Source organism: Streptomyces sp. NPDC093586, from assembly GCF_044764905.1.
Classification (GTDB): domain Bacteria; phylum Actinomycetota; class Actinomycetes; order Streptomycetales; family Streptomycetaceae; genus Streptomyces.
Window position 1 is genome coordinate 1 of the sequence record NZ_JBIWJA010000042.1, and the last position, 54,340, is coordinate 54,340.

Below are 54,340 nucleotides of genomic sequence, written 5' to 3' on the forward strand. Positions count from 1 at the left end.
CTCGCCTCGCTTCAGGCATGTCTGTCCCAAAGGCCCCGTACTGGATCGACCCGCGAATCAACACCAAACAACCCTGCCGGGACAAAACGCTCTTTAACTGATCGTTTCAGAATGACGAGGCTGCTGAGCGGAGCCAAGTCCAGCTCTGTGTATCGGTTACGGGAGGCTGAGTGCTTCGGCCCAGACATCGCCGCCATCGGCCCAGGTCCACAACCATTGCCGCAGTGATCCGGTCGCGTGGCGCAGGCCGTCATGGGGGTCCTCGCCCCAGCTTGGCACCCAGCCGTCTGCGTCGTAGAGCAGCACGGGGTTTCTGACTGCGAGCAATGACAGATGCCACTGCATCGTGCAGCCGCCCGACGCCAGGTACAGCCATGATCCGGGCAGTCCTGCCGCACAGTCGCGTTCGTGCCGGGTAACCGAACAGGGCCAGTCGATCAGGTCCCCCGGAGCACGCCGACCGTCGGTGAGAGAGGCCAGACCGCCGTCAGGCCCGAAGCCGCCGTCGCTGACCTCGGTGTAAATCCTCCGAAGGAGGGTCGGCAGCGGACGCCCGATAATATCCTCGGCGGCTTCGACTTCAGGTGGTGTGACCGGCGGAAACAACGGTCCGCGCGGAACGTCAGCGAAGTAGGCCGCCACCTCCTCGGTTTGCGACTTGAGCACGACCATGCCGTTGCTGCTGGAGCCGACCGTCTGGCTCCGAATGTGCTCGAGATGCTCCGGGCCGAAGTGTTCCTCGATCCACGAGCGTGGCACCGGTGCCGTGTCGAACCGTCGGCCCGGGTCCCACGCGCGAGTACACAGCATGTCGATCAGCGTGTCGTCGCCCTCGGCAGCACCGGGTTCGCCAGGAAGTTCTTGACGGGACGACTCGGAGTCGCCGTGCACAGGGGACGTCATGCGTTGGGATCCTACTGCTGGGGGCGGAGAGCTTTTCGAAGGCGTCGCAAACAGATGATTGTGCAGGCCAGTTCGAGCAGTCCCTGGTGGAGGTCGGCGCGTCGTTCGTAGCGGGTGCGGAGTCGTTTGAACTGGTGCAGCCAGGCGAAGATGCGCTCGACCACCCACCGCACTTTGCCCAGTCCGGAACCGTGGGCGACGCCGCGTCGGGCGATCACGGGTTTGATGCCCCGTCTCCACAGCAGGCGGCGGTACTTGTCGAAGTCGTAGCCCCGGTCGGCGTACAGCCGCCGAGGCTTGCGGCGGGGGCGTCCGCGAAAGCCCCGGATCGGCGGGACAGCGTCCAGCAGCGGCAGGAGCTGGGTGACGTCGTGCCGGTTGCCGCCGGTGAGTGTTACCGCAAGCGGGGTTCCGTGGCGGTCGACGATCAGGTGGTGCTTGGAGCCGGGGCGAGCGCGGTCGACGGGCGAGGGGCCGACGTGATCCCCCCTAATCCCAGGACTCGTCGGTCCGCCATCTCAGTAGCCGTTCGCGACACCAGCGCACTTCAGGGGCCTCGATCTGTCTACAGAACTCTGGGACTCGCGATGAACAAGAGATCGACCCTGGAGTGGGCTCGCGCCGTGACGTCAACGTCTGGCCGACCGCCGTGAGTTTCGTGGTGGTCACGCAGGCACCGGGCCGTGCCGCTTTTGACAGAGGCCTGGAACGGCCGGGAGAAACGGAGGCATCAGCCCGGCACCCGCGTCACCCCACGAAATTCACGATCACGCGCATGTTCGTGGTGGTGCGCAGGCTCCGGGCTGTCGCTCTATCGGGAGGCCTCACAGGCCATGGTCGGATCAGACCTTGCCCGGCACCCACGCACCACCGGTCAATCGGTGGGCAGCGGCGCCGGTCTCAGAGCGAGCCTCGGGGACTGGAGAGGGCCAAGGCGTCCGCCGCCCGTACAAGCGTCTCTTCGCATCCTTGCGGGATCCGCGACAAGCTGCTTACACCCTGGATTAGAAACGCACCGGGTGGATGCGCGGCCCCGCTCCCGTCGATGGCGTTCACTTCCACCCGGTGGGCTCCACTCGGTGGAGTGGATGACGAGCACGGTGGCGTCCACTCCCGGACGGTGGACTCCACTCGGTGGAGTGGAGCCGGGCGTCGTCGGTGCGCACCACCGCACCGGGTGCGCACCATGGGGTCCACTCAGTGGTCGGCCTCCCGGCCGCGGTGCGGTCCGGGCTGCTGTGGGCGGTGCGCCTGCTGGTCGTCTGGGCGCACCGGGCGCACCGCGCCGACATCGTCCTGGCCCGCGTTGGCCGCGTCCGCGCGGACGCGGTCCGCGCGAAGACGGGAGTCGTCGCCCACCTTGGCGAACGTGTCCTGGAGACGGCGCAGCCGGTCGGCGGTGAGATCGAGGGCTTCCACGTCCGTACGGGACCTCCGCAACGCCCGCAGCGCCGTCATGTCGATCGCCTCCCCGCTACCAGCCTTCGGCTCCTGGTCGTCGTGCTCGGGGTCGGCCGGCTCGGGCAGGAGCAGCTGCTCGGGCATCGCTGCCTGCTGGTGGGTGACGACGTCGTACGCCCGGCCCCGCACCGCGGGGGCGGTGGTGGTGCGCAGCTGTTCGCGTACCACCGCGCCAGCGAGGACGGCGCGCTCGTACTGGAGCGGGAGGCGGGGGATCTCCCACTCCCCCGCATCCTGGCCCGGGGGCCGGGGCGCGGCCGGCTCGCCGGGATCGGCCGGGGGTTGCCAGTCCGGGTCGGAGGCGGGGGCCGGAGGTCGGCGGCGGGCGGGAAGGTCGGACAGCGCCCACCGAGCGGTGTAGAGGCGGTAGCCGGCCTCCCGGCCGCGTACGGTCTTCGGCTCGGTGATGTCCAGGCAGTGGGTGGAGATGGCGGCAGTCACGATCTGGTCGTCCAGGCCGGGGTCCCGGCGGCGGCCGCGCAGGACGAGGGCGAGATGGCGGCGGGCTTCGGCAAGCAGGTGCCGACGGTGGAAGCGGCCGCCGTCGTTCATCACGAACACCGTCGCGGTGACGTCGACAGCCGCCAGGGCGACATCGACCACGGCCACGACGCGGGCCCGGATCGCGGCGGCTGCGGCGCGAGCGTGCTCGAGGAGGGAAGTGATGACGTCGGCGGCGACCTTGGAGGTGAGGATCGCGCTCACCTTCCACCAGACGCGCAGCTGCGCGAGCGGCTGGGCCGTCTGCTTCGGCGGGCGGGTCTTGCGGGCAGCGATCCGGTTCAGCTTGGCGCGGGCCCGCTCGGAGACCACGGGCAGGAACAGCGGCTCGCCGTCGTCGTCGACGGCGGTGACGTACTCGTGCTCCAGCTCTGCCAGGCAGGCGGCGATCTGGTCGCTGCGCCGGGCAGTCCAGCGGATCAGCCCGTGCGACACCCCGGCAACCTCCATCACGGGCCGGCGCCCCGGGGTGACGATGCGCGGCTCGGTCGCCAGCCCCAGCGCCGCGCAGACCTCAGCGGCCACCAGCTCGTTGTAGAGCGCGGAAGCCGCCACGGTGCTTCAGTTCTAGCGGTCGTTGCAACACGGCCTCTGACAGCTCCGACCCGCAGGCGGAGCTGGGAATGTCATCTCCGAAACCGGCCGAACCTGCGCTTCTGGGCATCTGTCTCCTTGTCTACGGTGGGCGCCTCAGGCTCGCGCACCTCCACGAGTTCTGCCACCGAGACTCGAAGGTCGCGGCCGACCCATCCGCGATGGTCTCTGAAGATGACGCGGAGAGCTCCGTCTGGCGCACGGTAGATCTCCCGTGTGTGGTCACGCTCGTATCCGAAGTGGCCGTGCGTCCGGGCCGTTTCCAGAGCCAGGGCCCACGCCTCGCTCTCCTCATCACCCGCGGGGATCGTCTTGGCAACACCGTAGTTGTAGGAGCCCCCGACCAACTCCGACCGCTCAACGAGCACAAACCATCCTGTGGCCGTCATCGATACCCCTCCCGCATCCCCACCGTAGGCAACCGGAGCCTACTGCCTCGGTCGGCGAGCGTGCTCTTGCGGGCGGCGACGGGGCGGCGACGCGAACGGCCACCGCTGATCATCGGTGGGTGAAGACAGACGATCAAGCAGTGGCCGCGGGCTACAGCGTAGTGCCCGCCCGTTGGCGTGCGATGTTCGATCAGCTGATGGGCCGTGTCGCGGGCCGGTTCGCGCGGGACGAACCTCGTCGCCGCACGACGGCGTTGGTGCTGGGCCTGCTCGCGGACTTGCCGAGGAAGAACTGCTGGGACCCTGGCCGAGCACGCGGGCGACGCCACCCCGGATGGCATGCAGCACCTGCTGCACCGCGCGAAGTGGGACGCCGACGCGGTCCGCGACAACGTACGCGCCTACGTGGTCGAGCACCTGTATGACGAGCAGGCTGTGCTTGTGGTCGATGAGACCGGCGACCTGAAGAAGGGCACCGCGACGGTCGGCGTACAGCGCCAGTACACCGGCACGGCCGGGCGGATCGAGAACTCCCAGGTCGCCGTCTACCTCGTCCACTCCGCCATGCGCGGGCATGCCGCGATCGACCGGGCCCCTGTACGTGCCGCGCTCGTGGACCGACGATCCCGACCGGTGCCGAGCCGCCGGCATCCCCGACGACCTGGCATTCGCGGCCAAGCCCCAACTGGCCGCTCGGATGGTCACGACGGCGCTGGACACGGGCACGCCCGCCCGGTGGGTGGCCGGAGACGAGGTCTACGGCGACAGCCCGCACCTGCGCGCCGCGCTGGAAACCCGCCCTTTCGGCTACGTCCTGGCCGTCTCAAGCACCCACCAAGTTCCCACGCACGCAGGCAAGGTCCAGGCGAAGGCGCTCGTGACGCGGATACCCCGGCGGGCCTGGCAGCGGCTGTCAGCCGGGGCGGGAGCGAAGGGCGAGCGTTACTACGACTGGGTCCAGGTCGACATCCATGGCCCGGCCGGGCGGCCCGGATACGGCCTTGGTACTGGTGGGCTCGCGTATTCAACTGTCGCGGGTTCCCTTGGGAGCCCAGCCCGCCGGTGACCGGCTGTGGTCGCCAGCGGCGTATCGGCTCCAGGTCCCGCCGCTTTCTCTGAGGAGGCGGCTGGTGGTCTTGTCGTGGTAGCCGAGGGCGTCCGCGATGACGGGGGCGGGCAGTTCAGCGTTGGAGCATACAGGCTCCATCGGCGTCATCGCAGCCGACGCCGAAGCCCAAAGCTCCACCGTGCTCTCATCGCGGCCGGCATCCCGGCATCCGGACCGGACACTCTCGGAGCCCGCCTCACCGTCGTGCCGGCCTCCACTGCCAAGGGACTGGAGTACGACCACGTCGTGGTGGTCGAGCCCTCAGCCATCGTCCAAGCCGAGCCCCGCAGCATGAACCGACTGTACGTGGCCCTCACCCGAGCGGTCTCCCGCCTCCACATCGTGCACTCCGCACCACTGCCGCTCGCGATCCGGCCCTACTGCCGAATGCGGTGGCGTGCACTCTGATCAGCTGACCGCCGCGGGTGAGGCCGCAGACGGCATAGAGGCCGTCGAACTCGCCCGCCGCGAACGACCAGACGTCGTGCTGATGGACGTACGCCAGCACGAGGACTGCCCGAGCACAGGATGCTGCCGCACACTGACCGCGGCCGCCGCCGTCTTCCTCAGCGGAGGCGTCCCCCTGGGGACAGTTACCGAGCCTCCGCGACCGGTCCGCAGGACTTCTCCAGGAGGGTGAAGGACTTGGGTGCACTACCCGGCTGCGGCTTGCCTGCCTTGTGACCGACGACCCGGTAGCCGGCGTCCAGGTAGTAGGCGTTCAGGCGCGCGTTACCAGCCAGGCAGTCGAGACGCACGAACGCCCGCCCCGCCTGGGCGACCCGTCGCTCCGCAGCACGCAGCAGAAACCGCCCCGTCCCTGGCTGGGCACGGTTGCGGTCCACCATCAGGCGGTGCACATAGCCAGCCACCGGCGGCTGCGGTTCCCAGGCGTCCTCGTCTTCCCACCACAGCTCCCAGACCCCGGCCACGCGGCCATCAACCTCGGCGAGCCAGACCTCACCACTGTCCATGGCCTTGCGGAAGTGGTCCTTGCCCAACTGGCCGGGTTGCCACTGCCCGGTAACGCCCTGGGCGAGCATCCAGCGGGCAGCGTCGTCACGCAGACGAACGAGAGTGTTGAGATCGGTGTCCTCAGCGAGGCGAAACTGCAGATCGTTCACATCGCGATCCTCGCACGAGTGCTCGAGATGTCCTCCAGCCACGGTCGAGCGCCAGGGTTGTCAGTTCTCATCGACATTTTCGAGCTGCCTGATCGCTACTGAGCTTGTCGGCGTGATGTCGTCAGGGTGAGTCCGGTTGCGGCGAGGCATCCGTCGATGGTTTCGCTGCGGTACTGGAGTTCGCGGAGGGTGCGGCGCAGGATGTGCATCAGGTGGTCGGGGTCGGTGAAGGCGGTGTTGTTCTGGCCCGCGCGTCGGACCAGTGCCCAGATGCCTTCGACCGGGTTCAGGTCGGGTGCGTAAGGCGGTAACTGGTAGGCGGTGATCCAGTCGCGGGCGTGGATGAAGGCCCGCAGCCGGGCGTCCAGGTGCACGTTGAGGCTGTCCCAGACGAGCACGAAGGGGGCGCCGAGTTGCTGGTGGGCGGCGGTCAGCAGGTCGCGGTAGTCGGTCCAGGTGAAGCTGCGCCGGCCGCCGCGCTTGTGGTCGACGTGCCGCTTGGGCCGGAAGACCAGACGTGAGCGTTCGCCCTGCTTGTAACAGGCCAGGGCGGCGATCGAGAACCGGCGCTGGGAACGTCCCCGTACCCGGATCACGGGCGTGTGCCCGCGCCTTGCCCAGGTGCGGGAGGTGGGCGGCGTCATCGAGAAGCCGGCTTCGTCCTCGAAGACGATCCAGCCGCCGAGCGCCGCCGCGGTCCTTTTACCTGAGTCCAGGTCTCCTTCACCCAGCCGGCGACCGCGTCCTCGTCACGCTCGGTCGCCCGTCGGGCCGGAACCTGGTGGCTCCATCCGTGACGCCGGAGCATCTTCGCGATGGCCGAGAGCGTGAGGGTCCGGTGGAACCGGCGTCCGATCAGCGTCTTGATCCTGGCCAGGGTCCAGGTCTGGTCCGGCCAGCCGTGGGCGGCCGGTCCCTTGGCCAGCTCCTGCTCCAGAACCGCGAACAGGGCCTCGTTCAGCTTGGGCCGGGCGGCCGATCCCTTGGAGTGCAGCGTCTGTCGGCCGCCTTCCTGCCAGGAACGGCGCCAGCGCTGCACCGAGCGCACACTGACCCGCAGTTCCTTCGCCACCGCCGCGTTGTCCTGTCCTTCAGCGAACATCTCGGCCGCCTCCATACGGATGCGTTCGCGAAACGCCCGCCGCTCGGCGGTCAGGCCGCCGCCTTGCGGATACCTCATACTTCCGGCATACCGCGACAACCATCACTTGTCACCCTCGCGACATCACGCCGACAAGCTCAGTAGAGCCAGTTAGGCAACTTGGCCGCCCGGAGCCCCGCGACGACTCGACCACCAATTGGGAATCGCGACTCGATCGCTCCGTAAGACAACGTCAGCGAGGTCGTCTGCGGGAGACGGTGTGACGACGAGCTGGCGGAGGGAAGCGTGCCCGAGATCTGGGCCGGACTGGACATCGGCAAGAAGCACCACCACGCGGTGGTCATCGATGCCGACGGCAAGCGGCTGCTGTCCCGCCGCGTCCTGAACGACGAGACCGAGCTGCTCCAGCTCATCGGAGACGTCCTGGAGATATCCCGCGACGTGCTGTGGGCCGTGGACATCAACACCGGCATCGCCGCCCTGGCCACCGGCCTCCTCCTCAACCACGGCCAGCCCGTCGCCTACCTCACCGGCCGGACCGTCCACCAGGCGTCCACGACCTACCGGGGCGAAGGCAAGACCGACGCCCGTGACGCCTTCATCATCGCCGACCAGGCCCGCCTCCGCCGCGACGTCAGCATGCTCCGCCCCGGCGACGACATCGCCCTCGACCTGCGGCTCCTCACTGCCCGGCGCCTGGACGTCGTCCACGACCGCACCCGCCAGATCAACCGCCTGCGGGCCCAGCTCCTGGAGTACTTCCCCGCCCTCGAACGAGCCCTGGACCTGACGAAGAAAGGCTCGGTCCTCCTGCTGACCGCCTATCAGACCCCGGCCGCGATCCGCCGCATGGGCGTCCGACGCCTGGAGACCTGGCTGCGCAACCGCAAGGTCCAGAAGGCCGGTGCGCTCGCGGCCGCAGCCGTGGAAGCCGCCCAGTCCCAGATGACCGCCCTGCGCGGTGAGGAGTTGGGCGCCGAGCTCGTCGGTCGCCTCGCCCGCTCGGTGGTCGCTCACAACGACGAGGTGGCCGAGTTCGACGCCCGGATCGAGGCGCGCTTCCGCCAGCACCGGGACGCCGAGATCATCCTCACCCTGCCCGGCATGGGCCCCATCACCGGTGCCGAGTTCATTGCCGCGACCGGCGGTGACCTCACCGCCTTCGCCAGTCCCGACCGCCTGGCCGGCTTCGCCGGCCTGGCCCCGGTCCCTTGGGACTCCGGGAAAGTCAGCGGGAACCTGCGTCGGCCCCGCCGCTATCACCGCGGTCTCCAACGGGCTTTCTACCTGTCCGCTCAGGTCAGCGTGTTCTGGTGTCCTGTCTCGAAGGCGTACTACGACCGGAAGAGGAAGGAGGGCAAGGGGCACAAGCAGGCCGTCCTTGCCCTCGCGCGGCGCCGCGTGAACGTCCTCTGGGCCATGATCCGAGACGAGACACCCTTTTCTCCTCCTGCCCGTTCGGCGGAGGCTTGAATGTCCCGGCCATCCGCTGACGTCCAGGCTTGTGTGTAATCCAACCTGCTCATCGAAGAGGCTGCGCTTCTCGTCCGGTAGTCACTGGTTACCCAACAGATGACGACGTCGGAGGCGAGTGAAGGCGGTAGGGCTGGAGTGATGCGGTAGGAATTCCTTGATGCGCTGTGCGCATTCGCGCGGGCTCGCTGTGCTGGTGTCGCACTCCACGTCGTAGTCGCCGTGGGCATGTACCAGGTCATATTGGTGTGCCGCGAGGCCCGAAGGGCGGTCCCCCCGAGCCAGCTCGCGGCGAGTGAGCTCGTCCAGCGGGCAGTGGACACCGACAAACAGGACGTCCTCGGGCGGTAGAACCGCTAGGCAGTCGAGTAGTCGCCACGGCTCGCTCAGCACGTGATCGACCACAATGTCGTTGCCCACTTCGGCCATGGCCGCAATCGACCGGTGGAAGCCCATCCTGGTCCGCCGCAGTGCGTTGTCCAGTTCCTCCGCCCCGAGCTCCCGCTTGCTGCGCATTGCGTTGAAGCTGTCGACCGCCAAGTGGAAGAAAACGCCATCTTCCAGGATGTCCAGGAGCTCTCGGGCAATGCTCGACTTTCCTGAACTAGAGGTGCCATTGAGGAAGATGATCCGTCCAGATGTCATATCGGCATGGTCACATGGTGCCGCTTCGGCGGGACACTCGGCTGCGCTTGTTCGTCCGTAGCCACGTGGTCACTCCAAACAGCGGATTGGCGAATGCCAGGTCCTTGACATCGAGATTGGGAAGTTGTCACTCGCCCGCACGCTCCGTTGACCGGCGGGTTCGCCGCAGATCCGGCGTATGTCATCACGCCTATCAGGTCGCGATCGACTTCGGTTCGTTGCCGTCGGCAAGAGGCAGAGCCCGGCGGATTCTCGCCGGTCCCTGCCTCCCATGTCTCTCAGTCGTTCACGTGTGCGGGTTGGTGTGGGTGGCCGAACTCTGCGTCGGTGAGCCACCCGAGCCGGGGAGCCGGGAGCTGCAGCGCAGAGGTGGGGGCCTCGCACAGCGGTCCGTTGTCGTTGCTGGGCGAGACCCACACACCGCTCCATCGCGGGTGCTGGTCGGTGAGGGGATCGCCGCAGTCGGCGCAGAGGATGACCGGGACCCCGTGCTTGCGCAGCAGCCGGGCCAGTTGGAGAGGTTGGAGCTCGGGCACGTCGTCTGCGTCTCCGATCAACCCGGACATCATGGTTGAGCTGTTCCAGGTGGCTGTGTCGATCGTGTCGTCCCAGGTGGTGTCCGGGCCAACGCTGTGGAAGGTACGCCATCCGAAGACCGGTGTGCCCGGACCGTTGGGTTCGGGCGCCTCGTGGAAGGACTCAAGTACGGCAGCGGTGTAGTCAGGGCGGACCTTACGGACGCCGACTTCCACGATCGGCCGGATCACTGCGTGCAAGGCGTCGAGAGCGGCGAGCACGCCCGTGTGCAGTTGGTCGCGGCCGTGTTCGCCGGCCTGGTACGCGGCGCACAGCACCATCTGCTCCAGGGCACCGTCGAGAAAGACGGCCTGCTCGATTACGGCTTCACCGTTATCGGCGAGGATGACGCGATGGCGCATTTTGGCGCCCTCGATGTCGCCGATCCACTCCACCGTCTCACCGGCCTGGACAGCCTTCACCGCGTCAGCAGGAGCGGGAAACCGTTCGGCGAGATCCCCGAGCAGGTCGATGTCCTCCTGCGGGGCGTCATCCCAGTCCGCGAGTTCCAGACCTGGGCGCTGGGCTGGAGCGGTCCGAACTGTGGCGCGCTTCCGGGGCACCTTGCGGTCCTTCTTGCGCTTCTTCGGCATCCTCGTCAGTCTCCTTCACCTTCTCGTGGCCATTGATCCTTGCAGTCGACGGCGGCTCTTGTGCCTCGATCAGCCGACAGGGCGAACGCAGTCCGTTCTGTTCACGCCGTGCGTTCCAGCTCCACCACGACCGCTGCGGCCTTGAGTTGTCCCACCGTCGTCCCGGCCTTCCTCGCCGCGCGCTCCGCACGGGCCCGGCGCAGGCCGCAGCGCGGGAGACATCGGCCTGGCGCTGGCGCTCGGTGTGGGCCTGTTCGATCGGGGCCGGCTGGTCATCGGCCATCGCCTCTGGCTCCGGGAAGGCCCGGAGGCTGAGAGCCCGCATCGCTGCGGTCTGCCACTCCACCACCTCCGCGATCGAGGGGTCGATGCGGCTCGGAGGCGCGACGGCCTGGTGCGCGGCGAGGGCTCGGCGGTAGCCGTCGGAGGCGGTCTCTCGGGTGCGCACCGGCCCAGCGGGGGCGGCGGGCTGCCGGTCCAGGTCGGCTGCCGCCGTAACGGGGCCAGCCTTCCCGGCGGCGGGCGCCAGGACGTGCAGGGTGCGGACGTGCGAGCCCTGCACCTTCTCGTTGGCCGCCGCGATCAGCTTCGGTGCGCTCCAGCGCAGCTGCGTGCCGTACGCGGGCGCGTCGGGGGTGACGTCCAGGCGGCCGGTGTCCGCGTCGAAGCCCACGGCCTGGACGTGCCCGGCGAGCTCGGGCGCGGCCGCGGCGAGGATGTCGTCGAACTGGGCGAGGACGCCGCCGCCGGCGGCCGGGGCGACCATGCCGCGCTCGGTCATCATCATGCCGATCACCGCACCGAGCCCGAGCGGCTCACACCCGTCACGCCGTACGACGGTGCCGGTGCGCCGCTTCGGCTTCTTCGTCTGGGCGCCGCCGTTCTTCTTCGCCGCTTCCCGGGCCGCGACCAGGGCCTGGCGCGCGAGGTCGACGCCGCTCGGCTCGGTGCTCACGCGATCACCGCCCCGGCGTGGTCGCCGTCCAGCGGGCGCGCGGCGAGTTCCGGCAGCCGGTCCGTCCATGGCGCGGCCGCGGCCGGCTCGGTGCGGGCGGCGGTGTGCTCGCGCAGCTGCTCCAGCCGCGTTGCCAGCAGGTACCCGGCCACGCGTTCCCGGGCCGCGTCGGCGGCCTTCGTCGCGGCGGCGACGGCGTCCGCGCCGGTCGGGTTGTGCTGGAACCAGGGACGGCCCTGCTCCGCCTTGAACGCCCGCCGGGCCTCGGCTTCTGCCTCCTCGGTCCGGCCCAGCATCGCCAGCGCGGTGGTCTGGAACTCCTGGACGGCCTGCCGTGCGGTCTCGAACGCGGTGAACGCGTACGCGTCCCTCGCGGCCTCCGGATCAGCCTCCAGCATGGCGACGTCGGTGATCTGCAGGAACTCCTGCCATGCGGCGGCGACGCTGCTGCCGATGGCCGTCCGGGCCTTGGAGGTAAGGGCCGTGACGCTGCCCGGGTCGGTCAGGTCGGCGGACCCGGCCGCCGCGAGGAGAGCGGCCTCGCCGATCAGGGTCTTGGTCTGACGGCGGTGGTCGCACGCCTCGCACAGCCCGGCCGCCTGGTCGCGCCCGCAGTCCTCGCACGGCTGGGCCTGGTGCACCGCTTCGGCGGCTGCCGCCTCCTGGCGCTCGCGCTCCGCCCGCTCCCGGGCAGCCGCACGGGCGGCATCGCGGCGGGCCTGTTCCACGCGGGCCTGCTCGCGGCGCCAGGCGAGGTCTTCCGCCTCGATGGCGACCCGCTCGCGCAGCCGCTCCTCGAGGAGCCGGCGGCGCTCGCCGGCATTCAGGCCGGGCAGCTCCCGGTCGATCTGCGCCGCGACCTTCGCCCGCCGGGCGCGGCGGACGTGCAGCACGTTGCCGCACATCTCACACTCGGCCCCGGTGTCCAGCCGGATCCCGTCGTCGCAGCGCCGGTCCGTGCACGCCTGCCGCTGGGGCAGGCCCCGCCGGATCAGCCACCCGTACGGCTTGTCGACCCGGGCCTCGCCGCCGGTCTCCTTCAGCCGGTCGGTGAGCCGGTCGGCCAGCAGCCGCGGCCCGCTGCCCTGGTGCTCCAGCAGGCCCTCCAGCCGCTTGATCTCCGCTTCCGCGGCCGCCTGGACCTGGTCCTGCTGCCAGCCGGAAAGCTGCGCCCACAGCCCCGCGACCGGCCCCAGCGCCACCTGCAGAGCAGGACGAGCCGGAAGGCCCACCCTCCGCTGCTGCTGCGCCTTGTCCCAGCCCACGGCCTTCGGCCGGCCACCGGCACCAGCCCCGGCAGCACGCTGCCCACCCCGCTCAGCGACCGGGGCCTTCTTCGGCTGTTCCCCGCGAAGCGGGCCGCCCTCAGCCACCGGCGACACCGAGGCGGCAGCGGCGTCCTCGCTGTCGACGGCCTGGTCCTCGCCCGCGCACGCGCGCTCCGGCCGACGGCCTTCGCCCCCACGGCCTTCGCCGGAAAAGCCACCAGAGAGCTGCGGGGGAACGACGGGAGTAACCAGGTGAGGGTGGTCAGTGTGAAGGGCTGCCGCAACGTCGGGCTCTGCAACATCCGCCACATCCGTCACCGGCACGCCGCTGACCTGTGGTTCCGTCTCCAGCTCCGGCACCTGAACAGGCCCTGCCGCATCGTCGGGGTCTGAAAACTCGGGCTCCAGGGCTTCCGCACGGTCCTCCTGGACGTCGTCGCCGACCGTACGGCCGTGCGCGGCAGCGACCGCCGGCACCATCAGCCGCGACCGGTTCGCCAGGCCCGAGGCCGTCTTCAGCCGCACCCGCAGCACCAGCTCCCGGTCCTCCAGACGCTCCAGCACCCGCTCCCCCGCCGCCGCCGTGCAGCCCAGCAGCCGGGCCACCGTCGCCGCGGCCCGGCCGCGCTTGGTGTCCACCGTCCCGCCGCACTGCCGCACCCGACCGGTCTCCCGCGCCTCCAGCACCAGCAGCAGCAGCGCCAGACGGTCCGTTGCCGCCCCCCGACCGGTACGCGTACCAATCAGCCCGGCCGGAGTGACCCGGCCGTCCCGGTGCTTCCAGCCCGGCGCCATCACGGCCTCCAGCAGTCGCTGGAGCGTCGCGTACTCCTTCTTCGACAGGTTCAGCGGGTGTCCCACCACCCCCTGCGCCGCCCACAGCGGCAGTACCCGGCACTCCAGGCCGTCGTCCTGCCCGTAGTCGCCCTCCGCCGTCTCCACCGAGACCACGCCCGAGCGGCGCAGCCCCGGCACCACCTTGGAGGCCGTGTACGACGCGGACAGCCCGAGCCACCGGCCCAGCTCGGAGGTGCGGATCTCCACCACACCGGTCTCCGAGGGCGTCCGCGACGCCAGCACCAGCACCGCCAGGCGCACCGCGTCCGGCGCACCGTCCAGGCCGGCCAGGTCCAGCAGCATGCGCACCGCACCGCCCAGACGGGCGCGAGCGTCCCGCCCGAGCGACAACGGATGACCCGCCACCCGCTCCGGGACCGGCCCGGCAGGGACAGACCCCAGCCGACGCCGCCTCCCGCCCGGCGCCTGGCCGACGGAGCTCTCGATGACCCCTTCTCGGGGGTGGCTCAACGCGGCGACCGCCGCCCGCGCCATCACAGGAACACTCCTGACCTGGAACGGCACACCGTGGACGCGGGGAACCTGCCACCACGCCGCTCGTTGTGAGGCATATGGCAGCCAAGAAGGACCCCGCCGCGCGCCGCGTCCGCGAGGCTGCGCGCCGTGCCGCCGCAGCCGAGCGAATCGGCCCCCGCCCTGTCAGGACCCCCCGCCCGCGAACCCTCTACAGTCTCAGGCCGCCGGGCCGCTACTACCAGGAATGGGACAGCCCGACCGGCACAGACGAGGAGGTGATGGGCAAGGTGATCGACGCCTTCGGAACCGACTCCGGCGAGGCAGCCACCATGCGCCTGCTGCTGGAGTACCGCAGTATCTACGGCCCGTACATCCCGCTCGCAGCCGCCGGCCATCTCGATGCGATCCTGCAGGACACCGACCTCGTGGCCGACCTCACCGAATCGATCGGTGACACGGAGGGGGACGTTCGAGAATCCCTTCACTCCCTGCACGCACAGGGCATGTTCCTCGTCGCGGACGACGGCACGCTGTGGATGACAGTCCCACCCGGCACCCCGTACTCGGCAGCGGGAGGTCAATGGGCGTTCGTGGAACAGAAGGCGGCGGCCCCGGCCGGCTGACCGTCCTGCGTCCGCAGAACCACGCCACCGGCAGCTCCGGCTGCCGGTGAGCATCACCGACAGCCGCACCGGCCTGGTACTCTCCCGCCCGGCCAGAGGAACGTTGATAGAGATCATTGCGGCAGCCTTACGCGGGCTGCCTGTGGACAGGGCCTGCTGAGCCCCGATACCTCCCGGCGCTCCCGCACGGCGGGCAACAATCTTGGAAACCATCCCGCCCCACGGGACGCAGCCCCGGAGTACCGCGGCGGCCGGCGCCGCCAGGAGGACAGGGGTCCCCCTCTCGGTATAGGTGCGCCGGACCGGGGTCGGTGTGACACTCCACCCCGAAGAATCTTCGTGACTAACGCCGTGAACAGGGCAAACAGGATGTGCGAATCCCGTCACGCGGGAAGCGCGGAAGGCTTGAACCGGTGTAAATCGGGCACGGTCGAGCTGACAAGAGGGCGCCAGGTCGTGCACTATGGCGGGGACACCAACTCTCATAAGCGAGCCGGACCACCCCGCGCGAAACGGGAAGGGCCGACGAGTGGATGGGGGTGGCAGCCCCCTCCGTGAGGAGCGGGCGCCGGACGATGAGGGCCTCCTTGGTCCCCTGTCGGACGGGTGATGCGGACAGCCCTCGGGCTGGTCGTGTGCGGTGATCTCCCTTCGGGGCGGTTGCTGTGTGGCTCCGACGGCCTGCGAAAGCCGCCGGAGCCGGGTGCAGAAGTCCCTTTGCGAGAGGGGCGACTGCGGTAGTGCTGGTCCTTACGGACCGGTTGTGTGAGATGAGCCAGCTCGATGAGCTGGAGCCCAGAGCCGGGTGCGAACCGGAGACTGGGCGACCGACACGGGTTGCGAATCCGTTCGGTGAGACGGGCCGCGTGGCCACGGTGGATTGCGAGTCCACTCCTGGCGCGCGGCCGGTGGCGGCTACGTCACCCCGACCCCCTTGATTCCGAGGCTGGCGTCGGCATGCCCTCATCCGGCTTCGCGGCTTCGGGATACCGCTCCGCGAGCCGGTTGAGTAGATGCATGTAGACGGCGCGGTGCGGCCGTCGGGGGTGGGTCTGCCCCAGCTCCCAACGAGCCACGGCAAGACGCTTCACGCCCACGGCCTCCGCGACCTCCTGCTGCGTGAGGCCGGCCGCGAGGCGCAGCTTTGCGCGCACGGCTGGTGGCGGCAGGACGTTGTCCACGAGGGCGTCGACCCGCTTCAAGCGGTCCGGGTCGGTCATGGCGCAGCCTTTCAAGATCGATGGCTCCCTGAAAGATACACGATGCGATCTCCGTCGGGGAGGGATCGTCACTGTGAGCTGCGTGCTGCCGGGGGCCCGGTAGGGTCCGTTCCCGTGGCCCGCCTCGTGTTCTTCGATCTGGATGGCACGCTGGCCGACCGGCAGTCGGCGCTCAGCGACGCGTTGACGTGCCTGTGCCGCTCCCGCGCGCTCTCCCCAGACGCCGAACAGTGGCTGCGCGCCGCGCTGGCCGACCGCGCGACCGCCGGCGATTTCGCCCGACTGCGGGAAGTCTTCGGCCTGGAAGTGTCGGCCGTGGACCTGTGGCAGGAGTACGTCCACCTCATGGCGGCCGCCGTCACCTGTCGCCCCGAGGTCCTCGAGGGCCTGGCTCGTCTGCGCGCGGCCGCGTGGACGATTGGCGTCGTCACCAACGGGGCTGGCGACATCCAGCGCGCCAAGCTCGCTGGGACTGGCCTCGCCGACCTGGTCGATGGCGTCGCCGCCTCGGGCGACCTGGAGATCCGCAAGCCGGACCGGCGCCTCTTCGAGCTCGGGGCCGCGCGGTGCGGCGTCAACCTCGCGGGCGGCGGCTGGATGGTCGGCGACAACCCGGCCGGAGACATTGGCGGTGGCCACCAGGCCGGTCTGCGCACCATCTGGCTGCGCGGCCGCCCCTGGCCCGAGGGGCTCCCCGCCGCGCACCGCGTCGTCGACGATGTCACCGACGCCATCACCATCCTGCTCAACGAGACGGAGTAGCACCGTGGACCAGCCGACCGTCGGCATCCTCCACCCCGGCAGCATGGGCGCCGCCGTCGCTGCCTGCGCCGCGACCAACGCGGTGGAGGTCTTGTGGTGCGAGACCGGGCGCAGCACCGAATCCGTGGAGCGAGCCGCCCGGTTCGGGCTGACACCCGTGGCCGCACTGTCCGAGCTGCTGGACCGCAGCGACATCGTCATCAGTCTCTGTCCGCCGGCCGCTGCCGAGGACCTGGCCCGCGACGTCGCCGGGCACCGTTTCGCCGGGGTGTACGTGGAGGCGAACGCCATCAACCCCGAGCGAATGAAGCGGATCGCCGCGCTGCTCGGATACGGCGCGACCGTCGTGGACGGCGGCGTCGTCGGCTCCCCGCCGGTCGGCGGCAAGACGCCGACTTTGTACCTGTCCGGCCCGACCGCCGCGACCGTGCGCCTCGAGGCGCTGTTCGCAGGCACCGCCGTTCGGACTGCGGTGCTGGGTACGGAGATTGGGAAGGCGTCTGCGCTGAAGCTGTCGTACGCCAGCTTCCAGAAGACCAGCCGGGTGCTGGTGGCGCTCGCGGTCGGGATGGCGCGCGAGCACGACATCGACCAGGAGCTCATCGAGGTCGCCTCCCGGCGCACCGACTCGTATCTCTCCGAGCCGCAGTACGTCGCCAAGACCGCCGCGCGCGCCTGGCGCTGGGGCCCGGAACTGGAGGAAGCTGCCGACGCGCTCGAGGCAGCCGGCCTTCCGCCGGAGATGCTACGCGCGGCCGCGTCCACGCTGGCACGGTGGAACGACGCCAAGGACGACGGCTCGCTTACGCTCACCGACGCCTTGGACCGACTCGCCCAGCCGTAGCCCGCGCTCATGCCGTCGTCGCTCCCGCCCGCTGCGCCAGCAGCTGGTCGATGAGCCGCGCCGCGTCCTGCGGAGCCGCCTTCGTGGTGTCGACGGTCAGGTCCCAGGTCGTACCCGGGTGCGCATCCAGGTCTTCGCGGGTCGCGTCCCACGCCGCCAGGCGCGCCGTAGTGTCGCTGTCGCCGCGCCCCGCCGACCGCTGCTCGGTCACCTCGCGCGGGCACCACAGCAGTACGACCGACCAGTCGGCCGGGTAGCCGTCGACCAGTGCCCGGATGCCGTCGACCTGCCCGAGATGCACCACGGGCACCCCGGCCGCGAACGCCGCGTCGACGCCGGGCCGGTCGATCGCGTACGTGTTGCCGTACCGGGAGTTCGCGTAGACGACGTCGCCCGCGGCCTCCAACTCGTGCAGCTGCTGCGCTGTGCCCATCCGGTAGCCGGCCGACTTGCCCGCCCCGACCTTGAGTCGTGCGAACTGCGCGTACCGCGAGTTCAGCTCGGTGAGCGCGGCGGTGATGGTGTCTTTGCCCGAGGCTGGCGGGCCGTAGAGGATCACGCCTTGCTTCTCCGTCACGCGTACATCGCTCCCATCGCCTGCCGGGCCTGGTCCGCGAGCGTCACCGCGGTCCCCAACCTGTTGTCGACGACCAGGTGCGGCACGGCCGGGCGCAGCTCCAGGTCGATCGTGGCCATGTACTCATCCCACCGCTGGAGCTTCCATGCATCGCGGGCAGCGGATCGGAAGGTGATGTACTCGCGCATCGACTCCTCATCGCACCGCACCCACACGGGAAAGACGTCAACGCCCATGGATGCGGCCCGATTCGACAGACGCTGCATCCAGTCCGGGTCGGTCATCTCCGCGATGAAAGGCGCGGTGAGCACGGTGGAGATGCCGCACTTGATGTTGGCCATGGCCGACTGCATCAGGCAGTCGTACTCCACCGGCCGGACCTGTGACCGGTAGAGATCGGTGTGCCTGTCGTTCGCGTCGCCACCCAGCGCGACCAGGAGCCGCTCCACGAGCGGGCGGGTGAGCGGATCCTTGTCGAGCAACGGCCAGCCGGTCAGCTGAACGAAGAAGCGGGCGAGCTCGGTCTTCCCGCTGCCGGCGAAACCGCCGACCAGGATGAGCACGGGACGATGAGGGTCGCCGCCCGTGTGCCGACGCTTCCACGCGTCGATGATCCGTTGCTGCAAGTCGAAGTGGTCGGCTTCGTCCGAACCCGGCGCGATGCGATGAATGGCTCGCTCAACCGCCAAGACGTGCGAGCCGTTGAGGCGATCGTCCATCGGAGTGAGCTTGAAAGACGTCTCCTCCCCCGGCAGCGCGGCACGGAAGCCGAGGTCCGGCTCGGTCGCGCGGTACAGCAGGCAGTAGGCGCGCCGGTAGTGCGGGCCGGGGTAGACCTCCCCCTGCTCGTGCTGCCACAAGGTCTGGGGATTTGCGGCGGGAATGCCCTTGAGCTTGGCGCGCTCAGCGACTTCTCGGAGCCGCTCGCCAGCCTTCTCCAGGGTCAGACCGTGGGCCTCGCGCTGCTCCCGTAGCCGGTCCGGCCTCCACCCAGCTCGCTGCTTCCCCACCCTCTGCCCCTCCGTCATCGTCATGGCCGCGAGCCTAGGGCTCGGGCTGCAAATCGCATGTATACGCGGATGTTGAAAACGCGTGAATGGCGGTGCGTACGAGCTTGGACAAGCCCTTGTGATGGTTCGCCTTGCCTGGCCCGAGTGTGATGGCCCTCACGAGATCAGCCGACGGGAGGGACACCATGGCGCGTGAGGTGCTGTCAGTGGTCGTCGTCACCATCCCCGTCGTCATCAGCGAGTCGGGCACTCGCGTGGCGTCGGATGGAGTAGCCGATCTCGAACTCTTCAGCGCTCATCCTGGTGTCGTTCAGCTCGACAACCTCGCCGTTGGAGCTGGTTGTGACTCGTACGACACGCAGGAGCGGAACGCCAACGTCGGCGGGGAGGTTCAGCGCCTCCGCCTCTTCGGGCGAGGGCATGCGGGCGGAGACACCTTCGCTCCAGCGGAGGGGGCGGTGGCCCATCTCCTCCAGGCGGTCATAGATGCCTCCGGGCCCCGTGTCGGCCTCCGCGAGTCGAGTCCCTCGAGCGAGGTCGGCCGGCAGATAACTGGTCGCCAACTGCTTCGGCTTCCTGCTCTCGGGGTCGCCCATCACACGGTCACGAACGAGGACTTCAGATCCGGTGGGGAGGCCCATGAGGGCAGCGAGATCAACCGGCACGATGCCCCAACGCAGGGTGGGAGGCTCCAAGGCCACCCACGGTTGGGCGGTCGGGTCGAAGTAGTAACCGATCTCATCGCGGAAGACCTGGCGGGACCGGGTGATGCGCCGCTTCTCAGGGCGCTCTCGCACGATGGTCCCTCTGCGGCGCACCGCGACGACCAGCCCCTCTTGCTCCAGGAGCGAGATGGCGCTTCGCACAGTCTGGTAGCCGGCGCCGTACTGCGCTTGGAGCTCGGTGAGCATCGGCAGCTTGTCGCCCGGCATGTATCGCCCCTCGCTGATCTGCTGTCGCAGGTCAGCGGCGATGTCGCGATACGAGACGGGCATCGGAGCCACCTTTCAGAGTGCTGCGCGGATCTGATTCTAGGGCTAGCTCTATCAGGCGGCGATGTGCGAGCACAACCGATCGACACGAATAGAGCTATCGCTATTGACTCGGCAGCCCGACATGGTCTCTACTAGGCGATAGCGATAGCCCTAACACTCCGTTGTGTAGGGGTTACGCCTCTCTGTGCCACCGCAAGACCGCAGTAGTCGTCCGCCCCTTGGAGCGGCCGGAGTAGTCCTCAGCTTGCTGAAGGACGCGAGAGCACCATCGAACTCCTCCGGAGCCTGACGGCCGCGATGACTGTGTGCACGTCGCAGCGCTGTGCGCTGTCTGTCCTACGGGACGCCGGCCTCGTGCCGTGCGGCCCGGAGGGCGGAGAGAGCATCGCGACGCGCTCCCCGCCACTCCGCCCCATGAGGAGTCCAGATGACTGCTTCCCCCCTTGAGCGCACCGCCCGCCCCCGCCGGAGCCGGACCCGCTCCCGCACCGTCAACGCTCGCCCGGCGCTGGTCCTCTCCACCCTCAAGCCCCACCAGTACGACCTGCGCCCCGCCTGTGCGTCGCTGATCTGCCCCGACTGCAAGACGTGGGTGCCGATCACCGGTCTCGGAACCATGAAGCCGAAGGTCGTGCCGCACGACACCGGCCGCGCGTGGAAGGACGCGGCCGTCCGCTGTCGCTTGGGCAGCAACCGCCTGGTCCTCGTCGACGTCACGGTCAAGAAGTGGCAGGAGCGCCTGGAGGACGGCCACGCGGAGACCGGCCACCGCCGCCGGACTACCGTGCTGCGCAAGCCGAAGACCGCGGTCGCCCCGGCCGTCAGTCAGATCGCCGCGCGGAAGCAGACGCCGGCGGATGACGAGCCCGGCGACGGTCGGCCCCTGTGGCTGCTGCGCAAGGAACAGTGGGCGGCGACCGAGTCTGCGGTCCGCGACACGGACACCCGCCGCGCGCAGCTGCCCGCCGGTGCCGTGCCGCTCGGTGCGCCGCCGGTGCCGCTCACGACGCTGCACCCCGAGCACCGCGCGGGCTGACTCGCTCCGGACGAACGACCACGGCCTAGAAGTGCCCTGAAGATCTTGAAATCGCGCCCGGCTTGCACGGATTCATGGCGATTGACATTTACCGGCAATCCAGGGTGAGTCGGGCGGCCGGAGCAAGATCTTCATCGGCCTTCTAGGCCACCCCGCAGCGGGGTGGCCTAGGCCGTGGCTGCTCGTACAAGCAGTCAGCTCCCCAAGTGGGGAGTGATCGCGACAGCCCTTGGGATTGCGGCCCGGGGACTGTCCAGGACCTGACTTGGAGGACCTGATGCAGCACAGCATGACACGCACCACGGCGCAGCCGCGGGCCGGGATCATCGACGACATCGAGCGCGAGGACGACGCCAAGGGCTACGAGCCCGAGGACGCCGTCCGCGTCGACGTCGCCCTGGTCCTCGTGCCCAACCTCACCACGGTGCAGTCCGGTTGGGCGGTGGCGGCATGACCGACGCCGAACGCGAGGCGTTCTCGCAGAAGAACCGGGAGCAGAACCGGCGCTCGGAGAACGAGCGCGCCGGGGACAACCGGTGAGCGCCCGCCCGACCGACGACCTGTTCGTCCGCTACATGAAGGCGTTCGAGGACTCCGCCAAGCACACCGCCGACTGCCCGGCCTGCCAGGGCGAGACGCCGTGTGCGGAGGGGGTGCCGATCCACGATCGGTTCGCCCGCCTCCAGGACGCCTACCTCGCACGACAGAAGCAGCAGCGCTGACCCCGGCCCTGCCCGTCGCCCCCGCGCCTCCCGGCCGGGGCCGGCGGAGAGCGCCGGGAGCTCCCGCCCGCTCCGGCCGTCCGGCCGCCACAACAACAGCCCCGGGGCGGCCACCCCGGGGCTGACTTCTTGCTCTGGACCTTCTGGGAGGCCCTGATGAATCGCAACTCCATCGTACGCACCGTCTACGCCCCCTCCGCCGACCTGCCGGTCAACACCAACTGGCGTGACCGCAGTGCGTGCCGCGAGGAGGACCCCGAGCTGTTCTTCCCCGTCGGCAACACCGGCACGGCGCTCCTGCAGATCGAGGAGGCCAAGTCGGTGTGCCGCAGGTGCCCGGTCCTGGAGCGCTGCGCCTCCTGGGCGCTGGAGATGGGCGAGGCCCACGGCGTCTGGGGCGGGATGAGCGAGGACGACCGGCGCCGCATCAAGCGCCGCGCCGCCCGCAACCGCACCAAGGCTGCCTGATCCGGTCTGGCGGCTGCCTGATCCGCCCGCACCGGCCGCTGCACCACGGCGGCCGGGACGGGCGGTGACGGGGAGCCGGACAGCCCGGACCGACAGTCGAGGGAGGACCTCATGGGCACGACGATGACCCCGCTCCAGCCCGGCACGGAAGCCACCGCCCAGGCGTGCGCCTTCGCGATCTTCGGCACCGACATCCCGCCGATCGACCCGGAGGACTACGACGGCAGCTGGCGCACCACCCTCCACGTCATCGCGGAGGAGTGGGTGGGCGAGGGCCGCTTCGAGCGGCACGCCGCCCGCACCGCGACCGCGCTCAACGAGCTGTTCGCCACGCAGCAGCGGTACGGCGTCGGTTCGCCCCAGGCGCTCACCGCGGGCACCGCGCTCCAGCCGCTGATCGAGCGGTGCCGGCACTTCGGCATCACCACCGCCGACCTCGAGCGGCACGGCGCGCAGTTCCCCGAGAGCTGACTTCGCGCCCGCCCGGCGGGAGCCGCATCGAGTTTCGAGCCCGCCCCGTGACGCTTCGCGAGTACGGTCGCCCGCCCTCCGGGCCGCCGGCCTTTTCGTGCGCGCGGAGCGGGTAGAGCCGGTGCCAGTTTCGTGATCAGCCGACCGCACCGACCGCCGCTTCGGGAACGCGCCGCCGCGTTTCGGGAGCAGCCCCCGCCGTTTCGCGCGCGCCCTGAACGACCCCCTCCGGAGGCCCCCATGACGCTCACCGACTGGCCGCACACTGCGGCCGAACCCGACCCCGAGACGGCTTCGCCGGCCGCCGTTTCGGGAACGCCCACGCCGGTTTCGCAGACGGCCGGCACCGTTTCGGAGACGGCGGAGTTCGTTTCGGGGACGGAAAGCGGAACCGGAACGAAGCCCTCCCCGGCGAAGCTGACCGGCACCCAGAAGTGGACGGCCGGCACGATCGTCGCCGCCGCGCTCGTGCTCGCGGGCATCGGCCTGTACCTGTCCTTCGAGCATGTCGCGGTCTTTGCCCACGAGGAGCTCCGCTTCGCCAGCCTGGGCAAGGGCCAGCTCTTCGCGGTCGGCGTCGACGTCGGCATCATGGTCATGATCGCCGTCGACCTGCTGATGGCCTGGCTCAAGCGCCCCATCAGCTGGATCCGCTACCCGGTGTGGCTGCTGACGGCCGCCACCGTCGTCCTCAACGCCGCGTCCGGCGCCCCCGAGGGGGCCTGGAAGCTGCTGGACTACGTCGCGGCCGGCGCCCACGGCGTCGTCCCGGTCCTCTTCATCATGGTGGTGGAGCTGGGCCGCACCTCGATCGACCGCGTCGTCCGCCCTGACCAGGCCGAACGCGACTCGATCCCGTGGCTGCGCTGGATCCTCGCCCCGGTCGCGACGGCACGGATCTTCCGCCGGATGCGGCTGTGGGGCGTCACCTCCTACCCGGAGATGATCCGCCGCGACCAGGAGCTCATCGCCTACGAGCAGTGGCTCAAGCGCAAGTACGACGGCGACATCTCCGAGGCCACCGAGGACGAGCTGCTGCCGATGAAGATGGCCCCCTACGGATACACCGTCACCCAGGCCCTGGCCATGCCCGACGAGCAGGAACAGGCAGCTCAAGAGCGTGCGGAGGAGGCCGAACGGCGGCGCCTGGACGCGGAGACGCGCAGCGAGGTCGCCAAGGCGGAGTCCGAGGCCGAGCGGCTGCGCGCCAGGGGCAAGGTGGAGCTGGTCCAGGCGGAGGTCGACGGCCAGACCGGTCAGGCCCGCGCCCACGCCCGAGCCCAGGTCAGCGCCGCAGAGCGGGCCGCCGAGCTGGAGCAGCAGGCCCTCGACAACGCCGTGGTCGCCGAAGCCCGCGCCCGCGAGGCGGAGGCGGAGCGCAAGGAGGCCCAGGAGCGCAAGGCGGCGGCCGCCGCCGACCTGGAGAAGGCCGAGCTCGAGCGGAAGGCCGCCGAGCAGCGCCGGGCGGCGGCCGAGGCCGACAAGGTCGCGGCTGCGGAGGCCGGCGCGATCGAGACCGAGCGGATCGCGCTGGCACGCCGGACGGCGGCCGCCGCGGACCTGGAGGCAGCCGAGCTGGAGCGCCAGGCCGCGCAGAAGCGGAAGGAAGCGGCGGAGGCCGACCGGGTCGCCGTGGCGGAGGCACAGGCCATCGAGACCCAGACCATCGCCGAAGCCCGTCAGGCCGCTGCCGAAGCCGACCGGCGTGCCGCCGAAACGGAGAAGGCCGCTGCCGAAACGCGGCGCGCTGCTGCCGAAGCCGACCGCAAGAAGGCGGAGGAGGACCGCCGCCGGGAGGCCGCTCTCGCCGACGCCGCGCGCGCCAAGAAGGAGGCTGCCGAAGCCGAGCGGGCTGCTGCCGAAACGCGGCGGGTCGCTGCCGAAATCGAGCGGCGCGCGGTCGAAGCCGAGGACGCCGCGAAGCTCAAGCCGCGCGAGCGCGCGGTCCGCAAGGTCGCCCGCATGGCGCTGGCGGCCGGCCTCGTCCCCGACGGCAAGGACCTCGCCGACGTCCAGCGCGAACTGTCGGAGCTGGTGTCCCTCGCCGACGTCCAGGGCGGCCTGAGCATCTCCTCCCCCGGCACCGCCTCGGAGTACCGCCAGGAGGCAGCTGAGCTGCTCGTCGGCGGCTACCGCCCGGAGCAGTGACCTGCACGAACCGCGGTTTCGACGGTTCCACCGGCCCCCGAGACGAAGACAGCGCCTCGGGAGCGCGGTGAAGGCGCCGAAACGCCACCACAAAGCCTCCCAGATCGCCCCCGCCCCGAGAAGGAGAACCCCACTCATGGATATCAACGCCCTGTTCACCGATGAGGGCCTGCGGGCCTTCACCGCCACCGTCCGCGACCAGCACGTTCGTGACGCCCAGCAGTACGGGCAGATCGCGGACATCGTGCGCCGGCGCCTGGAGCAGACGCCGATCGAGGGCGACCGCTGGATGTCCAAGAAGCTCCGCGCCTGGAAGGTGTCGCGGCAGCTCAAGGCCATGCAGAAGGCGTCCGGCGAGGCCGCGAGCAAGGCGGAGGCCCTGTACGCGACCTACAAGAACGAGGTCCTGGAGCTCCCCCAGCGCAGGGCCGCGGCGGAGACCCGGAAGCTGGAGCGCAAGCAGGGCAGGCAGGCCGCCCTGGGCGCCGCCGTCGCCAAGTCCCTGGACAAGACGGTGACCGCGCTCAACACCCCCACCGAGCAGGCCCCGGGCACGGTCCCGCAGGCGAGGCCGGCGGAGTTCGTGACCCCGGACAGCCCCTGGAACCAGTGGCCGATGGCGGCCGGTGGTGAGCGGCCGACCAGCACCATCAACGACTACTTCGCGAAGGGAGAGGGGCAGTGACGACGCCTCGGCAGACGCAAAACCGCGCGAAGTTCTGGAACGCGCGGGTCGCCGAGGCCACGACCGACCAGGAGCGGGCCGGGGTCTGGTACGACGCGTGCCGGACCCTGGCCCGCCAGGCCGAACGCGACGGCAAGCCGAACCTGTGGCCCGCGCTTACCAAGACGCTCCACGACTTCTACAAGAACAACGGAGGGTGACGAAGTTCTTCTTCATCACCGCCTCCTCCTCGCCGCCTGGAGCACCTCAAGGCGCGCGCGTGTCGTGCGCGCGCGAGGGTGCCCCAGGCGGTGACCGTCTGTCAACTCCGAGAGGGAGACGTCATGGCCGACGACGACGGCCCGAACAACCTGATCCACTTCCCCCGCGTGGGCTACACCGCCCCGGCCGAACCCCCCGCGGAACCCCCTGCTTCGGCCCCGGCCGACGTGCCGTTCGCCGCCCCCGCAGACGCCTCCCCGGCCACGCCCGAAGCGTTTGCACTCGCGATGCGAACCGACCCGATGGGCGTCATCGCGACCCTGCCCGAGCCCGGTCTCGGGGCCCCGTTCGCCGCCGACTCGGAGCCCGCCTCAGCACCCTCCGCGGCGCCCGCGACGGCGGGCACGATGGTCCCGGCGACCTTCCGTTCGGAGGGCGCGCAGCCCGCCGCGCCGCGCCTGGGATCGCTGTCCCTGGCGGCGATCCTCGCGGTGTCCCTGGCGGCCATGCGCGGCATCCACTCCGCCGTCGCGGCGGGCCGGGCGAACCGGGAGCAGCGCGAAGCGGTCGCGAAGACCGCGAGTACCGCCAAGGACGGCTCCTCGGGGGGCGGTTCGAAGAAGCAGGTGCAGCCCAGCCACGAGTACGGCCGCAAGACCCTCCAGCGCGGCCCTGGCGGTCTGGGAGGCCGCTCCGGCGGCTCGGGTCCGGACAGGTCCGGACGGGGCGGCAGCGGGCCGTACAGCGGCTCGGGCGGCCGGGGACGCGGCGGGTCGACGACCCGCTCGCCCAGCGGTTCCGGCGGCGGTGGTGGCGGGCGCGGACGCGGCCCGGGTACCGGCTCGGGCGGCGGCGGCCGCACCACCTCGCCGAACAAGAACAGCTCCGGAGTCACCCCGCTCAAGCGCACCTCGCAGGGCGGCGGCGTGAACCTCAAGAAGAACCGCGGCCCCGGATCGTCCGGCGGCTCGGGAAGCTCCGGAGGCTCCAGAGGCAGCAAGGGGCCGAACAACAGCGGCGGCGGAGGCGGAAGGAAGAACCGCGGCCCCGGCAGCGGCGGCGGGTCCGGCTCCCCCGGGGGCGGCGGCTCCACCACGAACCGCAAGCGCGGGCCCGGCAGCACCGGGTCCGGGGTCGGCGGTTCGTCCGGCGGCCTGGGCAAGAAGCGCGGACCGGGCTCCGGGGCGGGGACCGGCAAGGGAACGGGCCCCGGCACCAAGAGCCCCGGCAAGGGCACGGGTTCAGGCGGGAAGACCACGCCCGGCACGACCAGCTCGAAGGGGACTGGTACCGGCAAGGGCACGGGGACCGGCCCCAAGAGCGGCACGAAGGAGTCGCCGCGCGGCACGACCGGCCCGTCCGGGATCCTGCGCAAGAAGCCCGGCACCACCACCTCCGGCACCGGTCCGAAGACCAAGCCGAAGGGGAAGGGCAGCAGCGGCGCGGGCACCACGGCGCCCGGCAGCAAGCGCGGCGGCGGGAAGAAGGGCAAGACCCGCTCCGGCAAGGGCGGGACGATCCCGGCCCCGGTGCCCACGGCGCCGGGCGGGAAGTCCCGCAAGGGCAAGAAGCTCAAGCTCACGCCGGGGATCGCGCATGGCACCATGGCGGCGTCGGACACGTACGGCTGCCGGTGCCGCAAGTGCCGCCGCTTCGACCGCGAGTACGGCAAGAAGATGGACGCGGCCCGCAAGGCCGCCGAACGAGGTCGGACCACCTTCGGTGAGGCCGTGCACGAGACCGCGAGCAAGCGGCTCAAGCGCCGCCGCAAGAAGATGGGGCCGCCCATCGTCACCAAGGTCAAGGTCAAGAAGCCGAAGAAGAAGGCCGGCCCGAAGACCAAGACCACCAAGCCCGGCAGCACCACGCCCGCCGGTCCCGCCGCGAAGACGCCGGCCCGCCGCACGCCCTGGTCCACGGCCAAGGCACGAGCCCGCAAGCGCGCCCGGATGCGCACCACCACGGTTCCCGGGCCCCGCCCGGCACCGACGACCGGCACGACCACACCGGCCCCGCCGCCGGGCCCGCCCGGCCCTCCGGCAGCTGCACCGGCCCCGGCCGCTGCGGTCGCCGGGGCCACCACCGCCCCGGCCCCGCCGGGCGGCGGCCCGGTGCCGGGCACCGACACCGGCACGCCGCGCCTGTCGCCGCTCGAGGCGCTGGGCATGGCGACGGCGGTGTCCGCTCCGGCTGGTCCCATCACGGTCGAGCGGGCCGACTCCCCCGGGTCCGGCCCGGCCACGTCCGGCGGGGGCCTTCCCACCGGCACCTCGAGCACGAGCACGAAGGAGAACAGCGTGAGTGACGCCTGGCTGACGAAGTGGGGCAGCGGCAGCGTCGCGGACATGGACGCCCAGCACCAGACCGAGGTCACCCTCGACGACACGCTCGACGTCCTGGAAGAGCTCACCGAGCAGTCGTTCAAGGCGCACGAGACCTGCCGCAAGCTCTCCGAGAAGGCACGGCAGATCCGGCACGAGCTGGACGAACTCGCCGCCGACCTGCGCTCCACGCACAACGTCATCGGCCGCATGACCGGCGCCGCAATGGCCAAGCTCGCGGAGTCCATGGAGCTGCTGGCCCGCAAGGCCGACGAGATGTCCACCAAGTCCCTGACGGCGGCGGAGCTCTCCGAGAGCGCGGAGAACGCGATGTTCGACGCCTACCGGCCCCTCCAGCAGGCCACCGAGGACGCGGGCCTGGCCGTGCCCGCCGCCCGCATCCACAACGAGAACTGAGAGGAGATCACGTGAGCGACAACCTCCCCGCCATCCCGGGCATGAACAACGGCGTCGCCAGCACCGGCGGCGCCAGCAGCGGCAACGGCTTCCTCGCCCTGGCCGGCCGGACCGCCAAGCTCGCGGCCTCCGCCCTCTTCCTCAAGGAGGGCATGCACCTGCTCCGCTCCCACATGCAGGCCAACGCCAACGCGGCCATGCGCCTGTCGGAGATGTGCGGCCAGGCCGAAGTCGAGCCCCGGTTCACCTCGATGATCGAGGACACCTCCGCCGCCCTCACCGCGGTCGCGGAGGCGTCCGGCGAGATGGTCAACGCCGCCGACGCCGTCGACACCGACGCCCGCGGCTTCAACAACGCGCACGACCGGGAGTACCGCCCCGGCTACGAAGCCTCCAACGGCTCCGGTGTGCGGCAGGCCAAGCCCGGCTTCTACCGGCGCACCGGCCGCCGCTGACCCACCCCACCCCGCGCCAGCAGGGGCCGGGCCCGCACGCCGGGCCTGGCCCCTGCTGCCACCTGCCCCTGAACGGAGGCTGTGTTGAGCACCATCGACCAGGCGGCGCCGGCCGCCGACACCACCAAGCGCGTCCCGGGCCACGTCATCTACCGGCGCGTCCTGGCCGAACGCACCTCCTACGCCCTCGCGGCAGCCGGGATGGCCGTCGGCCCGCAGCTGGACGACAGCGCCTGGTCCTACCTCGCCTCCGGCGGGGTCGGCCTGGGCACGCTCGCCTGGCTGTACGCGAAGACGAAGGACCCCGACCAGGGCCTGAGTGCCCTCACGCGAGCGCAGCGGGCGATCCCGTTCCTGACGGCCGCCGGCACCTACGTGGCGAACCTGATCACCCCCGGCTTCAACTGGTGGGAGGTCGTCGCCCCGGCCGCGTGGGCATCCCTGATGGGCTGGATGGCGCCGCTCACCCGCAGCGCCGGTCTGGTCCTGGAGCTCACCGAGCACCAGGCGCAGCACGGCGCCGGTCCCGGTGAGCCGCTGACCTACACCGAGTTCCTCGCCGCGAAGTGGCAGCAGGCCACCGGCGACGGAACCCGGCTGGTGTCCATCCAGCCCTACCGCGCCGACCGGCCCGACTTCGAGGCCGTCGTCGTCGCCCAGGCCGGGAAGGCGGTGCCCACTTTCACCGAGGTGCAGCTGGCCGCCGCGTTCGACTTCCCGGTCGGCACCGTGAAGATCCGCCCGATCCAGGGCTCCGGGCCCGGCCGGATGCGGCTGGTCGCCCGCCCCACGACCGAGGACACGGAGGCCACCGCCGAAGGGCTGCGCGGCCTGTGGGAGACCGCGGTCGCCGCCCCGGGCAAGGCCGCCCCCGGCGTCGACCTGATCGACTGGCGGTCCGAGCCGCACCGCATCGTGCTGCTGGTCGCCTCTCCGCCGGGCAAGGAGATCCACCTGCCGCACACGGCGATCTGCTCCGCCTTCGGCATCGACGACCCCTCCCGGCTGGTCATCGAGACCGACGGCATCCGGCAGGGCGTCATCTCCGTCTACAAGACGAACCCGCTAATGAAGGTCCGCAAGGCCACCGTCGAAGACCTCACGATGGACGCCAAGGGCCGCGTCACCATCGGCGTCTGCCACGACGGCAAGCCCGCCCGGATGCGCCTGTGGGATCCCGGACAGGGCGCGCTGCGCGGCATCACCGCCGGCGTCACCGGCGCGGGCAAGTCCGTCCTGCAGAACCTGATCCTCGCCGCGGAGAAGCGCTCCGGCGTCGTCTCCTGGGTCGGCGACGTCCAGGGCGGCATGTCCCTCCCGGAGGCGGAAGGCCGCGTCGACTGGTTCGCCAAGGGCCCGGTGGAGACGCTCCTGATGCTCACGGCCGCGCACGCGGTCATGAAGTACCGCGAGCGGCTCTCCAACGAGATGGGCCGCGGCGACTTCGCCCTCAACAAGCCGTGGCCGCTCATCAACATCACGCTGGACGAGATCAACCGGCTGCTGTCCCACCCGGACGAAGCGATGCGCAAGGCCACCGCCTACCTCATCGCCGACATCCAGAAGACCGGCCGCAAGGTCGGCATCGGCATCCGGCTCGCCGTGCAGTCCCTGCACCTCAAGGACCTCGGCGACGACGACGCGATCCGCCAGCAAGGCAAGGTCGGCGCGCTGTTCCTCATGCGCACCGCCTCCTCCTCCACCAAGGAGATGGGCCTGGACGGCATCGCCCCGGCCGGTTTCCAGATGGAGAACATCCCCGCCCGGATCTACGAGAACGGGCAGATCGAGGCGCTGTTCTCCGGCAAGGACGACGAGGACGGCGAGTCCACCGCGGGCATGGCGTACATGTTCCTCGACGGCCGGGCGAAGTTCATGCGCACCTTCTTCGCGGAGAAGAAGGACGGCGTCTACCCCGACCTGATCGCCCTGTACGGCGAGGACCCGCCCACCGGGCTGACCGAGGGCGAGGCCAAAGCCGCGCAGGCCGGAGCCGCGATCTACGGCGTGAGGCACACCAACCCGTACGCCGACTGCGACACCCTCGCCCAGGCGTTCTCCGACGCCCCCGGCAGCAAGCCGACGGCCGGCACCCCGGCCCCGGCCGCGGACACCAACAGCGGCGAGGCCCCCGCCCCGTCCTTCGAGGCGCCGTTCGGCATCCCGTTCGGCGACAGCGGTCCCGACATCGGGGAGGAGCCCGGCCTCCAGGACCAGATCCTCGAACTGCTCGCCGACGGACCCAAGCAGCTCAAGGAGCTGCGCGCCGCGCTGCCCGGCTTCCAGCCCTCCAGCGTCAGCAACGCCTGCTCCCAGCTCAAGTCGAAGGGCCTGGCCATCTCACGCAAGCGGGGCGTGTGGCAGCTCGCCGACAACTGACCCGCACCCACCACCCACTCACAGAAGGAACCGATACCCGTGGCCCTGTCGATCTCCCTGGTCCTCCTGCTCGGCATCATCGTCGTCATCCTGGTGCGCACCGGCTACCAGCGGATCATGCCGGGCATCGCCGTCTGCCTGTTCGGCTTCTTCCTCGCCAGCACCGGCATCGCCCCCACCATCACCAGCGCCGTGTCCTCCCTCACCGGTTGGATCAGCAGCTTCTGACCCTCCCGATCCCGCCCCACCGAACGAGAAGGAGAACACCCCGATGAACCGCCCCCTGGTCCTGGTGGTCGACGACGCCACCGACGTCCTCGCGGCCAGCCCCGAGGCCCGCGCCCTGGTCGACGAGCTGCTGCGCACCGGCCGCCGGGACGGCCTGGTGGTCCGCTCCCACAGCCGCCAGCGGCTGCAGTACCCCACGCCGGACGTCCTCGAGGACGCCGCCGACCAGCAGTAGCCCCGCCCCGCTCCCTCGCCCCTGCGCCCTCCCCGCCACCACGGCGGGGAGGGCGCCCCGCGTCTGCCCCGAAACGGAGATCACTGTGGCCTTCGACCACATCACCCGCCCGCTGTCCGACTCCGAGGCCAAGGCCGAAGCCGAGCGGATCATCGCCGAAGCGATGCGCCCCGAGCGGCAGTTCCCGACGTCGTTCCGCGACGACACCCCGCTGCCCGCGTACGGCGACACCCCGCCCGTCCATCAGGACGACAAGCGGATCGTCCCGGCCTGGGCGGCCGGTATCGCGGTCGCCTCCATCGGGGTGGGTGCCGGCATCACGGGTGTTGGCTGCGGGGCCTGGCTGGTCCTGCAGGGCCTGGCCTCCGTCACGCTCTACGGCGTGCTGATGGTGACCCTCCCCTTCGCCGGGCTCGCGATGGTTGCCACCGCGATCGGCGGGGCGTTCAGCAAGGCCCGCAAGTCGGTGTCGAAGACGGTCTACGAGGGCCCGGTCGTGCAGAACACGCAGATCAACAACACCAGCAACCAGCGCGGGATGTTCTCCCGCACCCGCAACGACGTCCGCTGACCCGGGCGCCCTGCCTCGTATCCGACACCTCGCCCGCGGGCCGGGGCTCGGGTACGGGACAGGCCGTCCGGCCTCACCGGTCAGTCGTAGTCGATCCAGATACGGCCGTGGTCATCGACCTCGGCACCCCGGATCTGCCCATCGACGATCGCACCGTTGACCGTCACCTCGACCTCGTAGTCCACGTCGATCCACAGCACACCGTCGTCGTCGGTGAACGCGGGCCAGATCGTCCCGTCCGTGTCCACGACCTCTTCGAAGACGACTTCCTCCGGCTCATCGCGGGTGAACCACCCCATCGCAGCCGCCTCCCCTCTCTCCCGGACCCGTCGCTCACAGCTTGGCCCACTCGCACGCTCCGTGAACACCGCATCGACAACAAGGAGTTGCCCCGTGCAGTCCAACGACAACACCGGCCCCGGCCGCCAGGAGCTCGCCTACCTCCCCGTCCCCTCCCCGAAGGAGCCGGCCAAGCCCTCGCGGTTCGCCACCCTGCGCGAAGCACTGCGCGACTGGTGGGACCGCGCCTGGGACATCGACGGCGTCCTGTACGAGATGTGGGACGACGTCCTCAGCGCCCCCGACGACGGCCTGCGCCACATGGCGCCCTGGCTGCGCGTCGTCCTCATGGTCGCCGGGGTCTCCTTCGTCGTGCTGATGGCCAAGGGCGCCGGCGAAGTCATCCTCCAGGCCCTGCACCAGATCCTCACCGCCGTGCCCAAGGTGCAGGTGGGCGTCGACACCTCCAACGGCGTGGCCGCCGTCGTCGATCAGCCGGTGCGCACGTACATCGCCCAGCACTCCGCTGGCCTCCCGGTCGCGGCCTCCACCGTCTACACGCTGTGGCTGCTCACCGGCATCACCGGCCTGGTCCTCGGCTTCCTCACCCGCAACAACGGAGTGCGCGCGATGTGGACGGCATGGGGCGCAGCCACCGTGTTCATGGTCTGGACGGCCACCCCGGACACCAGCCGCCCCGTCGCGGCCGGCCTCGCCGCCCTCGCCTGGACGCTCCTGTCCGCGATCGCCCTGCGCGGCCTGACCCTGCGCCGCCGCGTCATCGGACGCCCGGCCAAGGTCTTCGTCCGGCCCGAGATCCACGTCCCGGTGCCGTACCCGGTCCCGGCCGAGCCCGCCGAACAGCACCCGCACGGCAGCTGCCCCTTCCGGGACTGACCTCCGGTCGTTCCGCCTGGTTCTCGCCCACCCCGTTCCCGGGTGGGCGAGGGCTGGACAGGCCGACCGGCCACCTCGCGCCGCGCCCGCCGACGAACAGCCGGCGGGCGCGGCGCTTGCTGTCCACCGACATCAGGAGGAACCGCTCGTGCTCATCCCCCGCCCCCGCCGCCGGATCGGCCGACCCCGCCCGCAGCGCTCCGGCCCCCGCTACCCGCAGCGCCCCGCCCGGCTCCCCGGTACCTGGAGCAGGTGATGGCCGACCAGGACCAGGACCTGGTCGACGTCGACCTGTACGACCCCGGCGACGGCTCCTTACCGGTCTTCCGGTGGAAGCAGGCGGGGCACGCGAACCTCGCGACCCGCCGCCAGCTGCGGGAGATGGGATTGCGCCCCGGCGGCCAGGAGCCCGTTGCCCGGATCGAATGCCGTGGTGGCAAGCGCTTCGCGTGGCTGTACCGGATCGACCTGGCGATGCCGAAGCTCCCGATGACCCTCGCGAAGGAAGCCGCTCTCGACAAGGCCATGGCCGCACGCCAGACATGCGGCACCTGCCGTCGGCGCTACTTCCACTGCCTCCCTCTGAAGACCTTGGGGTCCTGCCTGGAGTGCTTCGACGGCACGCCCGCTGACCCCGCCTCCTACATCGCTCCCCCGGCCAAGCACCTGCTGGTCGCATGATCCGAGAGGACACCAGCCCATGAGCACCGCCACCCTCGCCGCCTTCACCGAGCCCGACCGCCCCAAGAACCTGCTGATCCGGTTCATCACCGTCGGCGGCTCGTACGTGGACGTCACCGGCCACGGCAAGCACTCGGACAAGAACCGCTGGAACTGCCACGGCTGCGGAGACTCCTCCGACCGGCCCGAGGAAGACTTCCTGTTCCGCATCCGGCCGGACGCCAACAACCACGCCGCCAACTGCCGCGCCATCCCGCTGCGGTGACCGCCCGCCATCTGCGCCGTGCCCTGCTGCTCGCCGCCGCCGTCCCGCTCGCCGCGGCGACGGCCGCCGCCGTGCTCAAGGCCGGCCACTGGCGGCTGTACGCCGACCGGCACCGCATTGAGCTGACGCCCCGGCCCCGCCGCTCCTGCCCCGACTGCCGGGGCGCGGGCGGCTGGTGGGGCGGCGGCGCGAACCCGGAGATGGAGGCGTGCGGCTGCTGGTCGGACCGGCGCGAGCTGCGCGTCCGTCTCTGGCCCGTCCCGGCCTGGCCGTACGGGCCCCCGTTCTGAACGACCCGACCCCGGCCACACCGGCCGGGGTCGGGACCGCCAGGTGGCCGCGCATCGGCAAAGGGCCGGCCACCCCGCTCCCTCACCCTCTTCGAGGTCAGGAGACCTCCAGCATGCATCGTCCCGCCGCCTTCGCCGCCCTGCTCGGACTGACCCGCGCCGCCAGCGCGATCGGCGACTACTGGGTTAACGCGGCGAAGGCCGTGTTCACCTTCCTCCGTGTCTCGCTGGCCGCCGGGAACCCGCGCTCGGCGCCTGTCCGAGGTTCCGCTCGTGTGTCTCGGTTGCGAACGTCGATGTCGCGACGCAAGGTGCACTCCTGCGTGTGATGTTGTGGCGGCACGACGTCGTCTGTTGTGTTCGCTGCGTTGGCTCTCGTGCTGCTGCGCCGAGGCGGGTTCACGTCCTATCCGCGACGAAGCTGACGCCGATAGGCCATCTCGTAAGCGATGCTCTTCCAGCCACGGCGCTGGAAAAGCAGCCTGAGCAGGCCCGGCTCCCCCTTGCGTCGATGCAACGCGCCGGAGCGGAGATCCCTGACCCAGTCGATGCCATCGGCATCTTGGAACTCCACTGCCGCTGGCCATGACTTCTCACCACCCAAATGCCGAGGAGATCGAGCGGTGACTTCCTCTCCCGGGCGGATTGCTCCTGCTCCCAGGCCAACGGGCTCCAGGACGTCGCCGGCCAAGCGAACAAGCATCCGGGCGTGCACCACGGGCCGCTCCGCTGTGTTCAGCACGTAGATCTTGTAGGACTCGTTGTCGACCATCTCAGACCAGCAGATCACCTTGAGGGCTTCCTGGCGTTCCTCTTTCCGGCGGTCACGCAGGAGGATGTAGAAGCCCAGGAGGAGCGACCCGCTGGTCAGGATCGCGCTCACCCACGTGGGGACAGTTCCCCAATTCCATTCGGCCACGACCGAAGTATTGGAGACGTGACCGAGAGACAAACGCAGTTTGAGGTTGATCTGAGGCCAGCCTCTTCCAACCTGCATCAGGAGCGGGTGAGGGGGATGACGCCCTTGCCATCGACCCCTTGATCTTGGTTCGGAACTGGAACGGGGGACGTACGGCTGAACGTGCTCGGCTCGCGGCGGAGCCGCTGGAGCTCGTCGTCCTTGGCGGCCAGTATGGACAGGAGTAGCCGGTGGCGCTCCTTGAGCTGCGTGAGCTCGGTGTGGGTGCGGGCGAGTTTGCCGGTGAGTCGCTGGTTGAGATCACGCAGCCGGGTGATGCGGGCCTCGCGCGGGTCGGGCTGCTGGCCCGCCACCCAGGCGGCTGCCCGCCGCTTCTCGAACTCGTCCTTGAGGTGGCCCCAGGTCCGATAGAGGGATGCGCGGGAGATGCCCGCCTCGCGGGCGAGCGTCTTGACGTCGCAGGCGCCGCCGGGCGGGATCTGCCCGGCCAGCAGCCGGTCGATGGCCGCGCGGATGCGCCGTTCGATCTGGTCGCGCTGCTGGTGGCTGACTGCCATGTCATTGGGCCTTTCCGGCTGCCGTGTCGATCTCTTCGAGAACTCGCATGGACCGCTCTTGCTCGGCCCGCAGCCGGTCCTTCTCCGCGAGCGGGATCCGAGGGCTGGCCAGCAGGACGGCGCCGTTGTCGGCTGTGGTCTGCCAGACGGAACGGTGAACGATGTGGTGGGTGGCCTGCGGGCAGCGGGAGCTGTCACACAGCCCTGTCAGCGGAGCTGCGGCGGACCTGGTGCCGGCGAGCTTGAGACACAGTGCCTTCGCCGGGTCCTCGAACCAGCAGTAGTTCGCCGCGGACAGGTGCAGGACCGACGCCTTCTTCTTCAGCAGCAGCTCGATCTGCCGGTCGGTGACCACCTTCGCCGGGCCCGGCTTGTGGTCGGCCAGTTCCTTCTCGACGGCGCGGAAGGAAGCCAGCAGCGCGTCGGCTCCCGGGCCGGCGGGCATCTGGCCCTGTTCGAACTGCCGGTATGCCTCGACGGTCCGCTTGAGCTTCTCCTTCGCCTCCTCCGTCTTCCACTCGTGGTGGAAGACGGCCTGGGCGCCGCCCGGCCTGCCTAATGGTGGAGTCGGGTATTGGAACTGTCCGAATGCCTCTCCCTGTGCCTGTCTGATCACGAGCTCCATTCGTCGCAGTACTCGATGTGGATCTCGCGCGCCTCGCCGAGGATGCCGTCGTTGGAGTGGAGCTCCGTGCAGAAGTACGGGTAGTTCGGGTGGATGGGGACGTAGCCGGGCCCGTCGCGGGCGACGTCGAGGAAGTGCCGGGCGGTCTCCTTGAACACCTTTGTGCTGCCGGTCATGAACAGGGTCTCGGCATGGAGGTGCTGGTGAAACAGGTCCCGGTTCTCCTGGTAGTGCCGTGCCTCGTAGTCGACCACGACATCGCTTTCCAGTGCTGAGTCGGGCAGGGTCACAGTCTGCGGACGGCCTAGGCCGAGACGTCTGCGGATCTCTTTCCAGCGTGCTGGTGCGAACTGCAGCGAGTGATGCAGCAGTACGAGATCGAGCTGTCGTGTCGCGTCCTCCGGCAGCTCGCGGGAGGGCGGCTGGTTGCCGCGCATCGGCAGGTGGATCAGCGCGCGCGGTGACGTGGCCGCGAGTACCCATAGGCCACCGATCCGGCGTGCGGCGTCCTCGTCGAGGTAGGCGTCCAGGTGCCGGTCGTGATCGATGAGCACCGCGTGGGGCAGTGGCTGAGCAGGGCGGATGACCTTGAACTCCGTTGCCCCGAGGCGTGCGTGGTGGATGATGACGGGCAGTCTCATTGGTTCTCCGAGACACGTTGGCTGACGTCAGCGGCGTAGGCCGCCCAGTCGCCGGCCGATGCCTTCTGCCACTGGACGGCGACCTTGATGTGGACGCCGAGCATCCGGGCGAGGATCGCGGCGGGAAGCTCGGTCGCGAGGGTGAACAGTGCGGTGGAGCGATCCTGTTTGGGTCGGATCCCGATCTTGTGGAGACGGATGCCGATCTGGCTGTCGGTGAGAGGGCGCCCTGGATGGCCGCCAGGGAACAGCCAGGGGCAATCGTCCGGAGTGCCGATCTTGGCCTTGCCGCGGCGGGTCGCGACGAGCTCACGGACCAGGCTGGCCAGCGGTGCGGGGAGGACGACGGGGGACCTGCCGAATGTGATCGTGACGGTGTCGCCGTCGATGTGGACGTCGCCGACGGTGAGCTGGCTGATGGTGGCGATCTTCTGTGCGTAGAGGATCAGTAGCAGTCCTGCGACGCGGTCCGGGGTAGCCAGCGTGTCGTCGTTGAGGAGGCGGCGGGCATCGGCCCAGCGTTTCTCGCTGTCGATGGTGCCGATCGGACCGGTCCAGCGGACGGTGCCGTAGGTCAGGCCGTGGGCATGTCGGTGCTGTACCGACCAGCGGACGAAGTGGCCAGTCTCGTCGCGGTAGCTGACCGTGGAGTCGGCCATCCAGCGTTCCAGGTCCGTCTGGGTGCAGGTCCCCAGCGTGAGCCCTTCACCGGTGAGCCAGTCGAGGAAGTTGCTCGCCGCGGTGACGTGGCAGCGCACGTTCAGGTCCTGGAGCCGGGTGGCATGCTCTTCGCCGAGGCGGCGCCGGAATCGGCGCAGGTGGTGCCAGACCGCGTAGCCGTGCAGGATCCGGCGCTCGGCGAGGTCGCCGCGGGCCTGGATCGTCGCAGTGATCCATTTCTCCAGGGCGATGAGGCGCTCGTCGCGCGGCGGTAGGGCTCCAGTCGCGACCAGGACACTGCGCAGGTGGGCCAGCACCTTGCCCGGGGGCAGTTCGTCGAGGACCTCGTGGGTGACGGGCCGCTCGTCGCGTCCTATGCGTTCCAGGAGGTCACGGGCCTGGGAGCGGGAGACCCAGGCGAAGGCGACGTCCGGGCGCTCGGAGCTCGTCAACGCCATGTGAAACGGGGTGAGTTCAGCCCGAATGGCCCCGGTGGCGTCGCCGAGGATGTCGCGTACTCGCTGATCGAGGACGCATCGCTGGCAAGGACGGGTGCTGAGCTGCCAGGTGACGGTGCAGACCGGGCAGCGGCCCCAGAAGTCCGGATCGGGGTTGGTGCACTTCGCGCACAACGGCGCCTCCCAGGTGCCGCTGCGGGCCTGGGCGACGGTGCCGCAGTTGCTGCAGGCCACCCATCGCTGCTGGCAGCGGTCGCACCAGGGCTGGCCGGTGGCCCTGGACATGTCGCAGAGCGCCGTCCGCCCGCAGATGCCGCACTCCGCGGTGATCCTCGGCCGGCAGTTCTGGCAACGCGGGCCGTCAGGCAGCCGGTTCGCGACGGGCTTGCGGCGGCCGCAGCCGACGCACTCCTCCAGGTTCGCGGGCTGTCTGATCATGCAATTCGGACACAGCGGCCGCCCCTCGGAGTCGCGGGTGGCGGGTTCACGCACGGCGCCGCAGCCGGAGCAGGCAACGGCCGCGTGGCGCGCAAAGCAGGCCCGGCAGATCCTCTTGCCCTCCAGCAGTTTGGATAGTGCCTTCACTCGGTCGCAGCGCGGGCAGGCTGGCTGGACCACCTTGGTCGCCCCGGCCTCGACGAGTTCATTGATGAACCGGAGGGCAGCAGGGGTGGGGGCTTCGTAACCGGCCCCGGTCAGCAGCTCGGGGCGGGCAACGACGGCCCAGGCCAGGCGGCGTTGCCCGGCGGGCCGGACGGTGGCGCGTCCGAGCGCGGCCAGGACCGCGTCGGTGTCGAGGGCGGGATCGAAGCCCGTGATCAGCTCGGTGAGTTCCCGCAGCGGATCGCCGTCGGTGTCAGGGCAGTTCGCGCAGCGGGGCTCGCCGTTGCGGTCCCGGCTGGTGACGCGTCGTTCTTCGTGACAGCCCGCGCAGACGGCCGGCTTGTCGAAGCAGGGCGAGCATCCCCACCGTCCTCCGGTGCTGCTGCCGACGTAGCGGCATGCGCGTCCGCACTCGCCGCAGCGGGGCAGTGCGACGTTCTGGGCGCCAGCGTCGTGCAGGGCCATCAGTAGTTTGGCGACGCAGTAGGGCGCCGGTGGCTGTCCGGTCCGCAGCAGCGAGGGGTCATCGTGCAGGGCCTGGGCGAGACTGCGGCGACCGGCTCGTGCGCGTACGACCGTGAGGACGATGTCGCGGACGTGCTCGGCGGACAGGTGCTTTTCGACGTTTCCGACCAGCCGCACGACCAGGCCGACCGGATCCGCGAGGACCTCGTCGGCGAGACCGGTCACCGGTCAACTCCACTGATCCGGGCCCGCCGAGGCCGCAGGTCACCGACTCCTTCGGAGACCGAAGAACCGCCTGCGGCGGCCTTCTTCGGCTTCGCTGCGGAGCCGGCCACGGCGATGGGTTCGATGAGGTCGTCCATGGTGCAGTCGAGGATGTCGAGCAGGGCCATGAGGATCTTCAGGCTGAGTCGTTCGGGCCGTTCGACGACGAGCCGGTAGACCTGGCTCGAGGACAGGCTGATGCCGCGTTCCTTCAGGGGCGGGATGAGGTCGGTGGTGGAGAACATCCCGCGGTCCGCCATGATCCTGCGCAGGTGCCAGTGGTAGTCGAGCTTGGCGGCCATCATCGGGTCCTTCCTCGTCAGACGCCGGCGAACGCCGGGGCCAGGGCCTTGCTCAGGGCAGTGTTCATGAAGTCGTCGCTGACGTGCGTGTAGATGGCCGTGGAGCTGTCGCACTCGTGACCGACCTGCTGCTGGATGAAGCGCCGGTCCACCCCGTCCTCGGTCAGATGCGTGACGTAAGAATGACGAATTGAGTGCGGAACTAGTTCTTTTGGGAGCTTTAGGGCATCCCGGTATGCCTCGAACCGATCGTTGATCGAGCTCGGCTGCAGGCGTCCCCCGCGTTCGGTGATCCACAGAGCCGGGTGATCGGGGAATCCGAAGCCTGGCCGGACGTTCTCGACGTAGTCCTCGACCGCCTCGACAGCCCAGTCCATCACCGACAGCACATTCCTCCGTCGCGGCGGCTGGCCCTTCTTCGCCTTGCCGTAACGGACGTTGAGCGTGCCATACCGGCCGAACTGGCGAGCCTTCGGGTTCCGTCCGAAGTCAACCACGTCCAGCTTCGACGTCTCGGTCCGGCGAAGACCCCATCCGTAGATGACCTTGAAGAGGGTGGCGTCGCGGTAGGCCGCGAGGGCGCCCTTGCGCTTGGACTTCACGGCGCGTGCGACCTGGTCGTCGGCGTAGTCGAGGAACCGCTGCAGTTCTTCGCGGGTGAACGGCCTCGCTTCCGGATCACCTTCGTAGTCCTGCAGGTGGGGCAGGGTGTTCCACTCGTGAGCGATCGCCACCGGGTGGACGCCGAAGGCTTCCTCGCAGGCAGGCCCCCAGCCGTAGCGGCCGTCGATGAGGAACTCGGTGAACAGCCGGATGTCGCCCTGGTAGCTGCGGATCGTGGACGGCGCCAGATGCTTCTCGCCCGTCAGCGTGGCGGACCATTCGTCCATGTGGGCCGGCGTCCACTGCCACGGGTAGTCGTTCGCGAACTCAAGGAACCGGCGGACGAGCCGTTCCCTGGGGTCGATCGTCTCGTCCTTCAGGCCGCGCGACTTCTGCTGAGCCCGCCAGCCCCGCAGCATCGCGTCGAACATCGCGTCCTCCGGATGCAGCTGAACCACCCCGGACACGAGCTCCAGACGAGCCGCCCCGGCCAGGGCCAGCTTCTGCTGATGCACCACCTCAGACCATCCCTTCTGGAGGGCAGATCATGCATCAAACAGGATCACCTCAGCAACATGCCTGCTCAGGCCGCTAGTTCGTAGTAACGTCGGAGACCGTGAAGCTGGCGCCATGAGCTGGCGACCTGCGACTTCTCGTCCATCTGATGCAATTCCCGAGGGTCGAGGTAGACCTCCGTGGTGACCACGCTGGAGTGCCCCAGCAGGTCCCGCAGGATCAGCAGCGGATCGGCTTTCAGCAGGTAGAGCGCGAGCCCGGACGCATCGCCGGTCGCGGCGGCGAGCTGGGCGGCCTGCCGGTAGTGGCCCTCGACCAGCTTCTCCAGGGTGGCCATGGCGAAGGTGTGCCGGCACCGGTGCGGCGCGACATCCGGGAACCGCGGCTCGAAGCGCTCACGGATCCGGCGGGCTGTGCGGCGAAACAGCGTGCCCCAGTCCACGAACGGCCGCCCGTTGTAGCTCAGCGCCAGCAGCAGTGAGCCTCCCTCCGGGTTGACCAGCCGCAGCCGTTCCTCCGGCCGAAGCGCCGCCCAGCGTGTGCGTCGGCCGTTGACCCGGCCGCCGTAGAAGTCCGCCTCCTCCACCACGAGCGGCCTCTGCGGCCGCCACGACCCTTGCGACATCTCCCTGTCCAGGGCGATGTATGAGTGGACCGCCGCCAGCGAGGCGTAGTCGATCCAGGTCGTGCGGAACTTTCGCCCCTTGGCCGCCAGTTCCGGGACCGTCCACGGGATCGGCACCCCGGTCGGCTCGGCGGGCAGCGGCGGAACTTCATGAACCAGCAGGTGAGTGAACTCCCGGCTCCGCATCCCGGTGCCCAGCACCAGACCACCCACCGCCACGTTCCGCCCCGGGAACCGGCCGCGGAACGACGCGTCCTCCAGCCCGTCCGGGCCCAGCCCGGCTAGGCCGTAGCGGAATAGACCGGCGAAGTCCGACTCCAGATACTGCACCTTCACGTGCGGCTTCGGCCGCCGCAGCCGGGCCCGGTTGTGCCGGGTCTCCACCAGCCGGCCCTGCACCATCCGCTTGCCGGTGGCCACCGTAAACGGCACAGCCGCGGCCAGGCCCTCCCCCTCGGCCCAGTCGTAGAACCGGCTCAGCGCCGTGACCTGCAACTCCCACGACGAGAACTCCAGCCGCTCGTCCAACGGCCCCGACAGCCGACGGTCCGCGTACGTACCGAGCGCGGCCACCAGCTCCTGCCGCGTACCGAACACCGAAACACGGTGCCGCCGCAGATGCATCAGCCAGTCCCGGGCCGCCAGCGCATACGCCCGCCACGAATTCGGCGACGGCGCCCCGCTCGACGGCAGCGTACGAAGCCAGGCATTCACCGCCCGCGTCGCCCTGGGGCCGCCCTCGTCCTCGAACAGGAAGTCGTCGTCGAACAGCACCGGCATGCGCTCGGGGATCAACGGTTCGCCATCGAGCCCCCAGGACTGCCAGCCCTCGGCAGAGAAGAAGTGCACCAACACGCGGCGGGACGGTACGTCCGCGACACGACCCTCATCAACTGCTAACCCCACGTCTGATCAACGGGAGTTGAGGAATGTGAGACACGCCAAGAAAGCAGCGACAATCTGGGTCCAGAACGACTTCTGCGCCCGAGTGAAGGGCGCCTCCGACGACGCCCCGGTCACGTACGAGGACCCGGCCACCAAGGAGAAGACCACCCACGGCACCGCCGACGGCCGCAAGGCGTGCCTGCACCACTGCCTCACCTACACGGCCACGCAGGCGATCGTCGCCGGACTTGGAGCCCGCGCACTGGGCATCCGGGTCCACCCCGGCGCGGCCGCAGCCGCGCTCACGCTGTCCTTCGGCACGCACTACATCGCGGACCGCCGGGTGCCGGGCCACGGGGTTCTGGAGAAGCTCGCCGACAAGACCGGCAAGACCAACTTCTACAAGCTGGCCTCGCACGGAATGAACGGCGCCTTCCACCTCGACAACTCCTGGCACCACGGCTGGGAGACCGTCGCCGCGCTTATCGCCACGACCAAGGCGACCACCCGGTGACCGGCCAGCCCCGGACGCGACTGGAACGCGTACGCGCCTCGGTCGGGATCGCTTCGCTGGCCCTCCAGCAGATCGAGGACGACCTTCGCGCCGACGACGTCGACCAGGAGGAGCTGGCCGCGATCCTGCGCGAGCTCATCGAGGACACCGACCCGCCCGGCGGGTTCATGGCGGCCGTCGCGCAGCTGCTCACCGCCGCCGCGCGTCGTGCCGAGCAGGTCGAGCCCGACCGCGACGGCGACGCATCGTGCCCCCTGCATGAGGCCGCCGCCCTGATCACCGACAACGCCGGGCAGCGCCTCATCTGGGCTGCCCGCGCCCTTCACCCGCAGCAGGGAGGCATCTGATGGCGAGCGCGAAGGCGACGAACCCGCCCCGCGGGGAGTGCACGCAGTGCTGGTTCCACGCGTACGCCAGCCGCGAGGCCCACGCCAGGCTCGGTCCGCGTGAGGACTGCCCGCAGTGCGTGGACCACATGAAGAACGGCCACCCCGACCACATGATCGTCCGCTGACGCCGCTGCGCGAAGCCCCCGCTCTGCTCACCGCCCACGTCGGGCAGCGCCCCATCCGGGCTGCCCGGCGCCCTCACCCGCAAGGAGATCTTCATGACCGAGCTGATCTACCCGCAGATGCCCGAGCACAGCCTGGTGGTCCTGATCGGCCCGTCCGGCGCCGGAAAGTCCACGATCGCGCGCACCTGGCCCGCCTCCCAGGTCCTGTCCCTGGACGCGCTGCGCGAGGTCGCCAGCGACGACGCGGGCGACCAGGACGCGACCGGCGACGCGGTCGCCGCCCTGCACCTGCTCCTGCTCCTGCTCCTGGAGGCGAGGATGCGACGCCGGCTGTTCACCGTCGTCGACGCGACCAACGTCACCAGGTCCGCCAGGGAGCCGCTGATCGCCGCCGCCCAGCGGAACGACATGCTGCCCATCGCGGTCATGGTCGCCACCCCCGGCAGCGTCTGCATCGAGCGGCAGGGCCCGCGGCCGGCCAACCGCACGGTGCCCGAGGATGTGGTCGTCAAGCAGCACCAGGCCATGGTCGCCTCGCACCGGACCCTCAAGGCCGAAGGGTTCTCCGAGATCGTCTTCTCCGACAGCCTCTACCGGCTGCTGCCGTTCCTGGAGCGCCTGAGCGAGACCCGGCAGGCCGACCTCGGACTGGACGGCAGCGCCGGCCTCGGTGACCTGAACCTCGTATCCCGGGTATTCGGCGAAGAGATCCTGCCGCTGTGGCAGTGGAAGCCCGGCTCGAACGTGGCCGACGGCGACCGTGTCGCGGAGATCCGCCTCGGACAGCAGTACCTCACCCTCGCCCTGCGCACCGACGTCGACGGCGAGGGCGACGTCGGGTTCGACGTGCTGGTGCCGTGCCCGCACGACGACGAATGCACCGGCCGCGCCTGGGTGCCCGCCTACAGCGTCACCTGCCTGTTCCGCGCGCTCAACGGCGACCTGGACGACGACGAGGACATCGTCTGCACCGCCCACGGCCCGAACAACGGCGACGACCAGGACGACGACCTCGAGGCGCAGGACCTCGAAGTGATCCACGGCTGACGGACCTCCGTGCCGCCCCGACCCCGCCACAGCGCCGGGGCCGGGGCGGTCGCGGTGGTCCCTCACCACCGCGATCACGAGAGGAGATGGACGTCATGGCCCAACCCCCGTACTACGAGGTCGACGTCCCCATACGGAGCACCGAGACGCCCACCCTGCGCGGGGTGCACGTCTTCACCGGCTGGGCCGACAGCCGCGACGCGGCCGTGAAGGCCGCCCACGAGGTCTACGACGCGGCCCGCGCCGCAGCGGAGGCCGGACGCGAGATCCCCCACGGGCGCCTGGACGGCTGGTCGGCCTGCGGATACCGGCCCGGCTGGGAGCTCGACTGGCCCGCCGCGAAGGCCGGCCCCTGGAGGAGCCCGTACAGCTGGCTCAACTCCAAGCCCTTCGAGATGTAGCTCTGCCCCGGGACAGCCGCACGTGCTTGGCGGCTTCGACGGCTGCCCCGGGCCCACCCAACCCGTACAAGACGAGAGGGAGATCCTCAGTATGGACTCCGTTCTGCGTGCGCAGGGCCGGATCGGCTCGCGCACCCTCCTGATCACCAGCGCCGCCCTGCCGCTGACCGGCTGGGCGATCCACGCCGCCGCGCTGCACAAGCAGCTCGCCGCGACCCGCAAGGACCCGCTGACCGGCCTGCTGCGCCGCGACGCCTACACCGCCCGTGCCCGCCGGCTCCTGGCCCGCCACGGCGACGACACAACCGTGGTCATGGTCGACGCCGACAGGTTCAAGGAGATCAACGACGGCCTCGGGCACGCGGCGGGCGACACCGTCCTCGCGTCGATCGCGGCCCGGCTCACCGCTTGGGCGGGCCCGCGCGCCGCGGTCGGCCGGCTCGGAGGCGATGAGTTCGCCGTGATCCTGGAGCTGCCCGCCGAACGCCGGGAGCAGCGCCTCGCGCAGCTGGTCCGGATGCTGCACACCCCGGTCGCCCTGGACGACGGCCGCACGGTCGACGTCGCCGCCTCGGTCGGCGCCGCGACCCCGGACGTGATCGGCGCACGCGACCTGACGCGCCTGCAGAGGGCGGCCGACGCAGCCCTGTACGACGGGAAGCACTCCGGGAAGGCGATGCTGGCGACCGCCGCGCACGCCGCCACGCCGACCGTCAACGGGCGCCGCGCGGGCAGGCCGGGCACGGCCGTGTGGGGGCGAGCGGCATGAGCGCGGCCCTTCCGCCGGCGGCCGACTGGATCCGCGGCATCAGCGTCAAGCAGCCGCACGCCGCCTGCCTCCTCGCCGGGGCCAAGACGATCGAGAACAGGCCCCGGGCCTGGTCGTGGCGCGGCTGGCTGCTGCTGCACGCGAGCCAGCAGACCGACCGGCCCGCCCTGCGCGTACCGCTGATCGCCCGCACGATCCGCGGCCGCGACCTGACGACCGGCGCCGTGATCGGCGTCGCCCGGCTGACCGGCTGCCACCAGGACCCGGACGGCTCCCCGCCCTGCACCGAGTGGGCACAGCCCGGAGCGTGGCATCTGGAGGTCAGCGACGTCCAGGCCCTCGCCCTGCCGATCCCGGCACGCGGGCAGCTCGGACCCTGGCGACCTACCGAGCACCTGGTCGCCCAAGTCCTCCAGCAGCTCCCGCACCTGCGGCCGTGACCGCCCGGCGCCGCCATCTGCGCGCGGTGCCGACACCGCCGGAGCAGCCCGTGGCGCCGGTCCAGCTCCTGAACTGGCGCCACTACTCGCACTTCGGCCCGCCCGCACCGTGCGTGCTGTGCGGCACCACCACCCCGCTGAGGTCCCACGCCAAAGAGCCCGTGCACAAGGTCTGCGCGGAGTTCTGGAACGCGGCGCACCCCGGCGAGATGCGGTTCGTCTCCGACCCGCCCAAGGGCGGCGGGACGACCGACCACGCCTGAACTCCTCACCTCCACCTGGAGGCCCCCATGAGCAGCACCCAGCCCGACGTCGACCGCGCCCTCGCCTATCCCGAGCCGCCGGCCTCGCCGCTCTGGCACCGCCGCGGCCCGAAGGCCCGGCCGCTCACCCCCGCCCAGCAGCGCCGCAACCGCGAGCTCCTCGACCTCGCGCAGCGCTCCCCCCGACCCCGCTCCACCAAGACCCTGGCGGAGGCCAGCTGATGAACCCCCAGACGCACCTGGCCATAGACGGCTACGTCGACGCGATCCCGGCCCCCGGCACCGGCTGGGGCACCACCCGCTTCGACCTGATCCACTCCCCCGCCGACGCGGACCGGATCGCCCCGGACACCGTGTACGCCTGCACCACCGGAGACCCGCGCATCGCCGACGTGCTGCTGCGCGAGATCCAGCCCGGCGACCTCGTACGCGTCACCGGCACCCTCACCCAGCCCGACGACCCCGAGGCCCCCGCCCACGTCACCGTCGACGGCCTGGAGGTCCTTGAGGCCGCCCCGGCCTCCGTGCTCTACGACCTCGTGCTGGAGCGGTTCGGGAACTACGTCGTCGTCTTCGACGCCGACCGCGACCAGGTCCCGGTGTTCACCGCGTCCGGCCGCTGGGTCGGCGAGGCCGCCAACTCCGACGCGATCGGCGGCCTCATCGAGGCCTACGAGGAAGGCGGCCTGTGATGACGACCGCCGCTCCCGCGCAGCGCACCGTCCTTGAACGGTTCCCCGCCGGCCACCCCCGCGGGTCCTGGCCCGCGGACGAGTACGCCGCCGCCCAGCGCGCCCAGGGCATCGACGCCCGCGTCGTGATGGACCTGGTCAGTGACGAGTTCCTCGTGGTCGCCGGCGCCTCTTCGCAGTAGCCCTTGCACACACAGCGCCGCACCCGCCCTTCCGGGCCGGGTGCGGCGCTGTGTGGCACGGCACCTTCCCAGAGAGGTTGAAGATGCTCTTTCTCGTCCGCCACGCCGAATCCATCGAGAACGCCACCAAGTACACCGGCTTCTACGCGAACCCCCGCCCGTGGTCCGGGCCGGCCGCGCATGTCCTGTCCCGGGACGTTGTCGGCCTGACCCCCCGCGGGTTCCTCCAGTGCCTGTGGCTGCGGCAGACGCTGCGGAGCTTGACCGGTCCCGACCCGGCGATCTACACCTCGCAGTACCGCCGCGCCCTCGACACCGCCGCGCTCGCTCTGCCCGGCCTGCCCTACGAGGTGACCGCGCTCCTCAACGAACAGCACTATGGCGCAGCCACCTACATGACCAAGCAGGAGCTGTACGCCACCTACCCCGAGGGGGCAGAGGACCGGCAGACCCGCAAGCACCTGTGGACGCCCCCCGGCGACGGCGGGGAGTCCCTCGCGGGCGGCGTCCTGCAGAGGGCCACGGCGTTCGTCGACGGCCTCGCCACCGTGCCCGCGTCGGATGTCGTGGCGGTCACGCACCACACCACGATCCTCGCGCTGCGTGCGGTCCTGGAACGCCGGCCGGTGACCGAACTGGTCGACGAGGCCCGCCTGCGCAAGACGCCCAACGCCGCCGTCCTGGTCTACGAGCAGGCCACCGGCGGCCTGTTCCACGCCCGCGGCACCATCCAGCCGGACTGCTGAGGAGGCCCCGAGCCGTGAACGTCCTGTACCTCAATGGGCCCGTGCAGAACGGCCCCTTCACGATCGCCGAACGGCCGGGCAAGGCGGCCGGCATCCGCGCGGCCGACGCGCTCAACACCCTCCTCGAGGCCGGGCCGGCCCCGCATCTGTGGAACACCGTCACTTTGGCCGGAGACCTGCGCCACCGTGACGCCCCTGACCGGAACACCGTCGCCCGGCAGGAGCGGGAGGAACAAGCGATCGCCGCCAAGTACGCACCAGGCGCGGCCCCGGCCGGTGGCGTCCTCACCGACACCGCACCCGCCGTGGCCGCCCTCGCGCTGGAGATGACCGAACACCTCCTGCAGGACGGCGTGCTGGCCCTCGCTCCCGTCACGGTCCTTCTCTGCACCCGCTGCGGCCACATGACCGGCACGGCCGCCCACGCCTGCCGCGCGTGCGGCCACCAGGGCTCCCGGCCGCACACCCGGCCGTTGCTGGTCTGGGACCGCCCTCCCGGCACACCCGTGCTCGCACGTGACGACGTCCACGCCCACCGGGCCAAGCCACCAGCGCACCTGCTGACCATCGCCCAGAACGTTCCTCAGCGGCTGATCCTGTCCCGCACCCGCGACCACGGCATCAGCCTCGCGCCGCTCGGGCTCGACGGCCTGGTCCTGGACCCGCGGGCCGGCATACACATCGCCGTACTGGCCGCCGCCGCCCGGCTCGGCGCCGAGCGGCCGGTGATGACGATCACCGAGAACGCCGCGGCGAACATCGCCGCCTACGGGGCCCCCTTCCGACAGCACAACGGAACACGACTGCGGTACGCACCGCACGGACGCATCCCGTACGACGACACCACAACGCTGCAACGGCTGTGCGAGGCACACCGCGTCAGCCCGGCGCAACAGGAGCTCTTCCTCACCTGGTTCCTGCCCCTGTGCTCACTGCACATCCGGGCGGGCATCACCGCAGCACAACTCCCTGCCCTGCTGAAATTCTGGCGCCGCGCCCACCTGGCCCGGCCGGACACACCCGGGAGTGACGGCCCCGCCGAACTGCGACGCCGCGTCGCGGCGGGTGATATGCGCTGGGTCATGGACGTCCGGGCCCTGTCCCGGGCCATCCCCAAGCACCCGCCCACCCATGGCTCCACACAGGAGCCGGAAGGAGCACACTGATGAACGACAACAACGCCTGGCGGTTCGTCAAGAAGCGGACCGCCGCCGACGGCGCGGTGTACGTATCCGCCGACGGAACCCGCTACCGGCGCACTGGCGGAGCCGACCTTCAGGCGGAGGCAGCCTTCCAGCGCCAGGTCGCGGACCTGGACTACCCGGTCCCGCACGTTCTGGAAGAGGGCTTCACCGACGACGGCCACTACTACGTCGTGGAGGAGTCGCTGGGCGACCAGACCCTGCACGACCGGGCAGTGGCGTCACTGAATGGCAGCCGCGCCCTGCCCGACGACGTCACCGACACCGCCGCGCAGGTCGCCGCCCGACTGCTGCGCGCCCAGGCCGCCCACCTTGCCCAGCCCACGCCCACGCCCAGTGCGCTGCGGCAGTGGCTGGACCGTGCCGGGTTCACCCAGAACGTCTTCCAGGAGAACCCCGACCTGGACAACACCCGCACCCGCGCCGCGCTCGAGCACGCGCTGGACCGCTTGGCCACGGTTCCGCTGGTGTACGGCCACCTCGACTACGGCCTGCCCAACGTCCTGCCGGCCGGGGTCATCGACTGGCAGCACCACGGCCTGGTCCCCTTCGGGTACGACGTCCTCCCGGCCCTGGAGGTCATCGCGTTCAAGGGCGGCAGCAAGGGCTACACCGCCAGCCCCGGCCAGCGGCGCCGCTACCTCGCCGCGCTGGATGACGCGGCCCGGAACACGACCGGACAGCCGGTCAGCCAGCACCTGGGCGTCTACCTGCTCGTCAAGAGCCTGTTCTTCCTCGCCCTGATGCGGCCCACCGACCCTGCCCGCACGGACAAGCACCTGAAGTGGCAGTACCGCCGTCACCTCTTCATGAAGGGACTGGAGCAATATGAGCGCACCGGGATGGTCGATACCGCCCTCTTCCCCGGCCTCGAAGAGTTCGCCGCTGGGTACCGCGCTGGCGACCATCCGTGACCGCGACTACCTCCTGGACCGCGCCGGGGTGATCTTCAAAGTCATCGGGGACGTCCACCCCGGCACGCACTTCCTGGGGTACGTGAAGTACTACCCGGACGCCCGCGGCGACCGGGTGCTGTTCGGCCGGACGTACCGGCAGAACAGCGTCGTGTCCAAAGCGTTCGGGCTCCTCGCCGACCGGCCCGAGTGCTACATCTACTCCCCCGCCGTGGGGTGCGTCATCACCGGCGTACCCCGCGAAGACATCGTCACTCACTACTCCTGCCGCCAGACTCTCACCGCACTGCACCAGAACCCCGGCCTTCTGAACGCAACCCCGGTCAGCAAGGACCTGCTCGCCATCATCAACTGGATCGTCACCGCCGACGCCGCGGACGTCATCGGCGTGACCGGCTCGTTCCTGGTCGGCGCCTGCAACGCCCGCTCCGACATCGACCTGGTCTGCTACGGGCCACGCGGCTACGAAGCGGCACAGGCCTTGTTCGCCGAACGCACCCTCATCCGCCCCTACGAGGGCGAGTCCCTCACCCGGCTGTACGTGCGACGCGCTAAGTACATGGTGGGAAGCTCCTTCGACGCGCTCATGCGTCAGGAGGCCCGCAAACTGCAGGGCCTGACAACCGGCGCCGGCGCGCACATCAACTGCGAGCCGCTGAGGGCCGACGGCGACAAGACGTTCGCCAGGGTCGTGGCCAAGGAGGTAGGGGCGATCTCCGTCCTCGCACGGATCACGGATCACTCCGAGGGCCTGGTCACACCGGCGCTCTACGGGATCGAGGTGGACACGGTCACGGAGTCCACGGTCGACGAGCCGTCCGTGTTCGCCCGCCGGATCACCCACCTCCGCAGCTACCTCGGTGCATACACTGGAGCGTTCCGCACCGGCGACGTCGTCTACGTGTCCGGCCGGCTGGTCCACATCCAGGGACCTGACGCGCACAGCGGCTTCGGCATCGAGCTGACCCCGTGGTCGGCAGCCGAGTCCTTCCTCGCCAACCTGACCCGCTGATCTGCACGTACAGCGACGCAAGGCTCTGAAGGCTGTCACCGAGCCCAGCCACCCGATCACCGCCACGGATCCCGGCCGCCTCGATGACCGGCGCTGGCCCTCTTGAAGCCGCCCGCGACCTGGACGGCCACGGCAGCGACGACCAAGCGCTGCGCTATCTCCCCATGCCGTTCCGGCTCACCAGCCGACCCGCACCCGGAGGCAACCGATGCCCGACCAGTCCCAGCGCACCATCCTGGAACGCTTCCCCGCCGGCGGCCCCCGCGGCTCCTGGCCCGCAGACGAGTACGCCGCCCGCCAGCAGACCCAAGGACAGCCCGCCCGGGTCGTCATGGACCTGCGCACCGACAGCTTCCTCGTCATCGCCGACACCCCCACCCAGGACTGACGACCGCACCGGCCGGGCCCCACCACCAAGGCCCGGCCCTCCCCTGCTCACCCACCGACCTGGGTTGACCCCGTCGCCCTGGTCCTCGTCCACCCCGACACCGAGACTGCCCTCACCAACACACTCCAGTGCGCCAGGATCCACGGCACCTGAACCCAGCCCTACCGCCTCCTCACGCACGCCCTCGCCGGGCGAGACATCCCGGCTGACCTCAACCTGACCGTCTGAGACCACGAAGCGGCCCTCGCCACCCGGACTCGATCCGGACGGCAAGGGCCGCTTTTCTACGTCCACGCCCTGCCCACTGGACGAGATCGTTCTTGCCCAATTGGGCAAGAACGATCTCGTGGGGTATACAGGCTTCAGCCTGCGGCTGACTCGGTGAGACTCTCCACGAGCAGCTCTGCGACAGCGGTCAGATCCTGCGGAGACAGATGCTCCTTCAGCGCAGCCACGATGCTCGCCGGAGAAGCAGCAGAGATGACGATGGACGTGGAAACCGAAGGAGCTGGATCCACCGCCGGGGTATTAACGCCGTTAACGGTCTGCTGCGGTACCGCAGGAGCAGAGGCAGCAACATCGGAACCGTTAACGCCGTTAACGGTTTGCCCCCCGCTCCCGTCCCCCAGCCGCCGACGCGGCGCACGCTGACGAGGCGCCTTCGACGCGGCCATAGCCTCCTGCGCAGCAGGCGCCTGCTGCTCCTTAGGCAACCGGCCGATGCGCCGGGCGGGCTCCACCTTGAGCTCACCAGCCTCTACGGCGGTCTGCAGCTCCGGGGTGAGCTCCAGCAGCGCCAGCCGCTGCGACACCCATGCCGGCGTCTTCCCCAGCCGCTTGGCGACCTTGCCCTGGGAACCGTGTACGTCGACCAGCTGCTGGATGGCCCTGGCCTGGTCCAGGGGCGGCACGTCCATCCGGTGCACGTTGGCGATCAGCGCCGACTCCAGGATGTCGGCGGCGGTGGCGGCCAGATCGTCGTTGACGTCGATCCGCAGCTCAGCCAACCCCGCTGCGCCAGCGGCCTTGAGCCTGCGGTTGCCGTCGATGACCACGTACTCGGCTGCCCCGATCTGCTCCTCCTGATCGGGGTGAGCGGCGAGGAAGGCAGCCCGCCGTGCGACGGTGACCGGCTGGATCTGCCCCCGCACGCGAAGCGACTCTGCGGTCTCCTCAATCTCGGTGTACTCGTCGCGGGGGTTGAACGGGTTGTGCGCCAGTTCCGCCAGCGGCACCGAAGCCGGCGGGCGCTTGCCCTCCCCGTTGATGATCTGCTGACGTGTCCGCACCCGTCGGGGAGCTTCCTTCGGACTGCCCTGACCGTCCTCGTCCAGAGTGAAGCCGCGCGTCACACGCTCCTGCGGCCCTTTGGAGTTGGTCTTCCTCATACCGCCAGTTCCTTCGCCAGGTCGCGCATCGCCTGCGCATGCTCACTATCGGGCGCGTACTCCAGCAGCGGGATCTCCCCGTCAGCCGCCTCGCGCCCCTCCTTCAGGTCACCGATGACTGCCAGCACCGCCGGTGAACTGCTGCGCTCCCACTGGTCGCGGTTCTCCTTGACCAGCTTTCCGCGGCGGCTGTCGTAGGCGTTGATGACCAGGCCGAGGTAGTCGATGGTGATGCGGCCCTTGCGGCACAGGTCTTCCATCTGCGCGCGCAGCAGCCGGAAGGCCCGGTGGGAAGCCTTGTTGGCCCATACCGGCGTGATGACGCCGGACCGGTCGGACAGTTCGCCGTCGCGGCGCCGTACGTAGTACAAGGCCGTATCCATGTTCAGGCCGAGGCTGGGCGGGCCGTCGATGATGATGATGTCGTAGTCGTCCTCCAGCGGCTCCAGCGCCCGCTCCAGAGCAGCCTCACTGAACGACACCTTCGACAACGCCACATCCCGCAAGAACGCGTCGTCGCTCGCGGGCAGGAGATGCAGACGCTCGCCGAAGCGCTCCTGGTCCAGGGCTACCAGCAGGTCGTGAACGTCGCCCTTGGCGGTCCCGTCCATGTGCATGAGCAGTGTCTCGACGTCGTCCTCGTACATGAGGTCCTCGAAGCCGAGCTCCGCTGTGAGATGCCCCTGGGGGTCGTAGTCGACGATCAGCACCCGGTGGCCGGCTTCCGCGAGTGCCTGGGCGATGCCGCTGGAGATGAACGTCTTGCCGACCCCGCCCTTCTGGTTGGCCACTATGACGCGGATGACCGGCTGCTCGGTGAGGGGCGACGCGGGAGAGGGGTGGGCCTCGAGCCAGAGCGTCAACGCCTGAGCCAAGCCTTGGACGTAGGTGACCCCGCGCTCGTTGCACGCGTTCTTGAACGCTTCAGGCTCGCCAGCGGGGAGGAAGGTCCCCCATGT

Annotated in this window: 65 protein-coding genes and 3 pseudogenes (1 of these 68 cut by a window edge); 42 read left to right on the top strand and 26 right to left on the bottom strand. The window is 70.4% G+C overall.

The features are described from left to right. Positions 1-156: 156 nt before the first annotated feature. The 4 genes and pseudogenes from ACIRFH_RS30630 to ACIRFH_RS30645 form a co-directional block, all read right to left on the bottom strand. Positions 157-903: a hypothetical protein gene (locus ACIRFH_RS30630; protein WP_403527843.1), complete on the bottom strand. Its 747-nt coding sequence runs from the start codon at positions 901-903 to the stop codon at positions 157-159. Between the two features lie 11 nt (positions 904-914). Then, positions 915-1,391: pseudogene (locus ACIRFH_RS30635) on the bottom strand (IS5 family transposase); the annotation flags it as partial. Between the two features lie 709 nt (positions 1,392-2,100). Further along, positions 2,101-3,420 (bottom strand): relaxase domain-containing protein, encoded by a 1,320-nt coding sequence (locus ACIRFH_RS30640; RefSeq protein WP_403527845.1) that lies wholly within the window; start codon positions 3,418-3,420, stop codon positions 2,101-2,103. Positions 3,421-3,491: 71 nt separating this feature from the next. Beyond that, on the bottom strand, positions 3,492-3,848 hold the full coding sequence (locus ACIRFH_RS30645; RefSeq protein ID WP_403527848.1) for a hypothetical protein: 357 nt from the start codon (positions 3,846-3,848) through the stop codon (positions 3,492-3,494). Between the two features lie 197 nt (positions 3,849-4,045). Here ACIRFH_RS30645 and ACIRFH_RS30650 point away from each other — a divergent pair. The 3 genes and pseudogenes from ACIRFH_RS30650 to ACIRFH_RS30660 form a co-directional block, all read left to right on the top strand. Further along, a pseudogene (locus tag ACIRFH_RS30650) lies at positions 4,046-4,842 on the top strand (IS701 family transposase); the annotation flags it as partial. 363 nt (positions 4,843-5,205) lie between these two features. Then, on the top strand, positions 5,206-5,364 hold the full coding sequence (locus tag ACIRFH_RS30655; protein WP_403528021.1) for a hypothetical protein: 159 nt from the start codon (positions 5,206-5,208) through the stop codon (positions 5,362-5,364). Continuing rightward, a pseudogene (locus tag ACIRFH_RS30660) lies at positions 5,354-5,458 on the top strand (DNA-binding response regulator); the annotation flags it as partial. The gene ACIRFH_RS30655 and the pseudogene ACIRFH_RS30660, both read left to right, overlap by 11 nt. Positions 5,459-5,549: 91 nt before the next feature. Here ACIRFH_RS30660 and ACIRFH_RS30665 read toward each other — a convergent pair. The 3 genes from ACIRFH_RS30665 to ACIRFH_RS30675 all read right to left on the bottom strand — a co-directional run bounded on the left by ACIRFH_RS30665 (position 5,550) and on the right by ACIRFH_RS30675 (position 7,260). Further along, positions 5,550-6,080, bottom strand: coding sequence for a GNAT family N-acetyltransferase (locus ACIRFH_RS30665; protein WP_403527851.1), 531 nt, complete (start codon positions 6,078-6,080; stop codon positions 5,550-5,552). Between the two features lie 95 nt (positions 6,081-6,175). Then, positions 6,176-6,724, bottom strand: a complete 549-nt coding sequence (locus tag ACIRFH_RS30670; RefSeq protein ID WP_403527854.1) for a transposase — start codon at positions 6,722-6,724, stop codon at positions 6,176-6,178. Further along, complete coding sequence (locus ACIRFH_RS30675) at positions 6,721-7,260, bottom strand: winged helix-turn-helix domain-containing protein (RefSeq protein ID WP_403527857.1); 540 nt, start codon at positions 7,258-7,260, stop codon at positions 6,721-6,723. The genes ACIRFH_RS30670 and ACIRFH_RS30675 overlap by 4 nt, the downstream gene beginning before the upstream one ends. A gap of 207 nt (positions 7,261-7,467) precedes the next feature. Here ACIRFH_RS30675 and ACIRFH_RS30680 point away from each other — a divergent pair, with 207 nt between their 5' ends. Further along, on the top strand, positions 7,468-8,655 hold the full coding sequence (locus ACIRFH_RS30680; protein WP_403527860.1) for an IS110 family transposase: 1,188 nt from the start codon (positions 7,468-7,470) through the stop codon (positions 8,653-8,655). Positions 8,656-8,736: 81 nt separating this feature from the next. Here the strand turns inward: ACIRFH_RS30680 and ACIRFH_RS30685 are convergent, their stop codons facing one another. From ACIRFH_RS30685 to ACIRFH_RS30700, 4 genes are all read right to left on the bottom strand, one after another. After that, complete coding sequence (locus ACIRFH_RS30685; protein ID WP_403527863.1) at positions 8,737-9,300, bottom strand: chloramphenicol phosphotransferase CPT family protein; 564 nt, start codon at positions 9,298-9,300, stop codon at positions 8,737-8,739. Positions 9,301-9,578: 278 nt separating this feature from the next. Further along, positions 9,579-10,469, bottom strand: coding sequence for a hypothetical protein (locus tag ACIRFH_RS30690; protein WP_403527866.1), 891 nt, complete (start codon positions 10,467-10,469; stop codon positions 9,579-9,581). Beyond that, complete coding sequence (locus ACIRFH_RS30695; RefSeq protein ID WP_403527869.1) at positions 10,366-11,424, bottom strand: DciA family protein; 1,059 nt, start codon at positions 11,422-11,424, stop codon at positions 10,366-10,368. Before ACIRFH_RS30695 ends, ACIRFH_RS30690 begins: the two co-directional genes overlap by 104 nt. Beyond that, on the bottom strand, positions 11,421-13,832 hold the full coding sequence (locus ACIRFH_RS30700; protein WP_403527872.1) for a hypothetical protein: 2,412 nt from the start codon (positions 13,830-13,832) through the stop codon (positions 11,421-11,423). The genes ACIRFH_RS30695 and ACIRFH_RS30700 overlap by 4 nt, the downstream gene beginning before the upstream one ends. Positions 13,833-14,101: 269 nt before the next feature. Here ACIRFH_RS30700 and ACIRFH_RS30705 point away from each other — a divergent pair, with 269 nt between their 5' ends. Then, positions 14,102-14,629 (top strand): hypothetical protein, encoded by a 528-nt coding sequence (locus ACIRFH_RS30705; RefSeq protein WP_403527875.1) that lies wholly within the window; start codon positions 14,102-14,104, stop codon positions 14,627-14,629. A 920-nt stretch (positions 14,630-15,549) separates the two neighbouring features. Here the strand turns inward: ACIRFH_RS30705 and ACIRFH_RS30710 are convergent. Continuing rightward, complete coding sequence (locus ACIRFH_RS30710) at positions 15,550-15,849, bottom strand: helix-turn-helix domain-containing protein (protein ID WP_403527878.1); 300 nt, start codon at positions 15,847-15,849, stop codon at positions 15,550-15,552. Positions 15,850-15,963: 114 nt separating this feature from the next. On the opposite strand from ACIRFH_RS30710, the gene ACIRFH_RS30715 reads away from it, so the two are divergent. After that, entirely contained in the window at positions 15,964-16,611 is a 648-nt protein-coding gene (locus tag ACIRFH_RS30715; RefSeq protein WP_403527881.1) for an HAD family hydrolase, read from the top strand. A 4-nt stretch (positions 16,612-16,615) separates the two neighbouring features. Beyond that, on the top strand, positions 16,616-17,455 hold the full coding sequence (locus ACIRFH_RS30720) for a DUF1932 domain-containing protein (protein ID WP_403527883.1): 840 nt from the start codon (positions 16,616-16,618) through the stop codon (positions 17,453-17,455). A 7-nt stretch (positions 17,456-17,462) separates the two neighbouring features. Here the strand turns inward: ACIRFH_RS30720 and ACIRFH_RS30725 are convergent, their stop codons facing one another. The 3 genes from ACIRFH_RS30725 to ACIRFH_RS30735 form a co-directional block, all read right to left on the bottom strand. Then, positions 17,463-18,032 (bottom strand): guanylate kinase, encoded by a 570-nt coding sequence (locus ACIRFH_RS30725; protein WP_403527886.1) that lies wholly within the window; start codon positions 18,030-18,032, stop codon positions 17,463-17,465. Then, the gene (locus ACIRFH_RS30730; protein WP_403527889.1) at positions 18,029-19,066 is read right to left on the bottom strand and encodes an AAA family ATPase; all 1,038 of its coding nucleotides are present in this window, start codon (positions 19,064-19,066) and stop codon (positions 18,029-18,031) included. Before ACIRFH_RS30730 ends, ACIRFH_RS30725 begins: the two co-directional genes overlap by 4 nt. 179 nt (positions 19,067-19,245) lie before the next feature. Next, on the bottom strand, positions 19,246-20,037 hold the full coding sequence (locus ACIRFH_RS30735) for a GntR family transcriptional regulator (protein WP_403527892.1): 792 nt from the start codon (positions 20,035-20,037) through the stop codon (positions 19,246-19,248). A gap of 427 nt (positions 20,038-20,464) precedes the next feature. Between ACIRFH_RS30735 and ACIRFH_RS30740 the strand changes: the two genes are divergently transcribed. From ACIRFH_RS30740 to ACIRFH_RS30805, 14 genes are all read left to right on the top strand, one after another. Next, entirely contained in the window at positions 20,465-21,073 is a 609-nt protein-coding gene (locus ACIRFH_RS30740; protein WP_403527895.1) for a hypothetical protein, read from the top strand. Between the two features lie 289 nt (positions 21,074-21,362). Then, positions 21,363-21,527: a hypothetical protein gene (locus tag ACIRFH_RS30745; protein ID WP_403527898.1), complete on the top strand. Its 165-nt coding sequence runs from the start codon at positions 21,363-21,365 to the stop codon at positions 21,525-21,527. Positions 21,528-21,609: 82 nt separating this feature from the next. Beyond that, positions 21,610-21,795: a hypothetical protein gene (locus ACIRFH_RS30750; RefSeq protein ID WP_403527900.1), complete on the top strand. Its 186-nt coding sequence runs from the start codon at positions 21,610-21,612 to the stop codon at positions 21,793-21,795. A gap of 156 nt (positions 21,796-21,951) precedes the next feature. Continuing rightward, positions 21,952-22,263: a WhiB family transcriptional regulator gene (locus ACIRFH_RS30755; protein WP_403527903.1), complete on the top strand. Its 312-nt coding sequence runs from the start codon at positions 21,952-21,954 to the stop codon at positions 22,261-22,263. Between the two features lie 111 nt (positions 22,264-22,374). Beyond that, complete coding sequence (locus ACIRFH_RS30760; protein WP_403527906.1) at positions 22,375-22,734, top strand: hypothetical protein; 360 nt, start codon at positions 22,375-22,377, stop codon at positions 22,732-22,734. Positions 22,735-22,974: 240 nt separating this feature from the next. Beyond that, positions 22,975-24,882 (top strand): DUF2637 domain-containing protein, encoded by a 1,908-nt coding sequence (locus ACIRFH_RS30765; RefSeq protein WP_403527908.1) that lies wholly within the window; start codon positions 22,975-22,977, stop codon positions 24,880-24,882. A gap of 136 nt (positions 24,883-25,018) precedes the next feature. Then, positions 25,019-25,567, top strand: a complete 549-nt coding sequence (locus ACIRFH_RS30770; RefSeq protein ID WP_403527911.1) for a hypothetical protein — start codon at positions 25,019-25,021, stop codon at positions 25,565-25,567. Continuing rightward, a complete protein-coding gene (locus ACIRFH_RS30775; RefSeq protein ID WP_403527914.1) occupies positions 25,564-25,767 on the top strand; it encodes a hypothetical protein in 204 nt (67 codons plus the stop codon). Before ACIRFH_RS30770 ends, ACIRFH_RS30775 begins: the two co-directional genes overlap by 4 nt. 123 nt (positions 25,768-25,890) lie before the next feature. Next, positions 25,891-28,506 (top strand): hypothetical protein, encoded by a 2,616-nt coding sequence (locus ACIRFH_RS30780; RefSeq protein WP_403527917.1) that lies wholly within the window; start codon positions 25,891-25,893, stop codon positions 28,504-28,506. 11 nt (positions 28,507-28,517) lie between these two features. Further along, positions 28,518-28,961, top strand: a complete 444-nt coding sequence (locus ACIRFH_RS30785) for a conjugal transfer protein TraB (protein WP_103545700.1) — start codon at positions 28,518-28,520, stop codon at positions 28,959-28,961. Positions 28,962-29,045: 84 nt separating this feature from the next. Further along, positions 29,046-31,340 (top strand): hypothetical protein, encoded by a 2,295-nt coding sequence (locus ACIRFH_RS30790; RefSeq protein WP_403527921.1) that lies wholly within the window; start codon positions 29,046-29,048, stop codon positions 31,338-31,340. 39 nt (positions 31,341-31,379) lie between these two features. Continuing rightward, positions 31,380-31,568, top strand: a complete 189-nt coding sequence (locus tag ACIRFH_RS30795; RefSeq protein ID WP_029380917.1) for a hypothetical protein — start codon at positions 31,380-31,382, stop codon at positions 31,566-31,568. Between the two features lie 43 nt (positions 31,569-31,611). After that, positions 31,612-31,803, top strand: coding sequence for a hypothetical protein (locus tag ACIRFH_RS30800; RefSeq protein WP_403527924.1), 192 nt, complete (start codon positions 31,612-31,614; stop codon positions 31,801-31,803). Positions 31,804-31,888: 85 nt separating this feature from the next. Beyond that, positions 31,889-32,374: a hypothetical protein gene (locus tag ACIRFH_RS30805; protein WP_403527927.1), complete on the top strand. Its 486-nt coding sequence runs from the start codon at positions 31,889-31,891 to the stop codon at positions 32,372-32,374. Positions 32,375-32,454: 80 nt separating this feature from the next. Here ACIRFH_RS30805 and ACIRFH_RS30810 read toward each other — a convergent pair whose 3' ends face one another. Next, on the bottom strand, positions 32,455-32,673 hold the full coding sequence (locus tag ACIRFH_RS30810; protein WP_403527930.1) for a hypothetical protein: 219 nt from the start codon (positions 32,671-32,673) through the stop codon (positions 32,455-32,457). 94 nt (positions 32,674-32,767) lie between these two features. On the opposite strand from ACIRFH_RS30810, the gene ACIRFH_RS30815 reads away from it, so the two are divergent. The 5 genes from ACIRFH_RS30815 (at position 32,768) to ACIRFH_RS30835 (ending at position 35,115) form a co-directional block, all read left to right on the top strand. Beyond that, on the top strand, positions 32,768-33,550 hold the full coding sequence (locus ACIRFH_RS30815) for a hypothetical protein (RefSeq protein WP_403527933.1): 783 nt from the start codon (positions 32,768-32,770) through the stop codon (positions 33,548-33,550). 255 nt (positions 33,551-33,805) lie between these two features. Continuing rightward, positions 33,806-34,231, top strand: coding sequence for an RRQRL motif-containing zinc-binding protein (locus ACIRFH_RS30820; protein ID WP_403527936.1), 426 nt, complete (start codon positions 33,806-33,808; stop codon positions 34,229-34,231). 19 nt (positions 34,232-34,250) lie between these two features. Next, a complete protein-coding gene (locus tag ACIRFH_RS30825) occupies positions 34,251-34,496 on the top strand; it encodes a hypothetical protein (RefSeq protein WP_031066242.1) in 246 nt (81 codons plus the stop codon). Continuing rightward, a complete protein-coding gene (locus ACIRFH_RS30830) occupies positions 34,493-34,786 on the top strand; it encodes a hypothetical protein (protein ID WP_333743635.1) in 294 nt (97 codons plus the stop codon). The genes ACIRFH_RS30825 and ACIRFH_RS30830 overlap by 4 nt, the downstream gene beginning before the upstream one ends. Positions 34,787-34,899: 113 nt before the next feature. After that, positions 34,900-35,115 (top strand): hypothetical protein, encoded by a 216-nt coding sequence (locus tag ACIRFH_RS30835; RefSeq protein ID WP_403527940.1) that lies wholly within the window; start codon positions 34,900-34,902, stop codon positions 35,113-35,115. A 77-nt stretch (positions 35,116-35,192) separates the two neighbouring features. On the opposite strand, the gene ACIRFH_RS30840 is transcribed toward ACIRFH_RS30835, so the two are convergent. The 8 genes from ACIRFH_RS30840 to ACIRFH_RS30875 form a co-directional block, all read right to left on the bottom strand. Continuing rightward, entirely contained in the window at positions 35,193-35,705 is a 513-nt protein-coding gene (locus ACIRFH_RS30840) for a hypothetical protein (RefSeq protein ID WP_403527942.1), read from the bottom strand. Between the two features lie 77 nt (positions 35,706-35,782). Continuing rightward, positions 35,783-36,262 carry a hypothetical protein gene (locus ACIRFH_RS30845; protein WP_403527945.1) on the bottom strand — a complete coding sequence of 160 codons (480 nt, stop codon included), beginning with the start codon at positions 36,260-36,262 and terminating at the stop codon, positions 35,783-35,785. A 1-nt stretch (position 36,263) separates the two neighbouring features. Beyond that, on the bottom strand, positions 36,264-36,878 hold the full coding sequence (locus ACIRFH_RS30850; protein WP_403527948.1) for a hypothetical protein: 615 nt from the start codon (positions 36,876-36,878) through the stop codon (positions 36,264-36,266). After that, on the bottom strand, positions 36,875-37,528 hold the full coding sequence (locus ACIRFH_RS30855) for a hypothetical protein (RefSeq protein ID WP_403527950.1): 654 nt from the start codon (positions 37,526-37,528) through the stop codon (positions 36,875-36,877). The genes ACIRFH_RS30850 and ACIRFH_RS30855 overlap by 4 nt, the downstream gene beginning before the upstream one ends. After that, the gene (locus ACIRFH_RS30860) at positions 37,525-39,939 is read right to left on the bottom strand and encodes a site-specific integrase (protein ID WP_403527953.1); all 2,415 of its coding nucleotides are present in this window, start codon (positions 39,937-39,939) and stop codon (positions 37,525-37,527) included. The genes ACIRFH_RS30855 and ACIRFH_RS30860 overlap by 4 nt, the downstream gene beginning before the upstream one ends. Then, entirely contained in the window at positions 39,936-40,283 is a 348-nt protein-coding gene (locus ACIRFH_RS30865; RefSeq protein ID WP_403527956.1) for a helix-turn-helix domain-containing protein, read from the bottom strand. The genes ACIRFH_RS30860 and ACIRFH_RS30865 overlap by 4 nt, the downstream gene beginning before the upstream one ends. Positions 40,284-40,297: 14 nt before the next feature. Continuing rightward, the gene (locus tag ACIRFH_RS30870) at positions 40,298-41,401 is read right to left on the bottom strand and encodes a tyrosine-type recombinase/integrase (protein WP_403527959.1); all 1,104 of its coding nucleotides are present in this window, start codon (positions 41,399-41,401) and stop codon (positions 40,298-40,300) included. Between the two features lie 65 nt (positions 41,402-41,466). Next, positions 41,467-42,879, bottom strand: coding sequence for a site-specific integrase (locus ACIRFH_RS30875; protein WP_403527962.1), 1,413 nt, complete (start codon positions 42,877-42,879; stop codon positions 41,467-41,469). Positions 42,880-42,955: 76 nt separating this feature from the next. Between ACIRFH_RS30875 and ACIRFH_RS30880 the strand changes: the two genes are divergently transcribed. The 16 genes from ACIRFH_RS30880 to ACIRFH_RS30955 all read left to right on the top strand — a co-directional run bounded on the left by ACIRFH_RS30880 (position 42,956) and on the right by ACIRFH_RS30955 (position 51,993). Further along, a complete protein-coding gene (locus tag ACIRFH_RS30880) occupies positions 42,956-43,423 on the top strand; it encodes a hypothetical protein (protein ID WP_403527964.1) in 468 nt (155 codons plus the stop codon). Continuing rightward, positions 43,420-43,770 carry a hypothetical protein gene (locus ACIRFH_RS30885; RefSeq protein ID WP_403527967.1) on the top strand — a complete coding sequence of 117 codons (351 nt, stop codon included), beginning with the start codon at positions 43,420-43,422 and terminating at the stop codon, positions 43,768-43,770. Before ACIRFH_RS30880 ends, ACIRFH_RS30885 begins: the two co-directional genes overlap by 4 nt. Further along, the gene (locus ACIRFH_RS30890; RefSeq protein ID WP_031066254.1) at positions 43,770-43,937 is read left to right on the top strand and encodes a hypothetical protein; all 168 of its coding nucleotides are present in this window, start codon (positions 43,770-43,772) and stop codon (positions 43,935-43,937) included. The genes ACIRFH_RS30885 and ACIRFH_RS30890 overlap by 1 nt, the downstream gene beginning before the upstream one ends. 93 nt (positions 43,938-44,030) lie before the next feature. Further along, positions 44,031-44,984 (top strand): AAA family ATPase, encoded by a 954-nt coding sequence (locus ACIRFH_RS30895; RefSeq protein WP_403527970.1) that lies wholly within the window; start codon positions 44,031-44,033, stop codon positions 44,982-44,984. A gap of 95 nt (positions 44,985-45,079) precedes the next feature. After that, positions 45,080-45,385, top strand: coding sequence for a hypothetical protein (locus ACIRFH_RS30900; RefSeq protein WP_403527973.1), 306 nt, complete (start codon positions 45,080-45,082; stop codon positions 45,383-45,385). 91 nt (positions 45,386-45,476) lie between these two features. Then, positions 45,477-46,154 carry a GGDEF domain-containing protein gene (locus ACIRFH_RS30905; RefSeq protein ID WP_403527976.1) on the top strand — a complete coding sequence of 226 codons (678 nt, stop codon included), beginning with the start codon at positions 45,477-45,479 and terminating at the stop codon, positions 46,152-46,154. Continuing rightward, positions 46,151-46,594 carry a hypothetical protein gene (locus tag ACIRFH_RS30910; RefSeq protein ID WP_365890710.1) on the top strand — a complete coding sequence of 148 codons (444 nt, stop codon included), beginning with the start codon at positions 46,151-46,153 and terminating at the stop codon, positions 46,592-46,594. The genes ACIRFH_RS30905 and ACIRFH_RS30910 overlap by 4 nt, the downstream gene beginning before the upstream one ends. Then, positions 46,591-46,857, top strand: a complete 267-nt coding sequence (locus ACIRFH_RS30915; protein WP_365890711.1) for a hypothetical protein — start codon at positions 46,591-46,593, stop codon at positions 46,855-46,857. Before ACIRFH_RS30910 ends, ACIRFH_RS30915 begins: the two co-directional genes overlap by 4 nt. A 27-nt stretch (positions 46,858-46,884) precedes the next feature. After that, positions 46,885-47,079: a hypothetical protein gene (locus tag ACIRFH_RS30920; RefSeq protein WP_403527980.1), complete on the top strand. Its 195-nt coding sequence runs from the start codon at positions 46,885-46,887 to the stop codon at positions 47,077-47,079. After that, positions 47,079-47,549, top strand: a complete 471-nt coding sequence (locus ACIRFH_RS30925; protein ID WP_403527983.1) for a hypothetical protein — start codon at positions 47,079-47,081, stop codon at positions 47,547-47,549. Before ACIRFH_RS30920 ends, ACIRFH_RS30925 begins: the two co-directional genes overlap by 1 nt. Further along, positions 47,549-47,731 carry a hypothetical protein gene (locus ACIRFH_RS30930; RefSeq protein ID WP_403527986.1) on the top strand — a complete coding sequence of 61 codons (183 nt, stop codon included), beginning with the start codon at positions 47,549-47,551 and terminating at the stop codon, positions 47,729-47,731. Before ACIRFH_RS30925 ends, ACIRFH_RS30930 begins: the two co-directional genes overlap by 1 nt. Positions 47,732-47,814: 83 nt before the next feature. Further along, positions 47,815-48,477: a histidine phosphatase family protein gene (locus tag ACIRFH_RS30935; protein ID WP_403527989.1), complete on the top strand. Its 663-nt coding sequence runs from the start codon at positions 47,815-47,817 to the stop codon at positions 48,475-48,477. A 14-nt stretch (positions 48,478-48,491) separates the two neighbouring features. Further along, complete coding sequence (locus ACIRFH_RS30940; RefSeq protein ID WP_403527991.1) at positions 48,492-49,643, top strand: hypothetical protein; 1,152 nt, start codon at positions 48,492-48,494, stop codon at positions 49,641-49,643. Then, on the top strand, positions 49,643-50,593 hold the full coding sequence (locus ACIRFH_RS30945) for a phosphotransferase (protein ID WP_403527994.1): 951 nt from the start codon (positions 49,643-49,645) through the stop codon (positions 50,591-50,593). The genes ACIRFH_RS30940 and ACIRFH_RS30945 overlap by 1 nt, the downstream gene beginning before the upstream one ends. Beyond that, complete coding sequence (locus tag ACIRFH_RS30950) at positions 50,508-51,605, top strand: hypothetical protein (RefSeq protein WP_403527997.1); 1,098 nt, start codon at positions 50,508-50,510, stop codon at positions 51,603-51,605. Before ACIRFH_RS30945 ends, ACIRFH_RS30950 begins: the two co-directional genes overlap by 86 nt. Positions 51,606-51,813: 208 nt before the next feature. Then, positions 51,814-51,993 carry a hypothetical protein gene (locus ACIRFH_RS30955; protein WP_403527999.1) on the top strand — a complete coding sequence of 60 codons (180 nt, stop codon included), beginning with the start codon at positions 51,814-51,816 and terminating at the stop codon, positions 51,991-51,993. 362 nt (positions 51,994-52,355) lie between these two features. Here ACIRFH_RS30955 and ACIRFH_RS30960 read toward each other — a convergent pair whose 3' ends face one another. Together ACIRFH_RS30960 and ACIRFH_RS30965 are read right to left on the bottom strand one after the other, a co-directional pair. Further along, positions 52,356-53,381, bottom strand: a complete 1,026-nt coding sequence (locus tag ACIRFH_RS30960) for a ParB/RepB/Spo0J family partition protein (RefSeq protein WP_403528002.1) — start codon at positions 53,379-53,381, stop codon at positions 52,356-52,358. After that, positions 53,378-54,340, bottom strand: partial view of a ParA family protein gene (locus ACIRFH_RS30965; protein WP_403528024.1) — the 3' portion only. Its footprint extends 186 nt past the window's final position; only the last 963 of its 1,149 coding nucleotides appear in the window; its start codon lies off the right edge, out of view — the gene reads right to left on this strand; the stop codon is at positions 53,378-53,380. Before ACIRFH_RS30965 ends, ACIRFH_RS30960 begins: the two co-directional genes overlap by 4 nt.

Bases quoted from the DNA above. Each gene is read 5' to 3' on its own strand.
- ACIRFH_RS30955 (WP_403527999.1), top strand. From the start codon at position 51,814: ATGCCCGACCAGTCCCAGCGCACCATCCTGGAACGCTTCCCCGCCGGC.
- ACIRFH_RS30845 (WP_403527945.1), bottom strand. From the start codon at position 36,262: ATGGCAGTCAGCCACCAGCAGCGCGACCAGATCGAACGGCGCATCCGC.
- ACIRFH_RS30745 (WP_403527898.1), top strand. From the start codon at position 21,363: ATGACACGCACCACGGCGCAGCCGCGGGCCGGGATCATCGACGACATC.
- ACIRFH_RS30645 (WP_403527848.1), bottom strand. From the start codon at position 3,848: ATGACGGCCACAGGATGGTTTGTGCTCGTTGAGCGGTCGGAGTTGGTC.
- ACIRFH_RS30960 (WP_403528002.1), bottom strand. From the start codon at position 53,381: ATGAGGAAGACCAACTCCAAAGGGCCGCAGGAGCGTGTGACGCGCGGC.
- ACIRFH_RS30765 (WP_403527908.1), top strand. From the start codon at position 22,975: ATGACGCTCACCGACTGGCCGCACACTGCGGCCGAACCCGACCCCGAG.
- ACIRFH_RS30760 (WP_403527906.1), top strand. From the start codon at position 22,375: ATGGGCACGACGATGACCCCGCTCCAGCCCGGCACGGAAGCCACCGCC.
- ACIRFH_RS30710 (WP_403527878.1), bottom strand. From the start codon at position 15,849: ATGACCGACCCGGACCGCTTGAAGCGGGTCGACGCCCTCGTGGACAAC.
- ACIRFH_RS30770 (WP_403527911.1), top strand. From the start codon at position 25,019: ATGGATATCAACGCCCTGTTCACCGATGAGGGCCTGCGGGCCTTCACC.
- ACIRFH_RS30800 (WP_403527924.1), top strand. From the start codon at position 31,612: ATGAACCGCCCCCTGGTCCTGGTGGTCGACGACGCCACCGACGTCCTC.
- ACIRFH_RS30855 (WP_403527950.1), bottom strand. From the start codon at position 37,528: ATGAGACTGCCCGTCATCATCCACCACGCACGCCTCGGGGCAACGGAG.
- ACIRFH_RS30700 (WP_403527872.1), bottom strand. From the start codon at position 13,832: ATGCTGCTGGACCTGGCCGGCCTGGACGGTGCGCCGGACGCGGTGCGC.
- ACIRFH_RS30675 (WP_403527857.1), bottom strand. From the start codon at position 7,260: ATGAGGTATCCGCAAGGCGGCGGCCTGACCGCCGAGCGGCGGGCGTTT.
- ACIRFH_RS30935 (WP_403527989.1), top strand. From the start codon at position 47,815: ATGCTCTTTCTCGTCCGCCACGCCGAATCCATCGAGAACGCCACCAAG.
- ACIRFH_RS30930 (WP_403527986.1), top strand. From the start codon at position 47,549: ATGACGACCGCCGCTCCCGCGCAGCGCACCGTCCTTGAACGGTTCCCC.
- ACIRFH_RS30780 (WP_403527917.1), top strand. From the start codon at position 25,891: ATGGCCGACGACGACGGCCCGAACAACCTGATCCACTTCCCCCGCGTG.
- ACIRFH_RS30735 (WP_403527892.1), bottom strand. From the start codon at position 20,037: ATGCCCGTCTCGTATCGCGACATCGCCGCTGACCTGCGACAGCAGATC.
- ACIRFH_RS30900 (WP_403527973.1), top strand. From the start codon at position 45,080: ATGGCCCAACCCCCGTACTACGAGGTCGACGTCCCCATACGGAGCACC.
- ACIRFH_RS30690 (WP_403527866.1), bottom strand. From the start codon at position 10,469: ATGCCGAAGAAGCGCAAGAAGGACCGCAAGGTGCCCCGGAAGCGCGCC.
- ACIRFH_RS30705 (WP_403527875.1), top strand. From the start codon at position 14,102: ATGGCAGCCAAGAAGGACCCCGCCGCGCGCCGCGTCCGCGAGGCTGCG.
- ACIRFH_RS30895 (WP_403527970.1), top strand. From the start codon at position 44,031: ATGACCGAGCTGATCTACCCGCAGATGCCCGAGCACAGCCTGGTGGTC.
- ACIRFH_RS30950 (WP_403527997.1), top strand. From the start codon at position 50,508: ATGAGCGCACCGGGATGGTCGATACCGCCCTCTTCCCCGGCCTCGAAG.
- ACIRFH_RS30685 (WP_403527863.1), bottom strand. From the start codon at position 9,300: ATGACATCTGGACGGATCATCTTCCTCAATGGCACCTCTAGTTCAGGA.
- ACIRFH_RS30835 (WP_403527940.1), top strand. From the start codon at position 34,900: ATGCATCGTCCCGCCGCCTTCGCCGCCCTGCTCGGACTGACCCGCGCC.
- ACIRFH_RS30890 (WP_031066254.1), top strand. From the start codon at position 43,770: ATGGCGAGCGCGAAGGCGACGAACCCGCCCCGCGGGGAGTGCACGCAG.
- ACIRFH_RS30630 (WP_403527843.1), bottom strand. From the start codon at position 903: ATGACGTCCCCTGTGCACGGCGACTCCGAGTCGTCCCGTCAAGAACTT.
- ACIRFH_RS30920 (WP_403527980.1), top strand. From the start codon at position 46,885: ATGAGCAGCACCCAGCCCGACGTCGACCGCGCCCTCGCCTATCCCGAG.
- ACIRFH_RS30670 (WP_403527854.1), bottom strand. From the start codon at position 6,724: ATGACGCCGCCCACCTCCCGCACCTGGGCAAGGCGCGGGCACACGCCC.
- ACIRFH_RS30865 (WP_403527956.1), bottom strand. From the start codon at position 40,283: ATGATGGCCGCCAAGCTCGACTACCACTGGCACCTGCGCAGGATCATG.
- ACIRFH_RS30810 (WP_403527930.1), bottom strand. From the start codon at position 32,673: ATGGGGTGGTTCACCCGCGATGAGCCGGAGGAAGTCGTCTTCGAAGAG.
- ACIRFH_RS30925 (WP_403527983.1), top strand. From the start codon at position 47,079: ATGAACCCCCAGACGCACCTGGCCATAGACGGCTACGTCGACGCGATC.
- ACIRFH_RS30945 (WP_403527994.1), top strand. From the start codon at position 49,643: ATGAACGACAACAACGCCTGGCGGTTCGTCAAGAAGCGGACCGCCGCC.
- ACIRFH_RS30905 (WP_403527976.1), top strand. From the start codon at position 45,477: ATGGACTCCGTTCTGCGTGCGCAGGGCCGGATCGGCTCGCGCACCCTC.
- ACIRFH_RS30910 (WP_365890710.1), top strand. From the start codon at position 46,151: ATGAGCGCGGCCCTTCCGCCGGCGGCCGACTGGATCCGCGGCATCAGC.
- ACIRFH_RS30820 (WP_403527936.1), top strand. From the start codon at position 33,806: ATGGCCGACCAGGACCAGGACCTGGTCGACGTCGACCTGTACGACCCC.
- ACIRFH_RS30740 (WP_403527895.1), top strand. From the start codon at position 20,465: ATGACTGCTTCCCCCCTTGAGCGCACCGCCCGCCCCCGCCGGAGCCGG.
- ACIRFH_RS30755 (WP_403527903.1), top strand. From the start codon at position 21,952: ATGAATCGCAACTCCATCGTACGCACCGTCTACGCCCCCTCCGCCGAC.
- ACIRFH_RS30730 (WP_403527889.1), bottom strand. From the start codon at position 19,066: ATGACGATGACGGAGGGGCAGAGGGTGGGGAAGCAGCGAGCTGGGTGG.
- ACIRFH_RS30825 (WP_031066242.1), top strand. From the start codon at position 34,251: ATGAGCACCGCCACCCTCGCCGCCTTCACCGAGCCCGACCGCCCCAAG.